Origin of the sequence: Streptomyces aureoversilis, from assembly GCF_042657885.1 — a bacterium.
GTDB lineage: Bacteria > Actinomycetota > Actinomycetes > Streptomycetales > Streptomycetaceae > Streptomyces > Streptomyces aureoversilis.
Genome location: NZ_JBHSKJ010000001.1, coordinates 688,337 through 745,285, shown reverse-complemented (window position 1 = coordinate 745,285; position 56,949 = coordinate 688,337). Strand labels below are relative to the sequence as shown.

49 protein-coding genes and 2 pseudogenes (2 of these 51 only partly in view) are annotated in these 56,949 nt (G+C 71.7%); 11 read left to right on the top strand and 40 right to left on the bottom strand.

Annotation, left to right across the window (positions count from 1 at the left end; all coding sequences use genetic code 11):
• The 3 genes from ACFPP6_RS02860 to ACFPP6_RS02850 all read right to left on the bottom strand — a co-directional run.
• A protein-coding gene (locus ACFPP6_RS02860; RefSeq protein ID WP_382036730.1) for a cytochrome P450 family protein crosses the window boundary here: on the bottom strand, positions 1-136 show its 5' portion. 1,145 nt of this gene lie to the left of the window's left edge; only the first 136 of its 1,281 coding nucleotides appear in the window; the start codon lies at positions 134-136; its stop codon lies beyond the left edge, outside the window.
• A gap of 318 nt (positions 137-454) precedes the next feature.
• Complete coding sequence (locus ACFPP6_RS02855) at positions 455-1,279, bottom strand: response regulator transcription factor (protein ID WP_382036728.1); 825 nt, start codon at positions 1,277-1,279, stop codon at positions 455-457.
• Positions 1,276-2,592, bottom strand: coding sequence for a sensor histidine kinase (locus tag ACFPP6_RS02850; protein ID WP_382036725.1), 1,317 nt, complete (start codon positions 2,590-2,592; stop codon positions 1,276-1,278). Before ACFPP6_RS02850 ends, ACFPP6_RS02855 begins: the two co-directional genes overlap by 4 nt.
• 154 nt (positions 2,593-2,746) lie before the next feature.
• Here ACFPP6_RS02850 and ACFPP6_RS02845 point away from each other — a divergent pair, with 154 nt between their 5' ends.
• A complete protein-coding gene (locus ACFPP6_RS02845) occupies positions 2,747-4,321 on the top strand; it encodes an alpha/beta hydrolase (RefSeq protein WP_382036723.1) in 1,575 nt (524 codons plus the stop codon).
• A gap of 51 nt (positions 4,322-4,372) precedes the next feature.
• Here ACFPP6_RS02845 and ACFPP6_RS02840 read toward each other — a convergent pair whose 3' ends face one another.
• The 6 genes from ACFPP6_RS02840 to ACFPP6_RS02815 form a co-directional block, all read right to left on the bottom strand.
• Positions 4,373-5,644, bottom strand: a complete 1,272-nt coding sequence (locus ACFPP6_RS02840) for a TIGR02679 family protein (RefSeq protein ID WP_382036720.1) — start codon at positions 5,642-5,644, stop codon at positions 4,373-4,375.
• Complete coding sequence (locus tag ACFPP6_RS02835) at positions 5,641-9,828, bottom strand: TIGR02680 family protein (protein WP_382036719.1); 4,188 nt, start codon at positions 9,826-9,828, stop codon at positions 5,641-5,643. The genes ACFPP6_RS02840 and ACFPP6_RS02835 overlap by 4 nt, the downstream gene beginning before the upstream one ends.
• A complete protein-coding gene (locus ACFPP6_RS02830; protein WP_382036716.1) occupies positions 9,825-11,174 on the bottom strand; it encodes a TIGR02678 family protein in 1,350 nt (449 codons plus the stop codon). The genes ACFPP6_RS02835 and ACFPP6_RS02830 overlap by 4 nt, the downstream gene beginning before the upstream one ends.
• Positions 11,171-12,721, bottom strand: a complete 1,551-nt coding sequence (locus ACFPP6_RS02825) for a TIGR02677 family protein (RefSeq protein WP_382036714.1) — start codon at positions 12,719-12,721, stop codon at positions 11,171-11,173. The genes ACFPP6_RS02830 and ACFPP6_RS02825 overlap by 4 nt, the downstream gene beginning before the upstream one ends.
• 208 nt (positions 12,722-12,929) lie before the next feature.
• The gene (locus ACFPP6_RS02820) at positions 12,930-14,216 is read right to left on the bottom strand and encodes an MFS transporter (protein WP_382036712.1); all 1,287 of its coding nucleotides are present in this window, start codon (positions 14,214-14,216) and stop codon (positions 12,930-12,932) included.
• 312 nt (positions 14,217-14,528) lie between these two features.
• Positions 14,529-15,308 carry a DeoR/GlpR family DNA-binding transcription regulator gene (locus tag ACFPP6_RS02815; RefSeq protein ID WP_382036710.1) on the bottom strand — a complete coding sequence of 260 codons (780 nt, stop codon included), beginning with the start codon at positions 15,306-15,308 and terminating at the stop codon, positions 14,529-14,531.
• A 290-nt stretch (positions 15,309-15,598) separates the two neighbouring features.
• Between ACFPP6_RS02815 and ACFPP6_RS02810 the strand changes: the two genes are divergently transcribed.
• The 4 genes from ACFPP6_RS02810 to ACFPP6_RS02795 are packed head-to-tail and all read left to right on the top strand — an operon-like array spanning position 15,599 to position 20,420.
• Positions 15,599-17,146 (top strand): FGGY-family carbohydrate kinase, encoded by a 1,548-nt coding sequence (locus ACFPP6_RS02810; RefSeq protein ID WP_382036707.1) that lies wholly within the window; start codon positions 15,599-15,601, stop codon positions 17,144-17,146.
• A complete protein-coding gene (locus tag ACFPP6_RS02805) occupies positions 17,139-18,725 on the top strand; it encodes an FGGY-family carbohydrate kinase (protein WP_382036704.1) in 1,587 nt (528 codons plus the stop codon). Before ACFPP6_RS02810 ends, ACFPP6_RS02805 begins: the two co-directional genes overlap by 8 nt.
• On the top strand, positions 18,722-19,348 hold the full coding sequence (locus ACFPP6_RS02800; RefSeq protein WP_382036701.1) for a histidine phosphatase family protein: 627 nt from the start codon (positions 18,722-18,724) through the stop codon (positions 19,346-19,348). The genes ACFPP6_RS02805 and ACFPP6_RS02800 overlap by 4 nt, the downstream gene beginning before the upstream one ends.
• Positions 19,349-19,379: 31 nt before the next feature.
• A complete protein-coding gene (locus tag ACFPP6_RS02795; protein WP_382036698.1) occupies positions 19,380-20,420 on the top strand; it encodes a 2-hydroxyacid dehydrogenase in 1,041 nt (346 codons plus the stop codon).
• A 141-nt stretch (positions 20,421-20,561) separates the two neighbouring features.
• On the opposite strand, the gene ACFPP6_RS02790 is transcribed toward ACFPP6_RS02795, so the two are convergent.
• The 7 genes and pseudogenes from ACFPP6_RS02790 to ACFPP6_RS02760 form a co-directional block, all read right to left on the bottom strand.
• The gene (locus ACFPP6_RS02790) at positions 20,562-21,041 is read right to left on the bottom strand and encodes a hypothetical protein (protein WP_382036695.1); all 480 of its coding nucleotides are present in this window, start codon (positions 21,039-21,041) and stop codon (positions 20,562-20,564) included.
• Between the two features lie 17 nt (positions 21,042-21,058).
• Positions 21,059-22,396: a NucA/NucB deoxyribonuclease domain-containing protein gene (locus tag ACFPP6_RS02785; RefSeq protein WP_382036692.1), complete on the bottom strand. Its 1,338-nt coding sequence runs from the start codon at positions 22,394-22,396 to the stop codon at positions 21,059-21,061.
• 227 nt (positions 22,397-22,623) lie between these two features.
• On the bottom strand, positions 22,624-23,625 hold the full coding sequence (locus tag ACFPP6_RS02780; protein WP_382036690.1) for an alpha/beta hydrolase: 1,002 nt from the start codon (positions 23,623-23,625) through the stop codon (positions 22,624-22,626).
• A gap of 79 nt (positions 23,626-23,704) precedes the next feature.
• Positions 23,705-24,727: an LGFP repeat-containing protein gene (locus tag ACFPP6_RS02775; protein WP_382036688.1), complete on the bottom strand. Its 1,023-nt coding sequence runs from the start codon at positions 24,725-24,727 to the stop codon at positions 23,705-23,707.
• A 203-nt stretch (positions 24,728-24,930) separates the two neighbouring features.
• On the bottom strand, positions 24,931-26,538 hold the full coding sequence (locus tag ACFPP6_RS02770) for a serine/threonine-protein kinase (protein ID WP_382036685.1): 1,608 nt from the start codon (positions 26,536-26,538) through the stop codon (positions 24,931-24,933).
• A 65-nt stretch (positions 26,539-26,603) separates the two neighbouring features.
• On the bottom strand, positions 26,604-27,428 hold the full coding sequence (locus ACFPP6_RS02765; RefSeq protein WP_382036802.1) for an FHA domain-containing protein: 825 nt from the start codon (positions 27,426-27,428) through the stop codon (positions 26,604-26,606).
• 240 nt (positions 27,429-27,668) lie between these two features.
• Positions 27,669-27,998, bottom strand: a pseudogene (locus ACFPP6_RS02760) (winged helix-turn-helix transcriptional regulator); the annotation flags it as partial.
• A gap of 143 nt (positions 27,999-28,141) precedes the next feature.
• Here ACFPP6_RS02760 and ACFPP6_RS02755 point away from each other — a divergent pair.
• The gene (locus ACFPP6_RS02755) at positions 28,142-29,062 is read left to right on the top strand and encodes an NADP-dependent oxidoreductase (RefSeq protein ID WP_382036682.1); all 921 of its coding nucleotides are present in this window, start codon (positions 28,142-28,144) and stop codon (positions 29,060-29,062) included.
• Positions 29,063-29,133: 71 nt separating this feature from the next.
• On the opposite strand, the gene ACFPP6_RS02750 is transcribed toward ACFPP6_RS02755, so the two are convergent.
• Positions 29,134-29,691 carry a hypothetical protein gene (locus ACFPP6_RS02750; RefSeq protein ID WP_382036680.1) on the bottom strand — a complete coding sequence of 186 codons (558 nt, stop codon included), beginning with the start codon at positions 29,689-29,691 and terminating at the stop codon, positions 29,134-29,136.
• Positions 29,692-29,835: 144 nt separating this feature from the next.
• Entirely contained in the window at positions 29,836-31,005 is a 1,170-nt protein-coding gene (locus tag ACFPP6_RS02745) for an alginate lyase family protein (protein WP_382036800.1), read from the bottom strand.
• 646 nt (positions 31,006-31,651) lie between these two features.
• On the opposite strand from ACFPP6_RS02745, the gene ACFPP6_RS02740 reads away from it, so the two are divergent.
• Positions 31,652-33,199, top strand: a complete 1,548-nt coding sequence (locus ACFPP6_RS02740) for an alpha/beta fold hydrolase (protein WP_382036797.1) — start codon at positions 31,652-31,654, stop codon at positions 33,197-33,199.
• A 231-nt stretch (positions 33,200-33,430) separates the two neighbouring features.
• Here the strand turns inward: ACFPP6_RS02740 and ACFPP6_RS02735 are convergent, their stop codons facing one another.
• Entirely contained in the window at positions 33,431-33,862 is a 432-nt protein-coding gene (locus ACFPP6_RS02735) for a VOC family protein (protein WP_382036677.1), read from the bottom strand.
• Positions 33,863-33,962: 100 nt separating this feature from the next.
• Between ACFPP6_RS02735 and ACFPP6_RS02730 the strand changes: the two genes are divergently transcribed.
• Positions 33,963-34,280 carry an ArsR/SmtB family transcription factor gene (locus ACFPP6_RS02730; protein ID WP_382036674.1) on the top strand — a complete coding sequence of 106 codons (318 nt, stop codon included), beginning with the start codon at positions 33,963-33,965 and terminating at the stop codon, positions 34,278-34,280.
• A gap of 41 nt (positions 34,281-34,321) precedes the next feature.
• Here ACFPP6_RS02730 and ACFPP6_RS02725 read toward each other — a convergent pair whose 3' ends face one another.
• Together ACFPP6_RS02725 and ACFPP6_RS02720 are read right to left on the bottom strand one after the other, a co-directional pair.
• The gene (locus ACFPP6_RS02725; protein WP_382036671.1) at positions 34,322-35,242 is read right to left on the bottom strand and encodes an NmrA family NAD(P)-binding protein; all 921 of its coding nucleotides are present in this window, start codon (positions 35,240-35,242) and stop codon (positions 34,322-34,324) included.
• Positions 35,239-35,667, bottom strand: a complete 429-nt coding sequence (locus ACFPP6_RS02720) for a nuclear transport factor 2 family protein (protein WP_382036668.1) — start codon at positions 35,665-35,667, stop codon at positions 35,239-35,241. Before ACFPP6_RS02720 ends, ACFPP6_RS02725 begins: the two co-directional genes overlap by 4 nt.
• Before the next feature lie 92 nt (positions 35,668-35,759).
• Between ACFPP6_RS02720 and ACFPP6_RS02715 the strand changes: the two genes are divergently transcribed.
• Positions 35,760-36,350, top strand: coding sequence for a TetR/AcrR family transcriptional regulator (locus ACFPP6_RS02715; RefSeq protein WP_382036665.1), 591 nt, complete (start codon positions 35,760-35,762; stop codon positions 36,348-36,350).
• 75 nt (positions 36,351-36,425) lie between these two features.
• Here the strand turns inward: ACFPP6_RS02715 and ACFPP6_RS02710 are convergent, their stop codons facing one another.
• The 5 genes from ACFPP6_RS02710 to ACFPP6_RS02690 form a co-directional block, all read right to left on the bottom strand.
• Positions 36,426-37,229, bottom strand: a complete 804-nt coding sequence (locus tag ACFPP6_RS02710) for an alpha/beta fold hydrolase (protein ID WP_382036662.1) — start codon at positions 37,227-37,229, stop codon at positions 36,426-36,428.
• A gap of 50 nt (positions 37,230-37,279) precedes the next feature.
• Positions 37,280-37,903 carry a TetR/AcrR family transcriptional regulator gene (locus ACFPP6_RS02705; RefSeq protein ID WP_382036660.1) on the bottom strand — a complete coding sequence of 208 codons (624 nt, stop codon included), beginning with the start codon at positions 37,901-37,903 and terminating at the stop codon, positions 37,280-37,282.
• 134 nt (positions 37,904-38,037) lie between these two features.
• Entirely contained in the window at positions 38,038-38,442 is a 405-nt protein-coding gene (locus ACFPP6_RS02700) for a hypothetical protein (protein ID WP_382036658.1), read from the bottom strand.
• A gap of 157 nt (positions 38,443-38,599) precedes the next feature.
• Complete coding sequence (locus ACFPP6_RS02695) at positions 38,600-39,619, bottom strand: alpha/beta hydrolase (RefSeq protein WP_382036655.1); 1,020 nt, start codon at positions 39,617-39,619, stop codon at positions 38,600-38,602.
• Entirely contained in the window at positions 39,612-39,869 is a 258-nt protein-coding gene (locus ACFPP6_RS02690) for a hypothetical protein (protein WP_382036652.1), read from the bottom strand. Before ACFPP6_RS02690 ends, ACFPP6_RS02695 begins: the two co-directional genes overlap by 8 nt.
• 89 nt (positions 39,870-39,958) lie before the next feature.
• Between ACFPP6_RS02690 and ACFPP6_RS02685 the strand changes: the two genes are divergently transcribed.
• Together ACFPP6_RS02685 and ACFPP6_RS02680 are read left to right on the top strand one after the other, a co-directional pair.
• A complete protein-coding gene (locus ACFPP6_RS02685; RefSeq protein ID WP_382036651.1) occupies positions 39,959-40,561 on the top strand; it encodes a TetR/AcrR family transcriptional regulator in 603 nt (200 codons plus the stop codon).
• Between the two features lie 80 nt (positions 40,562-40,641).
• Complete coding sequence (locus tag ACFPP6_RS02680; RefSeq protein ID WP_382036648.1) at positions 40,642-41,034, top strand: VOC family protein; 393 nt, start codon at positions 40,642-40,644, stop codon at positions 41,032-41,034.
• Positions 41,035-41,219: 185 nt separating this feature from the next.
• Here ACFPP6_RS02680 and ACFPP6_RS02675 read toward each other — a convergent pair whose 3' ends face one another.
• From ACFPP6_RS02675 to ACFPP6_RS02610, 14 genes and pseudogenes are all read right to left on the bottom strand, one after another.
• The gene (locus ACFPP6_RS02675; protein WP_382036646.1) at positions 41,220-42,029 is read right to left on the bottom strand and encodes an SDR family NAD(P)-dependent oxidoreductase; all 810 of its coding nucleotides are present in this window, start codon (positions 42,027-42,029) and stop codon (positions 41,220-41,222) included.
• A gap of 436 nt (positions 42,030-42,465) precedes the next feature.
• Complete coding sequence (locus ACFPP6_RS02670) at positions 42,466-43,254, bottom strand: ABC transporter permease (protein ID WP_382036643.1); 789 nt, start codon at positions 43,252-43,254, stop codon at positions 42,466-42,468.
• Entirely contained in the window at positions 43,251-44,249 is a 999-nt protein-coding gene (locus tag ACFPP6_RS02665; RefSeq protein ID WP_382036641.1) for an ATP-binding cassette domain-containing protein, read from the bottom strand. The genes ACFPP6_RS02670 and ACFPP6_RS02665 overlap by 4 nt, the downstream gene beginning before the upstream one ends.
• A gap of 65 nt (positions 44,250-44,314) precedes the next feature.
• On the bottom strand, positions 44,315-45,163 hold the full coding sequence (locus ACFPP6_RS02660; protein ID WP_382036638.1) for a DUF4097 family beta strand repeat-containing protein: 849 nt from the start codon (positions 45,161-45,163) through the stop codon (positions 44,315-44,317).
• Positions 45,164-45,246: 83 nt separating this feature from the next.
• Entirely contained in the window at positions 45,247-45,780 is a 534-nt protein-coding gene (locus tag ACFPP6_RS02655) for a hypothetical protein (protein WP_382036636.1), read from the bottom strand.
• A 619-nt stretch (positions 45,781-46,399) separates the two neighbouring features.
• Positions 46,400-46,990, bottom strand: a pseudogene (locus ACFPP6_RS02650) (TetR/AcrR family transcriptional regulator); the annotation flags it as partial.
• A gap of 50 nt (positions 46,991-47,040) precedes the next feature.
• Entirely contained in the window at positions 47,041-48,003 is a 963-nt protein-coding gene (locus ACFPP6_RS02645; protein WP_382036634.1) for a quinone oxidoreductase family protein, read from the bottom strand.
• 125 nt (positions 48,004-48,128) lie between these two features.
• Positions 48,129-48,680, bottom strand: coding sequence for a CGNR zinc finger domain-containing protein (locus tag ACFPP6_RS02640; protein WP_382036632.1), 552 nt, complete (start codon positions 48,678-48,680; stop codon positions 48,129-48,131).
• Between the two features lie 65 nt (positions 48,681-48,745).
• On the bottom strand, positions 48,746-50,380 hold the full coding sequence (locus ACFPP6_RS02635; protein ID WP_382036630.1) for an ABC-F family ATP-binding cassette domain-containing protein: 1,635 nt from the start codon (positions 50,378-50,380) through the stop codon (positions 48,746-48,748).
• A 296-nt stretch (positions 50,381-50,676) separates the two neighbouring features.
• Positions 50,677-50,871: a hypothetical protein gene (locus ACFPP6_RS02630; RefSeq protein ID WP_382036628.1), complete on the bottom strand. Its 195-nt coding sequence runs from the start codon at positions 50,869-50,871 to the stop codon at positions 50,677-50,679.
• Positions 50,872-51,078: 207 nt separating this feature from the next.
• Positions 51,079-51,789 carry a thioesterase II family protein gene (locus tag ACFPP6_RS02625; RefSeq protein WP_382036625.1) on the bottom strand — a complete coding sequence of 237 codons (711 nt, stop codon included), beginning with the start codon at positions 51,787-51,789 and terminating at the stop codon, positions 51,079-51,081.
• A gap of 146 nt (positions 51,790-51,935) precedes the next feature.
• Entirely contained in the window at positions 51,936-53,546 is a 1,611-nt protein-coding gene (locus ACFPP6_RS02620) for a GMC oxidoreductase (protein ID WP_382036795.1), read from the bottom strand.
• A gap of 341 nt (positions 53,547-53,887) precedes the next feature.
• A complete protein-coding gene (locus ACFPP6_RS02615; RefSeq protein ID WP_382036623.1) occupies positions 53,888-56,626 on the bottom strand; it encodes an AAA family ATPase in 2,739 nt (912 codons plus the stop codon).
• Positions 56,623-56,949, bottom strand: partial view of an AAA family ATPase gene (locus ACFPP6_RS02610; protein WP_382036620.1) — the 3' end only. Its footprint extends 2,421 nt past the window's final position; 327 of the gene's 2,748 nt are visible here — the last part of the coding sequence; its start codon lies beyond the right edge, outside the window; the stop codon is at positions 56,623-56,625. Before ACFPP6_RS02610 ends, ACFPP6_RS02615 begins: the two co-directional genes overlap by 4 nt.

The window sequence follows — 56,949 nt, the reverse complement described above, 5'->3', positions numbered from 1 at the left end:
CGTCCAGCGAGCGCATGGGGCAGGCCGCCGCTTGCTCCCGCAGATGCGCGTAACCGGCGTGCGGGTCGGTCAGAATGTTCGGCGGCGCACCCGCTTCGGCCGAATCGCGCTGCTTGCTTCCGGGCTGACCACTCATCTCTGCCCTCCGTCTGCTCGTGGCGGCATACTCAGGGATTGGCGACCGGCCCGCGGAGACCGTTTCCGCTGGTTCGGCGGAAACACTGAGACACTGAAACGCGGAAACGTGGATACGCGCGTTCAGAGAGGACGACGAATCCAAGGGTTCCGCGCGCGGGCATAAGACGAGGGCGTCCTGTGTCAGGACACAAAGCAATCCGGGACACCCTGCAAAGGGACTCTACCCCCGGATCGACGGCGAGTTGAAGACTTCGACGAGGGGGACCGCACGGCTTCTCGGGCCACCCCAGGGCGCCTCAGCGCGCCTCGGGCCGCATCAGCCGGTGACCCCGGGTACCACCAGACCGGACTCGTACGCGATCACCACCGCGTGGGTCCGGTTCTGTGCGCCGAGCTTCGTCAGGACGTTCCCGACGTGTGTCTTCACCGTCTCCAGGCTCACCGTGAGCGACTCGGCGATCTCCGGGTTGGACATGCCGGTGGCCATCAGCCGCAGCACCTCCTCCTCGCGCCCCGTCAGCGCCGCCTTCGGCAACGCCTCGGCGGAGGCCAGCGGGCGGGCGGTGACCATCCGGCGCAGTGCCGCCGGGAAGAGGATCGCCTCTCCGGCCGCCACCACCCGCACCGCCTCCGCGATCTGCCGGACCGGAAGCCGCTTGAGTACGAACCCACTGGCCCCCGCGCTGAGCGCGGCGGTGACGTAGTCGTCGGTCTCGAAGGTGGTGATCACCACGACCTTCGGCGGTCCGGCCACGGCCGGCTCGGCCAGCAGCTGCCGGGTGGCCTCGATCCCGTTGCGACGCGGCATCCGCACATCCATCAGGACCACGTCCGGCCGCAGCCGCCGCACCTGCTCGACCACCTCGACGCCGTCGCCGGCCTCCCCGACCACGGCGATCCCCGGCTGTGCCGCGAGCAACGTGCGCAGACCGCTGCGGGTCACCTCGTCGTCGTCCGCGATCAGGAGGGTGACGGGGGTGTTGGTGGGGCTGGTGGTGGCGGAGCCCGTACCGCCGATGTCGGTGGCGGTGGCCGTGCCGATGCCGATGCCGGTGCCGGTGCCGGTGCCGGTGCCGGTCATGACGGCTTCGCGCGCGTCAGGGCTGGTTGCGACAGCTGCGCTCGCGTCATGGCCGATCATGCCGACAACCGTATCGGCAGCCGGACCGCCAGCCGCCAGTGCTGCGGCCCGACCGGTCCGGCCTCGATCTCACCGTGCAGCAGCCTCACGCGCTCGGCCAGCCCGGGCAGGCCGTGCCCGGACGTCGGGAAGGCGCCCCGGCCCGTACCCGGGCCCGGGCCCGGGCCCGGGCTCGTCCCCGCCCCGGTCCGGTTGACCACACTGAGCTCCAGACTGTCCGCCGCGGCCGCCACGCGGACCTCGACCGGACCGCCCGCCCCGTGCCTCAACGCGTTCGTCAGCCCTTCCTGCAGGATGCGGTACGCGGCCCGGGAGAGCGTCCCCTGCACCTGCGTCAGCTCACCCGACAGCTCCGGTTCCACCACCGCGCCCGCATGCCGCAGCCTGTCCAGCAGCTCGGGCAGATCGGCCAAGGTGCGGGTGGGCGCGGTCTCCGACTCCTGCTCGCGCAGCACGCCCAGCACGTAGTCCAGGTCCTCCAGCGCGGCCCGGGCCGACTCCTCGATGCTGCGCAGGGCGGCCCGCGCCGCCACCGGGTCGGCGGAGAGCACCTCGCCCGCGACCGCCGCCTGGATCGTGGTCGCCGTCAGCGTGTGCCCGATCGAGTCGTGCAACTCGTGGGCCAGCCGGTTGCGTTCGGCCAGGGCCAGCTCCCGCTCGGCCGCCAGCGCGAGCCGCTCGGCCGGCGACGGCCCCAGCAGCCTCGGCGCCGACCACCGCAGAGCCTTCGTCACCACGACGCACACGGCTGCGGCCAGCAGGACGCAGCCGAGCGCCACCGCCCAGCTCTGCCAGCCGCCCACCACCCATACCGACCGGCCGAACAGGCTCAGTCCCGCCTCGGCGCCGAGCGGGAGGGTCAGGCCCGCGAGGAGCAGCAAACCGCTCACCAGCGCCCCCGTCCACCCCAGTGCCACGTGCAGCAGCAGCCAGAGAGGGGTTCGCCAACGGTCAGTGGCGAGAGCCGGCGCGGTAGGACTGGGCCCGGCTTCGGACGGTCCCGCGGGCCGGCTTGCGGTCAGGTTTGCGGGCCGGCGCGCGGCCACGGGGTCCGGCAACGGCACCCTCAGCAGCCGGCGGGCGGACACGATCAGCACCCTCCGCGTGGCGCGGGCCAGCCCGGCCACGCCGATCAGTGCCGCCCAGAGCAGCAGGGTGAGAACGAGTTGCACTCCATAGGGAGCGGATGGCCGAGCCAGTGTCGGCAGCATGGCGACAGGCAGCAGCGGAAGGCTCGCCAGCGCGCCGCAATAGGCGAACAGCGCACCCGAATACGTGGAGCCGCGGAGCAGCGGCCGGAAGGACCTGATCATGATCCGCCCAGTATGACCAGGCAGGTCACCGGGGGTCCTCCCCCGATCGAGGGAGCTGTTTCTCCCGCCTTCCCGCGATGTGCACCCGAGGCCCCGGAGGCCAGGATCTTGCCCTGAACAGTCGGCCGGAGAACGGCCCGCCTGCCCGCCCGCAATGGGCGAGGACGGCCCCTTCACCACTCCCCCCGTGAGGACGAGCATCACTGTGCGAAACAGACGAATAGCGCCTCTCCTGAGCGTCGGCATCGCGACGGCCTTCGTTTCGGCGCTGACACCCGCAACAGCGTTTTCCGCGCCTGAGGCTTCTGCAGCGAAGGACCCACTGCGGCAGTACGCACAGCAGAAGCCCCGGTGGCAGCGTTGCGATGCGGGGAGCCCCGCCGCCTTTCAGTGCGCAACCCTCAAGGTGCCGCTGGACTACGGCGATCCCGGTGGCAAGGAGATCGACATCGCGGTATCCCGGCTGACGGCAAGCAGCGCGACGGAACGTCGCGGCGTTCTGCTGCTCAACCCCGGCGGCCCCGGCGGGCCGGGCCTGGACATGCCCGTCGACCCGGACCTGAACCTCCCCGAGGAAGTGAAGAGGCAGTACGACGTCATCGGGTTCGACCCGAGGGGCGTCGGGCGGAGTTCTCCCGTCGGCTGCGGTCTGACTGACGACGAACAGAACTTCGAGCGCCCGTACAAGGCCGAGACATTCACTAAGGATGTGGAGTGGGCACGTACGGTGGCCGACAAGTGCCGCGCCCGGGCGGGTGACACGCTGCGGCACCTCACCACCCGCAACACCGCTCGCGACATGGACGTCATCCGTGCCGTGCTGGGCGAGGAGAAGCTCTCCTACCTCGGGTTCTCCTACGGCACCTACCTCGGCGCCGTCTACACCCAGATGTTCCCCCGGCGAACCGACCGGTTCGTACTGGACAGTGCAACCGACCCCGCGCGGTTCGGGCGGGGCGTCTTCCAGGGGATGGCGGAGGGGACCGAGGCCGCCTTCACCCGGTGGAGCGAATGGACCGCCCGACGACACACGACGTACGCACTGGGTAACGCCCCGGCCGAGGTCCGCAAGACGTTCTGGGACCTGATCGCCCGGGCCGACCGCGAGCCCGTCGTCCACGACGGAAAGCCCCTCACCGGCGACGACATCCGCGCCGAGCGCGCCATGTTCTTCCACGTCGAGAACGCCGCCCGAAGGGTCGCCGAGCTGAAGCGGGCCGCCGAGGGCAGGAAGCCGGCCGCGTCCGGCACGCCCGGGCGGGCCCCGGCCCCCGCTCCGTCGGCGTCCGCCCATGACGTCCCCTCGGACAATGCGACTGCGATCGCTTGGGCCGTCATATGCGCCGACACCCGCCCGTCCTGGCCGGACGACCCCGAGCAGTACCGCCGCGACGCGATCCGCGACAAGGCCCGGTATCCGCTGTACGGCGATTTCGCGTCCAACATCAAGCCGTGCGCCTTCTGGAAGCAGGGCAGCGAGCCCGCGACGACGGTGAACAACAAGGTCAGTGCTCTGATCCTGCAGAACGAGTGGGATCCCCAGACACCCCTGGCCGTCAGCCAGGGCATGCACCGCGCTCTGCACGGCTCCCGGATGGTCACCGTCGCCGGCGGGGAGGGGCACGGCGTCTTCGGCACCGGCTCCTGCGCGGACAAGGACGCCACGCTCTACCTGACCACGGGCAGGCTCCCGGACAAGGACCTGACCTGCCGAGCGCCGACCGGGTAAAGAAGCGAACCCGGGGATCCCGGACCCTCCGGGACTGCGACTCCCGGTGAGTCATCCGCCGATCCCATCAGCCCACACGCCGGCCTCGGCGAGATCGGCCAAAAGTACGTCGGCGACGATTTCCTCGACCACGGCGATGCCGTGGCTCGCCATCGCCGGTCTGAGATCCGGGTCCCAGGGTGCTTCGGTCAGCCGTCCGGGCGCAGGACCGCCCGGTGTACGGGCCACGGCATCGAGGTAGTCCGTTGCCGTCATGCGCCAGAGTCGGGCAGGGGTTTTGTCCAGGACGTAGGCGGCGATGCGGATGCCCTCGCCGTCGAAGTCACCGTGGTAGCGGAGCTCGGCACCTTTGCCCGCGAGGAAGCGCAGGAGGCGGATCGCGGCGCTGTTGGGCCACCCTGACCCGCAGACCATCGGCGGGCAGCCCGGGCCGAATCGCTGCAGGGCGAGGGCCAGGATGCTGGGGTTCTCCGTGACGTGAACAACGGGTCCAAGGGTTCCGGGAAGCGTGAATTCGCCCGGAGCACGCAGTTGGGCGAGAGTGAGGCTCGCCGCCTGCCCGGCTTCGGTGCACACGCGCATCACACTGGCGAGCGGTCCGTCGCCGTGGGGGCACAGCCCGGCAGTGAGGACTGTGGTGGACAGTTCGTCGTCGGCGATGCCGGCACAGGCCCACAGGCGGCGCCGGTCCTCCGCGGCCTGCGGAGTGTCGGTGCCGTAGACGGCTGCCAGTGCCCGGAGGACGACGGAAGACAGCCGGGTGCCGTCGTCCAGCGCATGAGAATCGCCGCGCAGGATCCGCGCGGCGAAGGCGGGCAGAGGCTCGCCTTGTGCGGGAAGCGCCGCAAGTACGGCAAGTGCGTCGGTCAGCAGCTCGCGGGTGCGCTCCGGTGAGCCGCCGACGAGGCCGGCCGCGCGGCAGGCTGTGGCCCAGTCGGCGAGGACGGGCTGGGCCCGTATGACGTCGTGACCCGCAAGCCATGCCCACAGGGCGGCCCGCTCGTCCTCCTGACGGCGCCGTTCGGCCGCGCGGTCCGTCAACGGGCCGATCAGGTCGGCGACGACCTCGCACACCGTGCGACCGCAGAGTTCGGCCACTGCCTCGTCGAGACGGGCCAGCGGGACGGAGGGACGGACATCCGGCAGCCGTTCAAGGCCGAGCAGGTCGGCGAGTGCGGCGCGCTGGCCGTCGTCGAGGGGTCCGAGGCGTATGCGGGTCACAGGCCGTCCGGAGGAGAGGCGGTCATGGACCGCCTGCCACACCGGGTGCAGTTCGGGCCGGTGCAGGGTGCGCTCGCCGGGGGTCGTTCCGGGGTGTGTCATGCCGGCGTCTCCGCCCCGGTCTCGTCCGCCGACAAGTCGGTCCCGGTCCATATGAATCGGGCACTGGTGACCGCGTCGTCGCCGTCCGTTCCGGTGAGCAGCTGGTGGACGGCGATGCCGGGCAGCTCCCCGTACGTGCACCACTCGTGGTCTGAGGTGAGCATCAGGTCCAGGTCGAGCGCGGCGAGCAGGGCGAAGACCTGTCCGCGGTTGACGGTGTCGACCCCGACGAATACCTCGTCCAGCAGGATCAGGCGGGGTGCTGCGGGCACGGCCTCGTAGTGGGCGGAGACGGCGGCGAACAGCGGCAGGTGCAGGGCAATCGCCTTTTCGCCGCCGGAGAGCGCGCCGTGGAGCTTCTTGGTCAGAGGCTGCCAGCCCTCTCCGTTCGCACGGTCGAGCCGGACGGTGAATCGGTGCCAGTCCGTGTAGTCGAGCACCTTTCCCAGCTGCTCCTCCCAGCTGGTGGCCGTGTCGCTGTCCTTGGCGCGGTCGATGCGGGAGCGGAAGAAGCCGTGCAGTGCCTGCCGGTCGGCCTCGGTGATCCGGCCCGGGTCCTTGAGCAGCAGATCACGGGCGGTGCGGGTGCCGTCCTCGAGGTCGGGGCGGACCTGCCAGACCAGCTGGACGGCGACCTTGGAGGCGGTGCGGACGCGCTCCAGGTGGCCGTTCATCCGCTCGACGAGGTCGTGTGCCTGGCGGATGCGGGCCGCGAGGTGGCGGCGGATGTCTCCGGTCAGGATCTGGTCGAACAGGCGGCGCTCCGCGGTGCTGATGTCGTCCCGGCTGCGGTCACGCTCCTGCGTCAGAGTCCTCAGCAGCCCCGGTGCCCCGACGCGCACGCCGTCCAGGGTGGCGGTGAAGAGCTGGACGTCGTCATCCGGCTCCAGGTTCAGATCGGCGCGGGCACCGAGGTGTCGACGGGCCTCGTGGACCGCTTCGGACAGGCGGTTGGCGGCGTCGCCCAGGTTGCGTGGGGCATAGGGGGTGTCGGGCCACTTCGCCACAGTCGCGCGGGTGGCCTCGAGCGTGGCCTTGGCGCCGTCCTCGGCGCCGAGCTCCAGCGTGATGCCGGCGTCCTCCGCCAGGCCGAGCAGGCACAGGTGCCGGAAGCGGCGTGCCGCGCCGTCCCGCGCCGCGACGGCCTGTTCCCGCAGCTCGGCGTCCCTTTCGCTGGTGGCCTGGAGTTCCCCGATGCGCCGTTCCAGGCGGAGCAGGTCCTCGCCTGCACGCCTGGCCTCCTCGCGGCAGCGGCGCAGTTCGGCCCGTGTGTCGGCGACGCGCGCGACGACCTGCCGGTAGTCCGCACCGACGGTGGACTCCACCGCTTCGAGCCTGGCCCGCAGCCCCTCGGCCTCGGCTGCCGCATCCGCTGCTTCGTCGGCCTGTTCCTCAGCGGCCTGTAGCGAGCGTCCTGCCTGCGCCGCCAGTTGGTTCGCGTTCTCGGCAGCCGCGATCGCGTTCAGGCAGGCGTCCGCCCAGGTGTCGGCAGTGTCCCGGAACGCGTCGACGGCGGTGGACAACTCCCGCAGCAGGCCGCGGTCAGTGGGCAGGCCGTGCTCCGCCGATCGGCGGCTCAGCATCCGAAGGGCGGCTGCCACGTCCTCCTCGCACCGCTCCAGGCGCGCAACGGCGTCGCGTACGGCGTCGTCCCGCACGGCCACCTGCGCCTCGGCGCGGTCCAGGTCTCGGCGCCGGGCATCGAGGTCCCGGTGGTCCGGACGGGCCGCCCGGTCCGCATCGAGACGAGCCCGGCGTGCGGCGTGCGCGCGCAATTGGTCGTCGATCACGGCCAGTGAGGCGTTCACCTCGCTGATCCGGTCGGACAGTTCGGCGATGCGGCGCTGCCGGGCCCTCTGCCGGGCGAGGGCGCCGATGTGCGCGGGCTCCGGCTTGCTCCAGGTGCCCGTGGCGGGGGCGAGCCGCCAGGCGCCGTCGGCGGAGACGGCCGCCGGAGCCTCGTCGGGCAGGTGCGTGGCGTACGCGATGCAGGCAAGAAGACGGGTGACGGTCGCGGCCGGAACCGGGATGTCCTCTTCGGGGCGCAGCACCTCCAGCAGGCTCGGCCCCGGGGCGGGCACGGCCAGGGCCGCCTCGGCCCTGGTGTCGTGGCCGGGCAGTGTGAGGCCTTCTTCGGGGCTGACCCAGGCGTCCAGCAGGCCCGCTGCTTCCAGCGCGGCTTCCACGCCCGCCTGCACGTCGGCCGGAACGTGGTCGCGGAAGGCGACCAACCGCCACAGCGGACCGCCCGCCAGGGTCGAGCGGTCGGCGGTCCGGGTGGACGGGGGTGAAGGTGGCAGACCGGTCTCCTGGCGCAGTCGCTCCACTGCCTCCAGCAGTCCGGTCCGTTCCTCCAGCAGGCCCTGGTGCACGGCCCGGGCAGCAGCCTCGCCTTCGGCGATCTCCCGCTCCACCGTGCGGGCGGCGGCGTCCACCAGGGCCGTGACCTCGGCCTCGGAGCCCGCCCGGACGGCGAGTTCCTCGCTGTCGGGGATCCGCAGTTCTGCGCATCCCCCGGCCCAGGTACGCAACCGCCCGGCCTGTGCGAAGCATGCATCCTCCCAGGCTCTGGCCGCGGCATCCCGGTGGCCGGCGGCCTCTGTGAACCGGGTGCGGTTCTGCTCCAGCGTCTCCTCGGCGGAACTGCGGTCGCGTATTGACCGCTCGTGCGCCTCCATCGCCTCGGTGACGAGCGCGATCTGTTCCCGACGGGCGGTGACCGCGCCGCGCAGCAGTTGCCGGGCGCGGCGGGACCGGTCCTCGTCCACGGCGCGGCCTGCCGGTGCGCCCGCGTCGGCCAGGCTGGATGACGCCGGCCGTGTGGTGTCAGCAGGCGGGTGCAGGGCACCGAGGTACGTCTTCGCCTCGTGGTGAACGGACTCCATGCCTGCTGCCCGAGCGGACCGGAGGGCGTCATCGGCGGTTTCCCGGGCGTGGTCGCCCAGCGTACGGGCGCGGCGTGCGGCCTGGTCGGCCAGCACACCGTCCTTGTCCGCCTGTTCCCGCCGGGACTCCGCGGCGGCGAGCGACCTCCGGGCTGCAGCCCCGGCGTCGTCGGCACTCCGGCGGAGCCGGTCGAGCTCCTCGCCCCGCTTGTAGGCGTCGCTTTCCCGGAGTCCCTCGATGGTCTCCTCCAGTGCATGCCCGCGCCGCTCGTGCTCCTCCTGCCGCGCCCGGGCCGACTCCCTGTCCTGAACAGCCTGTTCGTGCTCCTGGGTGCTCTCCCGGGCCACGCGGGTGCGGTTGTCCATCTCGGTGGTCGCCGAGATCAGCGCGGCGGCGCCGGCGCGCAGCACCCGTCGTGCGTAACTGCGCTGCCGAGATGCGACGGACTCGGCCGCCGCCACCTCGTCGTCGAGCCGCTTCAGGTGTTCGCGCTGCCGGTCCAGCCGCTCGAAGCCCTCGGCGAGTTCGGCGATCTCGCCCTCGCCCAGCGGAGGCAGGGCCTGGGAGAGGAGGGTGGACAGCAGCAACGGGTCGAGCCGCTCGGACAGCTTGGGCTGGCGCAGCTGGAGCAGGGCCGCCAGGAGCGACTCGTAGCGCTGCTCCCCCATGCCCGGGAAGAGCGTGCGCCGCACGGTGGTGCGGTAGTCGGCGGCCGAGGTGTGCACCTCGCCGCGCCCGCGCAGTGCTTCGGCGAGGGCGGCACGGGTCAGGGGTTGCGACGACGCATCGACGAGGAACAGGCCGCCGGGGCAGGCGACGCGGCCGGCGGTGGTGAAGTAGTCGGTGTGGACTCCGCTGGTGTGAACGCTCGCCTGCAGCCTGGCCCCGCAGGCGAACCACTGTTCCTCGCCGTCCTCGCCGGTGCGACGGAACTCCACCCACACGTAGCCGACACGGGTCTTGCCGACGGCTCCCTCACCCATCAGGTTCCAGTGCATCGTGCGCTCGGAGCCACCGAAGGTGGAGAGTCGGGAGGGGCGCAGGCTGGCGTCGAAGAGGAAGGGCAGCAGCAGCTCCAGGGCCTTTGACTTGCCGGAGCCGTTCTGCCCCCGCAGCAACAGGCGTCCTCGGTGGAAGGCGAAGGTCTCGTCGTAGTAGCGCCAGACGTTGAGGATGCCCGCGCGATGCGGCTGCCAGCGGCCCCGACTCGGGACTGCGTCTCGAGAAAGTGCGGCCTCCCCGGAGGCCTCCTCCGATCGCTGCACCGCACCGCGCAGCGGGAATTCCGTCACACTCACCACAGGCCTCCCTCGACCGGGCTGCCATCCGTGGCGGCCGCGTTCCCTGTCTCCTGCACGTCGCTGTCCTTTCCGTCCGCGTGTTGGTCGTGCGCGGCGGTGCTCTTCGTCTCCACGACGCGGTACCGGTGGGCGGCCGGGCGTGCCAAGGTGCGCACGCCGGCCCGGTGGGCCAGCCCGGCGTCGCACAGCACCCGCACGGCGTCCTGCGCCAGCCTCGTCGCGCCGTCCTCCGACCGGTAGGCCATGGCCCAACGGGGGAAGCGGCGCATGAGCTCACCACCGGCTTCGGAGAGCTGCTCGGGGAGCAGCCCGCCCGGCGCGGCACAGATGTGCTCCAGCAGGAGCAGCGCGGCGATCCGGGCGGTGGACGCGTCGTCGGGGAACCGGACGTCGGTGGCGATCGCATCCGGGTCCACGAGGAGGAACCCCTCGGCGCGCTCCTCCAGGACGAATCCGGCCTGTTCGACAGCACGCCGCAAGATCTGCCGCCCCGTCAGGGAGGTGACGTATGCCAGCTCGTCGGCGGTGAGGTCCACACGGTAGAGCACGGGGTCGTCGAAGAGGCGGCGTAGCACCGAGTGGCGGAGCCAGAGGTTTCGCTGTGCTTCGGAGGCGGCCTCGGGCTCGCTCTCCGTCTGCCCGTCGCCGGCCGGTGGGGCGCTGCCGCCGTAGCGCCGCTCGCGTACGAGCCCGGAGAGCAGTTCCTCGAACCTGAGCGGCACCTCGTCCGGTGGCACGGCCTGCCGGGAGGCGCCGACGGGCGCTGCGGGAAGCCGCATGAGCAGGGTGGTGTCCACGCGGTAGAGCACCTTGGCCTCCGCCGACTCCACGTACGCCTCCGTCGCGCCGTCCACGGCGCGCAACACTCCGTACGACTCCAGCAGCTTCAGGACGTCGACGAACGCCGTCCGCTCCTGCCGGTTGACCGGCTCGAAGGCGGGCAGGGCACCGTCGGCGGCGGTGGCCTGCACGACGCGTTCGGCGAGCATGCCGATGGTCGTCACCGGAATCGACAGCAGCTCGGCCGCGGCGACGCACAGCAAGACGTAGCGCCGACGGTCGAACGGGGCACGGCCTGAGCGCGGCCTGCGGGCCGGGCGGGAGGCATCGGCGGTGGGGCGGACCTTGGCCAGTCGCGCATACCCTCGCCGGGGTTCCACGACCAGGCTCCAGCCGCAGGTGTAGTCGAACCATTTGGCCAGCGGCTCACGACGGCGCCGGACCACGTCGAAGCCAACCGGATCGGCGGCTTCGGTGAGCAAAGGGCGGGCCAGGAGCAGGCGGATCCCCCGGGCGACCTCTTCCCGCTCGGCAGCCGCCAGTTGGTTGGCGAGTGTACTCATCCCGCCGCCTCCTCACTCCGGACCGGGGCGGAGGCAGGGCCCGCTGCGCCGGCAGTGGTGATCCGCACGGTGTAGTCCGGTCCGGCCAGGACACCCTGCGCGGTGCGCAGGAGGGCGGTCCGGCCGTCGTCGGGTGAAGTCAGCACGATCTCCACCCGTCCGTCCCCGGTGCTGGCGCGCCGCAGCCCGGTGGCGTCCGGGCGGGCGGACAGGGCTCGGCCCAGCAGGTCGAGCAGTCGCTCGAAGACCGCCGGATCGAGTGCGCCGAAGGACGAGAGCCGCACAGGTCCGTCAGTGGCCAGCTCTCCCCATGCCCGTGCGAGTTCCCCACGCTCCTTGCGGGCTCGCTCGGCACGATCCGCCTTGACCGCTGCTATGTTGCGCACCTTGGCCGTACGGCTGAACCGCTCGGTCCTGCCACTCGTGCGCAGCAGTGCCGATACTTCCACCGGCGGGGCCTCGGACCAGGGAAGCGATGCCGGAATCAGCTCGGGATCGGAATGGGCGAGGTGGGCGTGCCGGGCCGGGCCCAGGCCGAAGGCCGCCGACCACAGCCGGTGCAGGTCCTCCTCGCCGGGGGCCGCGGCGAACCAGCGCGCCAGCTCCCGGAAGTCCTGGACGGCGCTGGAGGAGCGGCGCCGCGACTCGTTGATCCGCTCCAGGACCTGCAGGAGCGAGACGATGGCCCGCCGGGCGATGTCGTGCAACTGGTCGATCCTCGGACGAGCCCCGTCGTCCGGAAGGAACCACGCCCGCAGGCCCGCCCAGCGCGCCCGCCGGCTCTCCAGCCAGGCGGGCGCAGGATCGTCGCCGGCCACCGGTGGCAGGTCGGCCCCGCGTAACGCCCGCTCGCGCAGCACGGCCATGCCCTGCTCCTCCACCCGGGCCACCGCGGCGGCCACGGCCTGCCCACGCCGATCCAGGTTGATCAGGAACTCCTGCAGGTACGCGACGGTGGCGGCCTTCACCTCGCGAAACACGCCCAAGTCCGTGCCCTCGGCGCGCAGCAGTCGCTGCAACTCGCCGTTGAACGCCTTGGTGTTCTCCACCAAAGCGTCCAGGTGTCCCTCCAGTTCGCGCAGGGCGCTGAAGATCCGGCGGTCCGCCGAGGAAGGTTCGTCGGCCAGAAGACACAGTTCGTCGAGACGGTCTGTGATGGCCTCCAGGACGGCGCTCTGCAGTGCCCCCTTCTCGGCGAGGACGTCCAGCGCATGCCGCACCCCGGCAAGCGCGGCCTCACCGCGCCGGGTCAGCGAGTACTGCAGGTTGCGCCGTTCGTAGTCCTCGGCCGTGCGGTAGTTCTCCGCGTGGTTCTGCACAACGTCCAGCAGTTTCCAGGCCGCCAGCTTCTTCAGCGCGTCGTGCAGTTCCTCGTCCTCCACCGCCGCAAGCCAGCCGACCGTGCGCATCCACTCGCGCACGCCGTCCAGCGCCAGCGCCGTCTCCAAGTGCTCGCCCGCCGCACCGAACGCGCCGAGCACCGCCTGGTACAGATCGGCACGCTCACCCGTGGTGAACCGGAACATCTCCGCAGGAACCCTGCGCACGACTGCACCTCCTTCCGTCATGCCACGGCCATCTCCGGTGTCCCACCGTAGAGGCAGGCACTGACATCCCGGACGGGAGGTCGTGGACCGACTGCCTCTCGGGCGGCTCGGGTTGCCGTTCTCCGGTCGTGCCCCGTGCGGGACTTGGCGGTGGCGTGGTCGCGCACCCGCGACCCAGCGCCCGGGCACCGCCGTTCGCACGCCCGGTTCAGCGGTCCGTGCCTTCTTGCGGGGACGGCAGGCGCAGGAATGCCGTCAGGAAGGCACTGGCGAGGTAGAGGACGGCGAAGACCCACATGAGGCCTTCGACGCCCAGGGGGCCGAGGAGGAGGCCCACCAGGGCGGGGCCGAGGAAGGTGCTGGCGCCCGCTCCCAGGTTCAGGGCCGACATCGCCTGCCCCTTGTGGTCGGGTGCCAGTGACGGCATCAGGGCGGAGAGCGGCACGTATCCGGCGAGCGTGGCGCCGAAGAAGCTCACCAGCACCACGGCCATGGGGAAGTCGTCGCCGGCCGCGACCGTCCCGTAGTACAGCAGCAGGGTGGTCACCGCGCAGCCGACGCCGCCGCACCAGGCGACGGTGCGCTGCCAGCCGATGCGGTCGCCGACCACGCCGAAGACGAGGTTGAAGAAGATGTTGGTGGCGAACATCGCGGAGAGCAGTCGCAGCCACTCGCTCAGGGTGAAGCCGAGCGTCTCGGTGAAGAACACCGGCAGGAAGACGAGGAAGCCGAACTGGGGCGCGGTGTTGATGGCCCGCACGACCGCTCCGGCTCCGATGCGGGGCCTGCGCCAGATGATGGCGAGCGAGCCGATCAGGGTGGCGAGGGGGCGTTCCCCGGCGGGGGCGAGGCGGCGGCGGCCGGTGGGTTCGCGGACGAGCAGCAGGGCGACGGCACCGCCCGCGGCGACCAGCCCCAGGGCGAGCCACAGCGTGCCGTAGGCGCCGATGTGCGGTACGGCGAAGCTGGCGACGAGGGAGCCGAGGGTGGGCAGGCCACCGGTGAAGGCGAACCAGAACCAGCCGACCGCGGAGCCGAGCCGCCGCCGGGGCGTCACGGCGGTGACCCAGATGAGGAAGCCGTAGGCGAAGAGGGGGTAGCCCAGGCCCCGCAGGCCGTAGCTGATCAGCAGGAGGGGGAAGTCGGTCGTGGGGAGAGCGAAGAGCAGCAGGGCGATCTGGAGGACGACCCAGATGCCGAGGCCGAGCGTCATGACGCGGCGCGGCCCCCACAGGTCGCACAGCGCGCCGGAGAACCAGGCGGCGACGCTGGCGGTCACGCCGTAGACGCTGAACAGGAGGGCCACCTGCTGCTTGGACAGGCCCTCGTCCAGCAGATAGGGCGCCAGGTAGCCGGATTCGACGCCGTCTCCGATCATGAAGACGAGGACGCCGAGGTAGCCCCACGCGAGGGTCCGGGGCAGGCCGGCGCGGTCCAGCCAGCGTCTTCGGGGGGCGCGATCGGCCGACGATGCAGGGTCCATGACAACGGTCACGGCAACCACCTTCCGGGGGCTGTACGGAGCGGGAGGGCACGCGGCGCAGCACGGGAGGGGGGTGTGGGGGTGTGCAGGTGCGCCACGACGAAGCGCCACGATGAAACGGGGCGGTGCGGGCGTCAACGCGGCAGGGGAAAGCCCCCGCGACAGCTCAGGGCGCTGGCGTGAAATCACCGTCCGGTGCGCGTCACACGGGTCCGGCGACGGTGCGTCGGCCCTGTTCAGGAAGGTGACGGTAGGGGCCTTGGGCCCGCTCGGGCACGTGAAGTGTGCGTGAAGTTCACACGGGTCGCACGGACCTCGACGGCGTCAGCGACCGGGAACGACGCGGACCTCGACGCCCTGCTCGCGCAGCCGCCGCACCTCCGGGACAGGGGTGGCGTCGTCCACCAGGACCAGGTCGAAGTCGGTGAGGGGCGCCAGCGCGTACAGGCCCTGGTTGGCGAACTTGGTGTGGTCGACGAGCAGCACGCGCCGGGTCGCGGACGCCATCATCGCCTGCTTGACCTGCACCGTCTCCGGTGACATGTGGTAGCAGCGGCCGCCGGTGACGGCGGTCGTCGACATGAACAGCACGTCGGCGCGGTACGCCTGTGCGCTCTGCGCGGCGTGCAGGCCCATGAAGGCGTCGTAGGCCGGGAAGTAGGTGCCGCCGAGCGCGATCAGCGAGATCCCCGGTTCGCGGGCCAGTGCGGAGACGACCGGCAGGGCGTTGGTGATGACGGTCAGCGGTGTGCGACCGGCCATCTGCCCGGTCAGGCCCAGGCACGTCGTGGAGTCGTCGATCATCACGACCCGGCCCGGTGCCAGGAGGTCGGCCGCGGCGCGCGCCAGCCGCTGCTTGGTCCGCGTCATCGACGTCATGCGTTCGCCGACGCTGCCGTGGAACTGCGTCGACGGCAGGCAGCTCGCGCCGCCGCGCACCTTGCGCAGCCACCCCTGGGCCTGCAGCGCGTCGAGGTCGCGGTGCACGGTCATCACGCTGACGCCGAACTCCTCGGCCAGCGCGGAGGTCCGGACGAACCCCTTGGCCGTCACCAGGTCGCGCAGCTGCCGGCGCCGCTCCTCCTGACCGTCTCCGCGCGTCACGCCGCCGATCCTCTCCGGGGCGCCCCGCACCGCCCCGCACCGGGGAGTCACGCCACCGTCACCGCCACTATCGCCATCATGTGAATCTCACATGAACCTAACATGGCGTGTTCCGGCCCGGCCCCGCCCGTACCGGTCCCGGGAAGGACCTCACACAGCGCGCGTCCCGCGGCGCGGGAAATGGACCGTGGCTGATTGACGCCCTGCCCGGCGGCGGGTTTCGCTACGACCGCGAACCGGCCGTCGTCCCTGGTGACGCGGCCACTGCGAAGAGGCAGGTACTCGAAGTCATGTCGGTTCTCACCATCGACGTCGGCACGTCGGTGATCAAGTCGGTCGTCTTCGACGACCAGGGGCGGGAGATCGCGGTCTCGCGCGTCGCCACCGAGGTTCTGCGGCCCCGGCCCGGCTGGGTGGAGCAGGACATGGACGCGGTGTGGGACGGCGTGGTCCGTACCGTGCGCGGCGCCCTGTCCGAGCTCGGTCCGGACGCCGGCTCCGTGTGGCTCGTGAGCCTCACCGCGCAGGGCGACGGCTGCTGGCTGGTGGACGGCCGGGGCCGCCCCACCGGGCCCGCGGTCCTGTGGTCCGACGGCCGCGCGGGCGGTCTGCTGCGGCGCTGGGAGGTTGAAGGCGTCCTGGAGGAGGCGTTCCGGCGCAACGGCTCCCTCACGTGCGGCGGCATGCCCAACGCGATCATCAGCTGGCTCGCGGAGCACGACCCGGAACGGCTGGAGCGCTCCGCGACGGCACTGACGGCGGCGGGCTGGCTGTTTCTCAAGCTCACCGGCGTCGCCGCGGTCGACGAGTCCGACGCGTCCGCGCCCTTCCTCGACCACGCCACCGGCGACTACGACCCGCGGATCGTGGAGCTGTTCGGCCTCTCCGGGGCCCGCCGCCTCCTGCCCCGCGTCCTGGGCGAGCACGAGCACATCGCCGAGATCACCACGCGCACGGCCGGCGAACTGGGCCTGCCCGCCGGGCTGCCCGTGGTCATGGCCCCCTATGACATCGCCGCGACCGCCCGCGGCGCCGGCGTGGTCGACCCCGGCCAGGCCTGCGGCATCCTCGGCACCACGTTGTGCACCGAGATCGTCACCCGGCACGTCGACACCACGGGCGAGCCCTGCGGCGTCAACATCGCCTACGGGGCCCGCGATCGCGTCCTGCGCGCCTTCCCCACCTTGTCGGGCACGGAGGTCCTGGACTGGGCGGCCCGGACCCTCGGCGTCGAGGGGCCCGCCGCGCTCGGGAAGCTGGCCTTCGGCACCGGACCGGGCGCCGGGGGCCTCGCCTTCCTGCCGTACCTCTCCCCCGCCGGGGAACGCGCCCCCTTCCTCGACCCGCGCGCCCGCGGCACCTTCTGGGGCCTGTCACTGGAGCACACCCCCGCCCACCTGGCCCGTGCCGTCTTCGAGGGCCTGTCCCTCGTGGTGCGCGACTGCCTGCGCGCCTCCCGCACCGAGGTCCGCGAACTGCGCCTGTGCGGCGGCGGATCGGCCAGCGACGCCTGGTGCCGGCTGATCGCCGACGTCACCGGGGTGCCCACGGCCCGCAGCACCGACACCGAACTCGGCGCCAAGGGCGCGTTCCTGACCGGCCTGGTGCTCACCGGGGCGGAGCCGAGCATGCGCGACGCGGCGGCCAAGTACGTCCGGATGCGCGCCGGCTGGGAGCCCGACCCGGAACGGAGCGTCTTCTACGACGAGCTCTACGCCTCGTTCCTCACCTGGCGCGACGCCGCCCGCTCCCTCGGCTGGTCGCCCGCCGCCGCACCCGCGCACGTACCCGCCCAGATGCCGGCACCCGCACCCGTAGGGAACGCCACACATGCCTGATCACCAGCATCCGCAGCACGCCCCCTCCCCCAACCCGTCCCCCGTCCCGTCCCCTCTCATCGACCCCGACGCCGTCCTCCTCGGCCTCGACCTCGGCACCCAGAGCGCCCGGGCCGTCGCCGTGGACGGCACCGGCCGTACGGTGGGCGCCGCCTCCCGGCCGCTGACCAGCCGGCGTGAGGGCGTACGCCACGAGCAGGACCCCGAGCAGTGGTGGTCGGCCCTCGCCGACGCCTGCCGCGAAGCCCTCGCCGGCATCGCCCCCGAACGGGTGCGTGGCCTGGCCGTCGACGCCACCTCCGGCACGATCCTGCTGGCCGACGGCCACGGCACGCCGCTCACCCCCGGCCTGATGTACGACGACGGGCGCGCCCGCTCCTGCACCGAGCGCGTCAACACCACCGGCGCCGCCGTGTGGGAAGCCTCCGGCTACCGCTCCATGCAGCCGTCCTGGGCCCTGCCCAAGCTCCTGTGGCTGCTGGACCAGGGGCCGCTGCCCGCCGGGGCCCGGCTGCTGCACCAGCCGGACCTGATCACCTGGCGGCTGACCGGACGGCAGACGGCCGCCGACGCCAGTCACGCCCTGAAGACCGGCTACGACCTCGTCGAGGAACGCTGGCCGGAGGCGGAACTGGCCGCGCTGGGCGTCCCGCATCAGCTGCTGCCCGATGTCGTACGCCCCGGCACCGTCCTCGGCACCGTGTGCGCCGACGCGGCGCGCGCCACGGGCATCCCCGCCGGGACCCCGGTCGTCGCGGGGATGACGGACGGCTGCGCCGCGCAGATCGGCGCGGGGGCGCTCGCACCGGGCGCCTGGAACTCCGTCCTGGGAACCACCCTCGTCCTCAAGGGCGTCAGCAGCCGTCTGGTGCGGGATCCGGCGGGTGTCGTCTACTGCCACCGGGGTCCCGGCGGCACGTGGCTGCCCGGAGGGGCGTCCAGCAGCGGCGCGGGGGTGATCGCCCGGCACTTCCCCGGGGCCGACCTCGACGCCCTCACCCGGCAGGCCGCCGCCGTTTCCTCCACCTCCGCCGCTTCCTCCGCCTCCTCCACCACCGCCTCCGGTTCGGCGGCCGTGGCCTACCCACTGACCGGCGGGGGCGGGGAACGCTTCCCCTTCCGCGCCCCTGGAGCGAGCCCCTTCGTCCTCGGCCGGCCCTCCGGCGAAGCCGAGCGCTTCCACGCCTTCCTCCTCGGTGTGGCCTGCGTCGAACGGCTCTGCTTCGACTACCTGGACCACCTCGGCGCCCCCGTCGACGGCGCCGTCACCCTCACCGGCGGCGGCGCCCGCAACCCCTACTGGTCGCAGCTGCGCGCCGACCTCCTGGGCCGCACGGTCCGCCTGCCCGAGCAATCCGGGAGCGCCACCGGCATGGCAGTGCTCGCCGCGACCGCCTCGGGCGCCACGCTGGAGGACGCGGCGGCCGCCATGGTCCGGGTGCGCACCGAGCTGCACCCCGACCCGGCGCGCACCGCCCGCCTGCTTCCCCGCTACCTCGACTTCGCCGACGAACTGACCCGACGCGGCTGGCTGGAGCCTGCCGTGGCGGCGCACGCCCGCAGAAAGGCCGAGCAGTGACCGACTTCCTCCTCGTACGCCACGGCGAGACCGAGTGGCACGCCGAGAACCGCTACGCGGGCCGCAGCGACGTGGCCCTCACCGAACTCGGGCGCCGGCAGGGTGAGGCGCTGGGCGCCTGGGCGGCCGGGCAGGGACTGGACGCCGTGATGTGCTCGCCGCTGTCCCGGGCCCGGCTCACCGCCCGGCCGGCCGCGGCCGCGCTGGAGCTGCCCCTGCGCGTCGACGAGCGGCTGACCGAAGTCGGCTTCGGGCGGGGCGAGGGGCTCACGCGCGCGGAGATGGCCGAGGCGTTCCCCGGCGAACTGGCCGCCTTCCTCGACGACCCGGTGGCCCATCACCTGCCCGGCGGCGAGGACCCGGCGGCAGCCGCCGCCCGGGCCGTCGCCTGCCTGACGGAAACCGCGCGCGACCTCCCCGGCGGCCGCGTCCTCGTCGTGGCGCACTCCACCCTGCTGCGCCTCGCCCTGTGCGCGCTGCTGGGCATCCCCCTCTCCCGCTACCGCGTCGTCTTCCCCGCCTTGGAGAACGGGGCCCTGACCGAGCTGCGGCTGCGCGAGGGGCAGGCGTCCCTGCTGCGCCTCAACGCACCGGTCACCGCCGGCGCCCCCACCCGTGCCTGACCCTTCGTCCGACCCTTCCTGGAGCACCACCGTGACCACCACCGTCCTCGCCGCGGGCGACCACTTCGTCCTCCCCCGCCTCCTGACCGAGGAACTCCGCGCCGCCGCGCCGGAAGCCCCGCTCGACGTCCGCGAGCTGACCCTGCCCTGGCCGCACACCCCGTTCGGACCGGTCGCCGAGGTCGACGAGGCGTCGGGCACGGAGGACGCGCTGATCGAGGCCCTGCGCGGGGTGCGCGTGTGCGTCACCCAGATGGCACCGCTGACGGAACGGGTCCTGAAAGCCTGCCCCGACCTGGAGCTGTTCTGCATAAGCCGGGGCGGCCCGGTCAACGCCAACCTGGCCGCCGCCACCCGCCACGGCGTCGCCGTCAGCTACGCGCCCGGCCGCAACGCCACCGCCACCGCCGAGCACACCCTCGCCCTGCTGCTCGCCGCCGCCCGGGGCATCGGCGACGTCCACACCGACCTCAAGCGGGGCGCGTGGCGCGGCGACTACTACGACTACGACGCCTGCGGCATCGAGATAGAGGGCTGCGTCGTCGGGCTGGTCGGTTTCGGAGCCATAGGCTCCCGTGTGGCCCGCGTACTGGTCGCCATGGGCGCGCGCGTCCTGGTGCACGACCCGTACGTGCCGGCGGAAGCGCTCGCCGGCCTGGCCGAGCAGGTCACCCTGGAGGAGCTGCTGCACCGCTCCCGGATCGTCTCCCTGCACGCGCGCGTGACGGACGAGACCCTGGGCATGATCGGCCGTGCGCAGATCGCGGCCATGCCGCGCGGCTCCGTCCTCGTCAACTGCGCGCGCGGCGCCCTCGTCGACTACGACGCCGTCTGCGACGCCCTGGAGTCCGGCCATCTGGCCGGTGCGGGCTTCGACGTCTTCCCCGCCGAACCGGTGCCGGCCGGCGCCCGGCTGCTGTCCGCACCGGGCGTGGTGCTCACCCCGCACATCGCGGGCGGCAGCCGGCAGGTCGCCCACAAGGCAGCCCGGATCGTCGCCGCGGAGGTCTCCCGCTTCCTCGACGGCAAGCCCCTGGCCCACTGCGCCAACCCGGAGGTACTGGCGGCCTGACGCGGGGGCCGGCGGCTGCACGAGCGACCGCACAGCTACTGGCCGGCTGCTGAAGCTCCGGCGTGCGGCGGCCCGCCCCGGCCGTCCTGCCCGGGGCGGGCCGCCTTGCTCGGGGCGGGCCGCCTTGGTCAGGGCCGCGGCTCAGCGCGGCCAGAGCTGGATCAGCCACTCCTCCGTGCCGTGGAAGAACATCTCGCCGGCCGCGTGCCGCTCCCGTGCCGCGTCGCGGCCCAGGCTCGCCGCGCGCAGCCCGTAGACGCCCGGACCGCCGAGGTCGACCGGCTCGCCCGACGGGTAGCCGTCCCACTCGTTGAGCTGCACCTTCCCGTGCCGGAACAGCTCGAACTCCACCGTGTCCAGGGTGTCCCAGCTGCCCGGCGGCGCCGGCGGTTCGCCGGACCAGCTCTCCAGCCGCACATGCGGGTGGAAGTCGGTGGTGGCGCACCGGAAGAGCGCGCCGCCCGGCCCGGCGAGCACCGTCCAGTGTCCGGGGGCTCCGGCGGCGGCCGCCTGCGGATCGGCACCGTCCTCCAGGCCGCGCAGGAAGAAGGTGAAGTACGAGACGCAGGGCTCGGCGGTCTGCGCGCCGAGGAGTGCGGCGGGCGGGGGTGCGGCCGTCACCGGCTCACCTCCAGCGGTCAGCTGCGGATGTGGACGTAGAAGGCGTCGGAGTCGAGGATACGGTCGAGTTTGTAGAACTCGGCGATCCGTTCCCCGCCCTTCCTGTTGTCCTCCGCCGGAATGGCCTTGGCCGCGTAGTTCTGATGGGCAGGCTGAGCGCCCGCGCTCTGGTACGTCGACGCGAAGGGGTACTCGTCGCACTGCAGGCCGCGGGAGGCGTATCCGGGCCAGTAGCGCTCACAGGTGGCGCGGACCCGGTCACCGCTGCGCTTCTGCATGGCCTTGTCGTAGTAGTTGCGGGTCAGCGCCTGACCGCTGGACGGTGCTCCGGGCACCTCCTTCGCCCGGTACACCGGCTTGGTGCGCTCCGGCCGGAACTGCGCGTCACGGATGTTGCGGGCGGTCTGCCGCACCTCGCGGTCCCGGATGCCGATGCTGCTCATCACCGGGACGACGACGTCGAAGACGCACGCGCTGCTCCGCCCCGGTATGTAGGACGCCGAGTCGCAGCGGAAGCCGCCGCGGCCGGTGGTCACGGACTTGTGCCGCCCGCCCTGGATGCCGGTGAAACGCTGGGTGATGTTGTAGTAAGCCCGCTTGTCCGGCCCGTCGCCCGCGTGCGCCGAGTTGAACCAGTGGTACGAGCCGGTGCTGTCGCGCATCCACTCGCTGAGGGTGTCGGTGCGCCCGTTGCCCGGCTCGGAGGTGCAGCGGGGCGAGCCGCTGAGGTTCGCGCAGGCGATGCTGTGGCGGAGCTTCAGCCCGGAGACGTCGCCCTTGACGTCGATCTTGTCGAGGAGCGTGCCGTAGTAGATCCGGCGCTGTCCTTCGTAGCCCTGGCCGATGGTTGTGGCGCGGAACCTGAAGGAGCCGACGGGGTAACACCCGATCAGCCACCTGCACTTCTGCTTGTACAGGGTCTGGGTGGTGCCCTGACAGTGGAAGAAGTGGTCGATGGTCCAGCCGTAGGTCCGGTACGTCTTCTTGTTCTCCATGCAGACGTTGATGTTGGGGTCGGTGCGCCGGAGGGCGGGGGCCTCGGGGCGCCCGTCGGGGCCTTTCCGCTCGGCGAGGGCGCTCGGCGCCTTTCCTTCCCTCTTCAGCGTTTGCAGGGTGCGGGAAGCGGCCATGCGCTCTTCTATGCCCTGCGCGCTCTCCTTCGGCAGGCCCTGGTGGGCCTTGCGGTCGTCGAGGCCGAACGACGGCGTTCCCCCGGGATCGGGGGCCGGTTGCTCGGTCACGATGGTGAAGTCCGTGGTGTCCGGCGTCGGCGCGGGGGTCGCCGCTCCGGCCGGCACGGTCAGCAGCACGCTGAGGCCCAGGGCGCTGATGACGGTGACGAGTGGTCGCCTCACGAGACGGTGTCCTCCTTGCGGTGCGGCACTGCCGGAGGGGCCCGGACGCGTACGACGACCTCGCTCCGTCAATGCCATGTGCATGACACGTCAAACGTAGCCCGAACGACACCAAGTCGTTTGCACAACACGCCGATTGAACGGAACCGGCAGACACCGGCGGGCGCCTGGTCCGGGCTGCTGCCCGCCAGGCGCCTCTCATGCGAACTCTGCTGCGTGCCTACGGCCTACGCCTTGCGGAGCCGGTCGATGATGCCGTCGAGGTCATGGGTGAACAGTTCGGGGCGGACGTAGTGGCCGCCGGGCACCTCGTGCCATTCGTGCGGGATGCCGGCCCTGCCGAGGAAGCCGCGGAACTCCCGCTGGGTGTCGAGCACGGCGGTCTCGTTGAACCTGTCCCAGAAGGTCGGCTCGGGGCTGGTGCCCGCGACCATGAAGACCCGCTTGTTCCGGTAGCTCTCGACGCGCTCGCACGGGTTGTCCATGCTGACCCTGTTCTGGTCCCACGGCATGCCGTAGACCGTTCCGCCGCCCAGCTCGATCGCCGCGGAGGACGCGTTGGCCCAGTGGACGACGCCGCCCTGGATCCCGCCTGCGGGGCCCCGCAGGCTGGCCGGGCCGGAGTGGGAGCTCACCGAGGCGAAGTGGCCCCAGTACTTGGCCGCGTACTTCAGCGCGCCGAAACCGCCCATCGAGAACCCGGAGACGGCGCGGCCGTCGTACTCGGCGAAGGTCCGGAAGTTCGCGTCGATCCACGGGATCAGCTGGTTGATGTGGAAGCTCTCCCAGTTCCGGGGGCCGACGGTCGAGCTGACCGGGTTGGAGTACCAGCCCGCGTGTCCGCCGTCGGGCATCACCACGATGACGGGCTTGCCCGCGGTCCAGGCGCGGATGTTCAGGGGCGGGCGGTCGAAGGTGATGAAGTCCTGGTCGGTGCCGCCGCCGTGCAGCAGGTAGAGGACGGGGTAGGTGCGCCCGCTGAAGTGGTAGTCGTCGGGGAGCAGGACGTTGACGGCGGGCTTCCAGCCGATCTCGCGGGTCTCGAAACGGTAGTACCACATGCGGGGGTCGGCTTCGCCACGCTCCACGATGCGCAGCCCGAAGCCGTCGCCGGCCGCGCTGGCCGACGACGCCGTCGCGACGACGGACCCGGCGCCGAGGGCCATGGCGGCGGAGGCTCCGCCGACGGCTTTCAGTACGTTCCTGCGGGTGGGGCGGTGCTCGCTCAACGGGACCTCCTGGTCGGTGGCTGATCGGTCGGTGGCTGATCGGTGAGTGACCGATCGGTGGGTGAGTCGGATCGCGTGGTCAGTTGTCGGTGATCCAGGTGCCCTTGGCGGCGTTCCAGTGGATCGTGACCTTCTGGAACTTCTGGGCCTTGCCGCCGCCCGCCTCGTCCACCTCGTCGGTCACCGGGTAGCCGAGCGCACGCTCGTGACCGGCTGCGTGGAAGGCGTCGTAGATCGCGCCGTGCACGGTGTGCGCACCGGTCTGCGGCGACCACATGAACAGGCCCCGCTCGAAGAACTGGTAGCGGCCCCGGGTCCCGTCCGGCGCCTGCGCCGCGTCCGCCTCGTCCATCGTCGGGAAGCCCCAGCGCTGTTCCGAGTTGGTGTCCCAGAACTTCTTGAGGATGTCCCCGTAGATCGCGTAGGCCGCATCCGGGTGCCAGATGACGATTCCGTTCCGGAAGAGCTGGAAGCGGCCGCCGAGCGCGGAGTTCTCCTCGGCGCGGACCGGCCCGCCGAGCGGTCCGTTGGGCCCGCCCAGGGCGGCGTACTTCGCCCCGATCGTGCCGTAGGGCTGGAACGCCTCGGCCATCAGGTCCCGTGCGATGCCCTCCGCCCGGGGGTACCGGTCCGGATAGGCGGAGCGCTGGACGGCCTGGGCGAGTTCTCCCGCGGTGTCCCAGTCGGGCTCCATCTGCTGGGCCACTTCGAAGAATTTGTTCGCCGCGTAGTCGACGTCGAGGCACTGGTCGGGATTGCACCACCCCTGCGAGGGGCGCTGCTGGAAGACGCCGAGCGAGTCCCGGTCCCCGCAGTTGAGGTTGTTCATGCGGGACTCGACCCAGCCCGTTTCGAAGCCGGCGAGCATCACCTTGTCGGACACGCCGCGGCGCTGGCCGACCTCGTAGACCTTGCGGGTCACCGCAATGTCCCGCTCCGCGGGAATGTCGCAGTACAACTCGGCCGTCGCGGTGTGCCCGAGAGGTCCGGGCACGTCCTTCGCCGCCTGTGCCCACGCCGGGCCGGTCAGGGCGGACACGGCCGTCGCGACCAGCAGAATCAGTGTTCCGAATCTTGCGGACCGTGCAGCTGATCCGTGCACGCGCCTGCTCCTTCGTCGGTGTCGTGTGAGAGGTGAGCGCGGTCCGGGGACCGAGGGTCCGCAAGGTAGTCATGGGCGCGCGGGGCTAGGCATCCGGAACGATCCGGGGTGACACGCGCGAAGGTTCCTGGTGGACTCGGGGAGTGCGACAGCCCGGGCACGACACAGTGCCGGATTCTCAGCGGCTGCCCCGGAGCCCTCTCTCACCGCACGGGTGCGGGGCGCGGGCACTCGGGGACCGATGGGCGGTCCTTCGTCCGCACTGCCGGCAGCCAGGCGGTGGGCCGTGCGGAGCCCCGCGGGAGGCGTACGCGGTACCAGGCGGCGGACTGCCTGTCCGCCTCGTCGATGATGGGCATCCCCTGAGGGAGGAGACAGTCGACGGTGAGCTCATCGCCGTGCCACACCCGTGTCGGTACGACGTTGTCGATGGTGTAGGGCTGGAGGGGGTCGATCGCCAGGCCGAGACTGCACTGCGGGTCCCGGTCCGTACGGGCCCGGCAGCTCTGCTCGGCATTGAAGACCCGGATGCGGCCGACTGCTCCGGCCGCCGCGACGCCGGGCTTGCCGGGGCTCCCGGACGTGCCGTGCGCGGCGTGCGTGCCGCGCGTGCCATGCGTGCCGACCACGCCGTCGCCCACGGTGTACGGCCAGATCGCCGCTCCCACCGTGCACACCACAACCGCTGCGAGGACAGCGCGGGCCCTTTTTCTTCGCCGGCGGATCACCGGATGCCCGGTCTCCACCGTGGACTCCCCCGTCGGCTCCACTGTGGTCCCCACCGTGGGCTCTGCCGTCGTGGCCGCCGCCTGCCGGTCGATGATGCGCGCCAGCAGGCTCTCGGCGGTGTGCGCGACCCGGGCGGCGTGGGTGGGGGCCAGGCAGTCGGCGGCCAGCGCGCGCCAGAACGGCGGGACCGCGCTGTCCAGGCGGAGTGGTGCACGCCCCTCGGCGTACTCCTGTGTCGCTGCGCCGCGGGCCATGGGCGTGGCGCCGGGAAACGGCGAGGCACCGGCGGCGAACACCTCGTGGATCATGATGCCCAGGGCCCAGATGTCGGCGCTCGGGCGGACCTCCACGCCCCGTTCGCCGAGCGGGGCCTTCCACCGCTCGGGCGGGAGGTAGTCGAAGGTGCCCATCGGGGGCGCGTACCCGTGGGTGCCGTGGGTGCCGGTCAGTTCCGTGGCCAGCCCGAAGTCCGACAGTTTCACCGAGCCGTCCAGCATCAACAGGATGTTGTCGGGCTTGAGGTCCCCGTGCACCCAGCCGCTGCGGTGCAGATGGGCCAGGCCCTCACAGATCTGGGCGAACAGGCGGGTGGCTACGGCTTCGGCATCGGCATCGGCATCGGCGCTGGCATCGGCGCTGATTGCTCCGGCGTTGAGCATGTCCCGCAGGCTGCGCTCGGCCCGCTCCATGACCAGTACGACGGCGCCGTCCAGAAGCGGAGAGTCCGGTTCGCTGAGCACGACGGAGTCCAGCAGGCGGATCAGCCTCGGGTGGGAGGACCGGCGGCCGAACTCGACCTCGCGCCGGGCGGTCTCCGCGGCCTTGCGGGCCTGGCGCGGTGCCAGGCCGGCGGTCGGCAGAACCTTGAGCGCGACGCCGCCGCGAAGGCCGCCGTGACCCGGCCCCGCCGCCCGGCCCGTACCGTCGCCGTCGCTGACTCCGGTTAATCGCCCCGCATAGACGGTCGCCCAGCCACCGGACCCGATCGGCTCGGTGGCCTCCCAGTCGCCCACGCGGTAGCCGCGGGGGAGCAGTTCCGTGCGGTCACCGTCCGACGAGCCGGCCGAGCTGCGGCGGTGCACCGTATCGTCCTCCGGATCCCCCTCCGGTCCGCCGGCCGTATCGCCGTGCGGGCCCCCACCGCGTCTCATCTCACCGTCTCCCGCTCCGGTCCGCCCGTTCCGGCCCGGGGCGGCAGCAGCGCGAGATGCTCCTCCCGTACGAGCCCGAACCGCAGTACGAGTCCGACGATCGCCTCCCGCTTGCCGTTGCGGCGGGCTTCCCTGCGGGGTCCGTGCTCGGCCGGAGCGCTGATCCGCATCTTCTCGTCGGCCAGGTAGTCGATGTGCGAGCTGACCGCCCGAGCCGTCAACTGGCCGCAGGCAGGGTGGCCCCGGAGCCTCTCGACGATCTCGGGAGTGGTCGGCACCGCGACCGGGGACTCGTCACGCAGCCGCGGTTCGCAGAGCGCGACCAGGACCAGGAAGTAGAGGGCCGTCTCGTCCAGCGAGTACGCGGTGACGGTGCGGCTTCCCCACTGCTCGCCCATGCCGTCCGGATCCAGGTCCAGGTAGACGTGGTCGGGCGCGAACACCTGGAAAGCGACCGTGGTACTGCCGCGGGTGGGCAGCACGACCCGCGAGAACTCGAAGGGGATGGGTGCCCCGGCCCGCCGCGGCGGCACCCTCAGGTACTCCCCCGCTCCCTCCGGGTTCTCCACCAGGTAGCTCTGGGTCGTACTGAGGTTGCTCAGCTGCCAGTGGTCGTCCGTCACCCGGATCTCCCCCGCCAGCCGGGAGATCGCCTCGTCGTCGAGGCGGAGCTCGACCGGGCACGTCGCGGAGCCCCGCCCGAAACGCGCCACCTCCCCCGGGCCGAGCCGCAAGGTCACCGCATCACCGCACGGCTCCCCTCCGGCCTCCCCCTTCCCCTTCCCCTTCCCCTGCGGCAGATAGATCACTATCCCGCTCACTGCCCCCTCCTCACCCTGCGGCACCGGTCCGCACGCACGGCGAACGTTACACATCCCGACGAGCCGCTCCCACTCCTCTCCTACCGGTCCGTTGCGTTCCGGATGCGGCGGAGGAACACAGGAGTTTCCGGGGGTCCGAGGGACTGGCTGATCGCCGGCCGGTCGCACCGCCTCCACCTCGGCTGCCGCCCGCCGGTCATAGGTCCGGCGGGCGGCGAGTACCTCGCCTTGATGTTCTTCCGACCAGTCCTGAATCGCCGTCAGCAGGCCGGTGAGGCTGTGACCGAGCTCGGTGAGTTCGTAGACGACCTTCGGCGGGATCGTGGGGTAGACGGTGCGGGTGACCAGGCCGTCGCGCTCCAGGGTGCGCAGTGCCTGCGTGAGCATCTTCTGAGTGACGCCGTCCAGGCGGCGGCGCAGTGCGTTGAAGCGCAGCGGCCCTTGCTGGAGGGCGCCGACCGTGAGCAGGGCCCATTTGCTGGTGAGCAGTGACAGCACCGGCCGGGACGGGCAGGTCTGCAGGTAGGCGTTGGCGCCACCGTATTGCCGCAGGTCATTCCAGGTATCCATAGGGAACCTGGGTATCAGGAGGGTGCCTCCTTCTCAACTGCCGGTATCTGGCGCAGGCTGGTGTGCGCCGCGCGGCGACCGTGAGAGATCGGCAAGACGATCAGAGAGACGATCAGTAAGAGGAGTACGTGATGGGTGTGCGTATGCGCGCTGTCAGTCAGCTCGCCTTCGGCGGCCCGGAGGAGCTGCGCGTGACGGATGTGGAGCGTCCGGAGCCGGTGGCGACCGAGGTGCTGGTGCGGGTCGAAGCGGCCGGCGTGAACCCGGTGGACGCGAAGTTCCGGGCAGGAGTGGTCCCTTGGGGGACGCTGCCGTTCATCCCCGGCTGGGACGTGTCGGGGGTGGTCGAGGCGGTCACCCCCGGCGTCACCCGCTTCGCACCGGGCGACGAGGTGTACGGACTGGTGCACTTCCCGTGGCGCGGCGGCGGCTACGCCCAGTACGTCACCGCCCCGCCCCGCCATCTGGCCCACAAGCCCGCCGCCCTCACACACGCCGAGGCCGCGGCGCTGCCGATGGCGGCGCTCACCGCCTGGCAGGGACTGGTGGACACGGCGCGGGTGTCGAGCGGGCAGCGGGTGCTGATTCTCGGCGCGGCCGGCGGGACCGGCCACCTGGCCGTACAGGTAGCCAAGGCGCTCGGGGCGTACGTCATCGGCACCGCGCGGGCGGAGAAGCACGCGTTCGTGCGCGGCTTCGGCGCGGACGAGATCGTCGACTACACCACGACCGATGTCGGTGCGGCCGTACGGGACGTCGACATGCTCTTCGATCTGGTCGCAGGTGACGACGCGGCGCGGGCGGTGGAGACGCTGCGGCCCGGCGGGATCCTGGTGAGCGCCACCCGTGCGGCGGCCGTGCCGGGGGCGGCCGAGCGGCGGGTGCGCTTCGCGAGCCTCGGCGTCGAGCCCGACTACGCCTCGCTGGAGAAGCTCAACGCGCTCATCGCGCAGGGGCGGCTGCGGGTGCACGTCGAACGCGTCCTGCCGCTGACGGAGGCGGCCGAGGCTCACCACCTGATCGAGAGCGGGCGGGTGAAGGGGAAGATCGTCCTCGTTCCCTAGGAGGGACGGGATTCGGTGGGGACGGGCAGGGGGCGGCGCGTCGCGCAGCAGCCGGTCTGACACCGGGGGCATCAGTCGTCGACGGTCAAGGCGAGCATGGCGACGTGAGACCGCGTGATCAGTAGGAAGTCCTTGCGCCATGCGGCGGAGTAGGCGCCGTCGTGGGACAGGTCGACCTCCGCCGCGATCCGTACCACTCCCAGCCGCTGCTCAATGGCTGCGACGAGGCTCTCCGAGCCATCGGAACGGACATCCACAAGGACATCCGCAAGGACATCCACAGGCACCGCACTCCGGCTCGAAGCCATCGACTCGACGGCCCGCCGCACTTCCTGGTACCAGCGCGAAAGCGGCTTGATCGGCCGTACGCCGACTACGTCGGCCACGCCGTCACGGCTCGCAGCCGACTGCGCGACCTGTATCAGCGGTACGCGTGGGGGAAAACCGTCAGTGAGCGGCAAGGCGACCACCAGGGAGATGCCGACGGCGTGGTCCGCATCGGTCAACGCCTCTTCCATGGACAGGGCGACCTCACGCACCGCGGCCTGGGCCGAGCTGGCCGCCTTCTCCGCTGCGGACGCCTGGTCCGGCGGTACCGGCAGTATCGGCGGTACTGGTGGTATGCGCATCCACCGACGGTAACGTGCAGGCACACGCGTTCACGCACCGCGTGTGCCTGCCCGCTTCCGTCCGACGGTGGACGTCGGGTGGTGGACGACCGACGGTGGACGACTGACAGGGGACGACCGACGGTCGGCGATCAGCGACCCCGCTCAGCGGTTCTTCGCGTGCGTCAGGGCTTCCCAGGCCACGAAAAGGTCGTCCGTTCCCACCTTCCGCAGTCGCTGGGCGGCCCGCTGGGCCTGGGGCATCGCGATGTGCCGCCGGGTGTGGAAGTGGTTGAGGGCCACCTCGGTGTCCGGCCCCATGGCGCGGTCCAGGTGCCCGCCGCACAGCCAGTGCGGCGCGTGGGCGCCCAGTTGGTACCGGGCGTGGAGGGTGAGCGCCGCCCGCATCCGTTTGCCGACCTCGCCGTAGAGGTCGAGGCCCTGGTGCCAGGCGGTCTCCGCGATGTGGGCGGTGGCCGCGAGGGAGTAGCCGATGTGGGTGAAGTTGCGGCAGGTCTCCTGGCCGAGGCCGTTGACGAACCTCCGCTGCCCGAACCAGTACTCCCTGGTCCGGTCGGGGGTTCTGATGTGGCTGCCCGGCGGGCGCTTGGGCAGGGGGCCGTCGGACTTGAGGTAGAAGTAGGCCGGGACACGGGCGCGGAACCTGCGCACGGCCCTGTTGAATCCGCGCCGGTCGTCGAGGAACACCGAGATCCCCATGGCCGCGTCGGTCATGATCAGGTCCCAGTTCCCGTTGTAGTCCGGTACGGGGACCGTCACCTCGCGGAGGTAGACCGTGCGCAGCATGCCGGAGAACCGCCGCACCCGGTTGCGCGGCCAACCGCCGTAGGTGTGCCGCATGATCTCCCCGGCCCGCGCCCAGGAGCTGCCGGCCCATGCCGCCTGCAACCCGGCGTTGCCCTCGGTGTGGTCCCTGACCACGTCGGACCAGGCGTCCATGATCTGCACGGCCTTACTGGCATGCGCGCGGTCCCGGGTGACGTACCACAGGAGCGCGTGCGTGTACGCGGCGATCGCGTCCTCCCGTTCCTCGACGCACCCGTATCCGGGCCGGTCGTCCGGCGGGCACTCCACCACCCGTTCCGGCCTCGCGGTGTAGCGGAGCGACCCGTACCGGCTGTGGCGCATGGCGGCGAACGACGACCGCCACTGACCGCCGGCCTTGACTCGTTTTCGGAGGCGGTTGAGCTGGCCCTTGCTCACCAACACCCCTGGGTGCTTGAATCCGCGCGCGTGCGCGGCCGGACGTACCACCGGCTCCGCCGTACCGGCGGCTTCCGCCAGTGGGACCGGCGACGTCAATGTGGTGAGCAGAGCGACCGTCAGAGCCGTAGGGCGAAGCAGCCGCCTGAAGCTGTTGCTGATGCTGTTGCTGATGCTGTCGCCGTTGCTGTTGCTGTTGCTGTTGCTGCGTAGTCCGGACACAACACTCCTCCCATTCGATGCTGTATGCCTCACCCCCCACAGGCCCGGACGCCGTGTGCAGTACGCCAAATAGGAGATCGAGACCGAGACCGGGCCGGGTGCCACGCCCGGGTTCGGACGCGTGCCGGCCATGCGTCCACGACCAAACATGAATCTCCGCAGGTCAGACAGGCGCTGACATCCGAGAACCGACAAACCGCGGCAATGTGAATGATCATCAGAATAGCGTCATAGGCACTATTTCCACGTCAACCCACTAGATCGACATGAAAACATCTTTATCTACTGATAGGGCCCGCAGATCAGGCGCCCACTGTGCCCGGCGCGGCCAAGTGGCGGCCCTCGGACCAGGTGATGGTGGCCCCACCAGGGTTGGGGGGCTGGCTGTAGTGAGTGGGGACGGCTGCTCCGCCTAGCGTCTGAGGGTGTGAAACATACTTGGAACAGGACGAAGCGATCCCCCTTTGCCCCCAGCTTCGCCGCGCCCGCCGGGCCCGCCGTACCCACCGCGCCCGCCGCGCGCCGAACCACGGCCGTGGGCCTCGCCCTCGCCGCCTGCCTGGGCGCGGCCACCACCTCCACGGCCGCAGCGGCCCCCGTCACGTCGGCATCCGGGGCCGGGCTCGACCGCTACTACAACCAGCGCCTGGGCTGGGGAAGCTGTGACACGGGCCCGGGCGACACCATGGGCCGCGATCTGGACAAGGCCGGCGTGCAGTGCGCGGACGTCACCGTGCCGCTCGACTACGCCGACCCCCGGGGCCGTACGATCACCGTCGCGATATCCCGGCTCAAGGCCACCGACACCCGGCACCGCATCGGCTCGATCCTGCTCAACAACGGCGGTCCCGGCGGCACCGCCCTCGAGTCCCCGCCGGAATTCCGCACGTGGATGAAGAAAGCCGGCCCGCGGTACGACATCGTCGGCTTCGACCCGCGCTTCGTCGGCCGCAGCACCCCGCTGGACTGCGGCTGGCCCGTCGGCACCAACCTCTTCTCGGCCGGTCTCGGCCGGGCGGGCTTCGACCGCCAGGTCTCCCTCCAGAAGGACCTGGCCGCCAAGTGCCGCGCCACCAACGCCTCCGTACTGCCGCACGTCACCACCCGCAACACGGCCCGCGACATGGACGTCATCCGCGGCGCGCTCGGCGAGGAGAAGATCTCCTACTTCGGCTACTCGTACGGCACCTATCTGGGCACCGTCTACAGCCAGATGTTTCCCGGCCGCACCGACCGCATGGTCCTGGACGGTGCCATCGACCCGCGCAAGTTCGGCCCCCGGATGCTCCGGGAGTCCGTCGGCGAGAACGAGCAGGCGCTCGCCGACTGGGCCACCTGGGCCGCCGCCCGCAACGACACCTACGGCCTCGGCCGCACCCGCGCCGAAGTCCTCGCGACGATCGACCGCGTCATCAAGGCATCCTCGCGCACCCCGCTGACCGTCGGCTCCGCCCCGGAGACCTTCCGGCTCGACGACACGCAGATCCCGTTCGTCCTGATGGCCGGAGTCGACAGCGACACCGACACGTCCCGGGCATCCCTCGCCGAGCAGGTGTCCGTGCTGAACAAGGCCGCGGCCGGGCAGCCGACCCGGCTGTCGCCGCTCTTCGCCGCGACCCTGCGGCTCGCGATGACCGGCGAGCAGTCGCACCACGGCAGCGTGCAGTCCGCGATCATCTGCGGGGACGCGGCGGCCCCGCGCGACCCCGAGATCTACTGGCGGGACATCGAGCGCGGCCGCGCCGCGCACCCGCGCTTCGGCGCGCTGACCGACAACATCGGCCCGTGCGCCTTCTGGGACCGGCCCCGCGAGGAGCCCACCCGGGTGGAGCACGACACCAAGGCGCTGATCGTGTCCGCCACCGGCGACCCGCGCACCGCGCACAAGGGCGCCGTCGCCCTGCACGGCCTGCTGCCGAGCTCCAAGCTGATCACCCTCGCGGGCGCCAACCGGCATGCGGTCTACGGCCTCTACGAGAACGCCTGCGTCGACGACAAGGTCAACCAGTACCTCGCCACCGGCAAGCTGCCTGCCGACGACCAGACCTGCTCCAAGCGGCCCGGGCTTCAGCCCACCGGGTGAGCGCACAGACTCGATCAGGAACCTGCCGCGTAGCGGCAAGCGGGCGGTGCTCCACTCGTCAGGAGCGAGGTACCGGTGGGTCCAGTCGCACAGTCCGTCGATCGTCATTGGAAGCGGGCTCGCGGGCGCCCACAGCAATGGAGGCGGGCAGCATGGCCATCACCTTGGGCGAAGCTGGTCGAAGCCACCGCCGTCATCGACTGAACAGGCGGCCTCCACGCGGGCGGCCCTCTACTGCACCGGTCGCTCTTCAAACCCGACGGACCCGACGGACCCGACGGACCCGGCGGACCCGACGGACCCGGCGGACCCGGCGGACTCGAACTGGACGTACTCGATGACCGCTCCACCAGGGTGGAGAATCGTCAAATTCCGTCCGGTTGGGACATCGTTGGGGCCGTCGAGCGCCTCGCCGCCCTCGCGCGCAACCACTGCGAAGACCTCTTCGAGGTCGTCGACGATGGCGGTGGCCTGCACGTTACGGAACGGAGCCAACGCTTCCGGCGTTCCCGCGACCAGCAGACAGGCGCCTATCGCCGCCAGTTCGACACCCTCGTAGGCGAAGCGAAGCCCCGGCTTGGTACCGGTCAAGGCCTCGAAGGTCGGGAGAGCGGTGTCCAGGTCGTCGACGTACACGCGGGCGTAGGTAGTGAGCACTGCCATCAGGCCACCTCTTGATCATTTCGATAATCCCGAAACATGGAAATGATCGTATGCTGGGTCGGCAACGGTGCCAAGGCCGGCGACCGACGGAGAGTGCGGGATGCGATCACTGACCCAACCGGAGAGGGCGGACCTGGATCTGGTCGCCGTACTGCACGCTCTCAGCGACCCGGTCCGCCTGGAACTGGTGCGCCTGATGGCTTCCGACGGCGAGGTGTCGTGCAGCCCGGAGCACCTCGACGTCCCGCGTTCCACCCTGTCCAACCACTGGCGCATCCTGCGGGAGGCGGGCCTGACATGGACTCGCGCGGAGGGCAAGGCGCGCTACATGACCCTGCGCCACGATGATCTGGAGACGCGTTTCCCCGGCGTGCTCGCTGCCATCCTGGCTTGCGCCACCTCGCCACACCACGAGTGACCCTGCCGGCTGGACCCGATAGGTGTGGGCGTCATCCTCGCCTATCGGGTCCAGCCGGCCTCCAGCGCCACCTGCACAGACAGCTCCCGTTCGGCAACCACCCGGAAGCCGTTGGGCGGGCGTCCGGTGAGGCGCTGGACGGTGTCTGTGGTACGGTCCTCGGCTCCCTCGGCGATGGCGCGGTCCATGCCGGCCAGCATCGCGGCGAACTCCTTCGGCATCAGCGCGGCGAGCCGGTCGCGCATGTCCTCGTAGGTCAAGTGGTGGTGGGCCACAGGGCGGCCGGTGACCTCGGCGACGATCGCGGCGACGTCGTCGTGGCTGAGCGCCTCCGGCCCGGTCAGGACCAAGTCGGCATTGGGGGCGCGGTCGTCGGTCAGGGCATGTACGGCGACGGCGGCGATGTCGTCGGCGTCGACGAAGCCGACCCGGCCGGTCCCGGCCGCGGTCAGGATGACGCCGTGCTCGCGGATGCTGTCGGCGTGGAGGTGCGCGCCGGTGAAGTTCTGCATGAACCAGGAGGGCCTCAGCACCGCCCACTGGCCGAACAGGCCGGGCAAGGCCTGGTGCACCACCCCGACACCCGGGCCCCCCGCGGGGACGGCCGAGGAGCTGAGGAGTACGGCGCGGTGCACGCCGGCGGCCCGGGCCCGGTGCAGGAAGGGCAGCATGACCGCGGCCGGGTCGGGGTCGCCGACGGGCGGGACGAGGTAGACGCGGTCGGCTCCGTCGAGTGCGGCTCCGAAGGTGGCGGCGTCGTACCAGTCGAAGCGGACCGGTTCCGCACCCGGGAGCGGGGCGGCCCGGCGGCCGGCCGCCCTGACCCGGTGGCCGGCAGCGATCAGCTGCGCGGTGGTGCGGCTGCCGGTGGTGCCGGTGGCGCCGATGACCAGGACGGTTGCGCTGCGGGTGTCAGTGGCGGTGTCAGTGGCGGGGTCAGTGGCATGGGCATTGGCGGTCATCGGGCGTTGCTCCCTATGAAGTCCATCCCGGGTGCCTGAACGGCGAGGGGATTCCAGTGGTCGCGATAGGAGGCGAAGCGTCCGTCCTGGGCGGTCACGACGGCGATGTAGGTCATGTCGAAGGGACTTCCTGTCGTGACCATGCGCCCCACGCCGCGCATCTCGGCCACGACGGTCTCGGGGTCGGTGGTCTCGTGGATCTTCAGGTCGGGGAAGCCGTGCAGGTCGATGTGGTCGGGGTAGTCGCGCATGTAGGCGGCGATGGCTTCCCGCCCCTCCAGCCGCTCGGGCCAACCCGGAGGAGCGAAGGGGAACTCCATGACGCCGTGCTCGGCCCACAGGCCGACCCAGGCGCGCATGTCCTTGTCCAGGAGCAGGCTCAGGCTGTGGCGGTACAGATCCGCCGGCGAGGTCGTTGCGGGCATGAGGGTCTCCGTCCCGTACGATACGGACCAGCGGTCCGCTTCTTCCGGCAAAGATACGGACCGCCGGTCCGCATCGCAACCGGAGGAACCCCATGCCCGAACCCGAACGCAAGCCCCGCAAGGATGCAGCGCGTAACCGGGCAGCCGTCTTCGCGGCCGCCGACTCCCTCTTCGCCGACTGCCGGAGCCCCGAAGAAGTGACCATGGCCGACATCGCGGCAGCGGCGGGCGTCGGCAAGGGAACGCTCTTCCGCGCCTTCGGCGACCGCACCGGACTGATTCACGCGCTGTACGAGGCACGGCTCGAACCCATCAGGAACGCCGTCGAAGAGGGCCCGCCGCCACTGGGCCCCGCCACCCCACCGCTGCAGCGCGTGCCGGCCCTGCTCGATGCCGTCCTGTGCTTCAAGCTCGACAACCGCCACCTCGCACAGGCCCTCGAAGGGACCGGCACGGACAGCCCCTACCGGACGGAACACTACGAGCGCTGGCACACCCTGCTCCGTGACCTCCTGCAACGCGTCCCGGGCGCGGGTGACAGCGACTTCACCGCCCACGCCCTCCTCGCGGCCACCCGGGCCGACCTCGTTACATACCTGGCCGACGAGAAGGAGATGCCACGCGAGGAACTACGCGACCGGCTGTCGGAGTTCACCGCGGGAGTCCTGGGCAGCACCACGTGAAACGGCCCTGGCATCGATGAACCGCGGCGGCGACGAGCGGACGCGGTGCACCCTGGTCCCAGCCGAGACGTACGCTCACTCAACCCCGTCCAAAAACGGGACGATCGCATCGATGAAGTGCTCGTTCCGGTCGCCGACCACCATGTGCCCCGCGTCGGCCACATCGACGCGCCGGGCGTTGGGAACCCTGTCGCAGAACTGCTCGGCGATGTCTTCGCGCACCACGTCGCTGATTCCGCCGCGGACGAGCAGGATCGGCACGTCGGCGTGGCGCGCGGCGTCGAGGAGACGATCCGCCATGCCGGGCGGGTCCGTCCGGGCCTCGAAACTGTCCAGCAGCCGGGGGTCCCAGTGCCAGACCCAGCGGTCGCCGCGGCGTCGCAGGTTGTTCCGCAACCCCTCCGGGTCGTGCGGACGGGGGCGATGCGGCAGGTAGGCGGACACCATCGCGGCCGCTTCCCCGACGCTGGCGAAACCGTCCGGCCGGCGGCGCATGAACTCGATGATCCGGCGAACCCCGCGAGGGTCCGGTCTATGGGCCACGTCGACGAGCACCAGAGCGCGAATCGCCGCCCTGGGTGGCTCTCCGGCAGCAAGCAGTGAACTCAGACCCCCGAGCGAGGCGCCAATGAGTACCGGGCGACGGCCGAGTTCGGCGACGAGCGCCCGGACGTCCGCGGCGAACAGGTCGACGTCGTAGTCACCATCGGCCGACCATTCACTCGTGCCGTGCCCGCGCAGGTCCGGGGCGATGACCCGCCACCCCAGCTCGGCCAGTCGAGGGCCGCTCCGCCCCCAAGCACGTCGCGTCTGGCCGCCGCCGTGCAGCAGGACAAGAGGTGGCGAGGACGCCCCGCCCCACTCATCCGCCGCGAGCACGATCCCACCGCGGCCCACGAAGCTCCGGGGCCGTGGCAGCGCGCCGGCCGTCATACCGCGCCTCGGGTCCGCAGCGGCGCCAGCAGCTGGTCACGGTAGGGATCCGCAGCCGCCGCCGCGAGCGCGACGTCCAGTGCGAACAGGGCACGCGCGAGGAACCGGTCGTCGTCGATCAGGCCGACGACCCACTGATGCAGCGCTCCCACGCACGAGGTGCCGACAACGGCGGCCAGCGCGTCGGTGTCGATGTCGGCGTGCAGAAGGCCCTGTGTCCGCGCATCCGCCATCGCCTGGCGGAGCCGGGTGAGCGGACTGCGGTCGAGCACAAGGCCGCTTTCCTCCCACTCACGCACCATGCGACGCGCCACGACCGGGTCGCCCACGAACAACAGGACGGTCGACCTGACGACCTCCCGCGGGTCCCCGGCCCCCAGCACCGCCAAGCGGCGCTCGAGTTCATCCATGAACCCGGCGGCGAGCGCCTCCCAGATCTTGTCGCGCGATCCGATCAGGTTGTACACGGTGGCCGGTGCGACCTCCGCCCGCTCGGCGATCCGCTCGACACTGACCACCGACTCCGGGCTGTCCCGCAGGAGTTCGCGCGCCGCCTCGAGGATCCGGATCCGCCGCCGGGCCTTGTGCTGCTCACGCAGCCCGCCTTCGACCGTCTGCATACGCGCACACCCCTCCGCAAAACTTAGAGAGCCCTCTAAAAACTAGAGGCACCTCTGGACGCGGTCAACCATTGAGGTAGTGGGCAGCACAGACCGCCGCGAAGCCGAACCGAACCGGGCCGGACCGGACCGGCTCAGTATCCGGGGACCGAGCCCGGCTCCGGGAGGCTTCCCTTGGGCAGGCTGTCCCTCGCCGCCCCGGTCATGGCGCCGCCGAGGGACTGTCCCGCCGACCCCGCCGTCTGTCCGATGAACTGCTGGACGCCGGAGGTCGTCTGCCTCAGGGCACCGCCGCCCGCCCGGCCGACCGCGGGCAGGGTCCTCCCGAGTTCGCCGCCTCCGGCCGCCCGGCCCAGCTCCGCCGTCGTCTTCCGCAGGGCGTTGTCCACCGTCCCGGTCACCCTTTCCGGGTCGATACCCCCTCCGACCAGGTCGATGCCCGGCGCCCCGCCCGCGGCATGGGCAACGGCGCCCGGGCCGGTGACGCCTGCGCTCAGCGCGGCCGCGGTCAGGGCAGCCGCCGCGAGGACTCGTCGCATCCAGACTCCTTCAGTCAATTCCGGCAAGACGGGCCTTTATGGCAAGAACGAGCCGGAGGAGCTCCCGGACACGTCACCCGTTCGCCACACCCCCGACCAGGTCGCGAGCCGACGGCGGACCCCTGCGGCCTCTCCCCGCGTCGCGCCGGGCATGACCTCATGCCAGGCCCGCGAGGACAGTGGCCAAAGGGGCCGGGTCGGCGGGGCCCAGGTGCGGGGCGGGCAGGGAGTGGACGTCGAACCGGTTGCCGGGTGTTGCCGCGTCCGCCTCCTTGATCATGCGGTTCTGGAGGGCGAGCGGGATGCTGCGGTCGAGGGTGAAGCGAAGGTAGCTGCGGGGGATGCGGCCCCACGTCGCCGGGTGGCCGCGGGCGTCGTCGCGGATGAGCGAGGCCGATTCGTCCGGCTCGAAGGTGTTGAGCGCGTTGCGGAAGGCCGCGTCGCTGTACTCCGCCGCGAAAGCGGCCTTCGCCTTGGCGACGAAGTCGGGGTCCGCCGAGCGCCAGTTGTTGCGGAGGACGCCGGTCCGCTCGGGATCGCCGACGCTCGCAATGGTGGGGAGCAGCGTCGTCCTCCCCTCCGGGACCAGGAAGCAGTCGAGGATGGTGCGTATCCGGACGCAGCAGAACGCCGACAGGTACACCAGCCGCGCTATCGCGTCCGGCACCTGATTGCCCACCCTGGTGATCGTGGCACCGCCCATGCTGTGGCCGACCAGGATGACCGGGCCCTGCCGGGCGACGCGGCGCACGACGCCCACGACGTGACGGACGTTGTCCTCCAGGGTCGTCCCGGAGAGGACCGGCGACGGAGCGGTCGCGAAGGCAGCCGGGTCCTGCGGCGCCTGGTAGGAGGGTGGGAAGTTCGCCTGCACTCCATGCCCGGGGAGGTCGACGGCGAGCGCGCGGTGGCCCTCCAGGGTGAGCGCGGCGATCAGGGGGGCGAAGGCGTAGGCGTTGCTGTTGGCACCGTGGACGAGGAGGAACGTCGGCTGCTTGCTGGTCGCGCCCTCCTCCCTCCCGGCGTGCGCGCCGAGCAGGCTGCCCGCCGCGGCACCCGCACCGGCCGCGGCGACCACCGCCCCGGCCCGCCGCAACAGACGCCGCCTGCCGACTCCACCGGTCGGGGCGTCGCCGGACGTCCCGACGGGCGGGGACGCGTTCGCCGGCTCAGGCACGTGCTCGCCGTTCCGCGCCGCGTGCGACCTGTGCCCAGCCGAGGAGTACCGCGCCGATGGCGCCGACGGCCAGGTCGGTCCACTGCGGAAGCCCTGCGCCCCTGAGGAGGCCGGCCACGCCGAAGCTCGTGCTCCACAGCGCCTCGGTGAGGGCCGACCCGAAGCCCTGCACGAACAGGATCACCCCCAGGAGCCAGCGGGTGCGCTGCCAACTGCTCCGACGGTGTCGCCTTGTGCTCGTCACGGTCATGTCGTTTCCTCCGGTCGTCGGGCAAGGGATTCGGCGCGAGGGATTCGATACGTTCGTATCGATACGAAAGTATCACTAGAATCGGAGGCATGCCCAGACAGGTGGATTACGACAGCCGGCGGCGTCAGATCGTGGCGGCGGCCTTCGCCCTCGTCAGCGAACAAGGACTTGAGGGGATGACCATGCGCGACGTCGCGGCCCGGGCCGGCGTCTCGGTCGGAGCCGTGCAGCGCTGCTTCCCCAGCAAGGACGAGATGATGGCCTCCGTCGTGGAGGACATGAACGAGCGGGTCGGCGCGCGCGTACGGGGCCGGATCGCGGACTCCGCCGACCCGGACTCGGCGGCGACGATGCTGCAGCACACACTCGCCGGCATCATGCCGCACGACGAACCGGCCCTGGCGGAGAACCGGGTCTGGCTCGCCTTCGCCGCCCACGCGGCCGTCACCCCCACCCTGGCAGCCGTCCAGCGCGAACAGTACGAGGGGCTTGCGGAGCTCGTCGCTCTGCTGCTCCGCACGGCACAGGCATCCGGAGACGTCCGCCCGGACGCCGATGCCGGCGAGGAGGCGGACGCCCTGATCGCCCTCGCCGACGGACTCAGCATGCAGATCCTGATGGGCCGCCACACCCCCGACTCCGCCCTGGCGACACTCGACCGGCGACTCGCCACGCTCTGGGCCGCACAGTGACCCGAGTACGGTGTCCGGCCGCACGAACACCAAAATGAAGTACGAACGTGACCCGCTGCCTGAAACCTGGAGGTCCTGACATGACCAGTAAGTTCACCGAGCTTGCGATCGACTGTGCCGATCCCCACGGTCTCGCCCGGTTCTGGTGCTCGGTCCTCGGTTACGAGGTGCAGGACGAGGACGAAGCCGACGGGGTCGTCACCATCGGCTCCCCTGCCGTGCCGGAGGACAAGAACCGCCTTGGCCCGGTGCCACCGGTGTTGACCTTCGCGCGCGTGCCCGAGGGCAAGACCGTCAAGAACAGGCTCCACCTCGACGTCAGCCCGGCCGACAGGGAGCAGGACGAAGAAGTCCGTCGCCTGCTCGGCCTGGGTGCTCGATACGCCGACGTCGGCCAAGGCGACGAGCGCTGGGTCGTACTCGCCGACCCGGAGGGGAACGAGTTCTGCGTCCTTGCGGACCGCCGCCCCTGATCGGTCACGCCGCCGCCCATCACGGCAGGAATCCACTCCGTGCGCGTACGAGGCGGCGGGCGGCGCGGAACCATCCCCCTGGTTCCGCGCCGCCCGCCGGTCGGTGACGTCGGCCGTCAGCTGGAGGTCCTCCTCCAGGAATTCAGGCTTTCAAGCCCGGCCTTCGGGCTTTCGGTCACAGGCCCTCAAGCGGCTTTGGCGACCAGCTGGTCGGCGAGCTTGCACAGGCGGCGGACCGTGCGGTCCTCCATGGCCACGGGCGCGGCCGGAGAGAGCGCGGTGCGGTCGTAATAGGCGCCCGGGACGATCTCGGTGGCCGGGTCGCACAGGCGCGCAACGCGCTGCGCGCCCTCGACGGCGGAGTCGCCCTCGTGCGCGTAGAGCGGGAGCAGGGCGGTGTCGCAGATGCCGGGGTGGACGCTGACGGAGGTCCAGGGCGCCTTCTCGCGGGTGGAGATCGTCAGGGCGAGCTGGGACTGGGCGTAGGCGGCGAGGCGGGAGTAGCGCTTGGCGCGGTGGGGGTCGTTCCAGGCGATGGAGGCCGTGCGGTGCATGGCGGAGGAGACGTTGACGACGCGGCTGCCGGGCCGGGCGGACAGCGGGCCGGACAGCTCGTGGGTGAGGAGGTAGGCGGCCAGGAAGTTGACCTGGAAGGAGAGTTCGTTGCCGTCGGCGGTCACGGTGCGGCGCTCGGGAGCGGCGACTGCCGCGTTGTTGACGAGGACGTCCAGGGCGGGGTGCCCGTCGGCGATCCGGGCGGCCATGCTCCGTACCTCGTCGAGGCGGGAGAAGTCCGCGACGGCCAGGCACAGGCGCGAAGCGTCGGCGCCTGAGGCCACCAGCCGGCCGACGGCGTTCTGCCCGGAAACCACGTCCGGCGCGTGCACGATGACGGTGCAGCCCCGGCCCTCCAGCAATCGGGCGGTCTCCCAGCCGATGCCGGAGGTGGCGCCGGTGACCAGCACGGTCCGGGAGGCGGGCGGGACAGAAGACATGGTGATCCACTCCGGGATATGGGCAAGCGGGAAGGCGTCACCGGGCGCTCGGGAGCGCCGGCGAGCAGGTACGAGAGGTCGATGCGGTTCGGCGGCGGACCGCCCGCGCTCCGAGGTGCGTGGCGGTGTTGCTCGTGCCGCTCAGAGCACCGCGTTCACCCCACCGGCGGCGAACAGCGCGCAGGACGCGGCGACGCCGTATGAGGCGGCCGGTCGTCGTGGCGCAAGGAGCTGTTCACGTCGTCCAGTCAACGAGGCCGCCGCCCCGGTTTCAACCGGCATCCCGCTTTCCTGATGCCTCCCTGATACGAGGCCGGCCGGCCGCCCGGCCGCCCCGGTGAGAACGCGGACGGGGCGGCGTACGCCGACGCGGGGCCGGAGTGCGCCGCCCTCGGGCGGGACGAGTTGCGGGAGGCGGCCCGCGCGGTCGTCTCGGTTACTTCGGATCGCGGTTGAAGACCGCCTTCGACCAGAAGTAGCCGAGCGCGGAGAGAACCAGGCACCAGGCGACCGCGATCCACCCGTTGTTGCCGATCTCGGTGCCGAGCAGCAGCCCGCGCAGGGTCTCGATGGCCGGAGTGAACGGCTGGTACTCGGCGATCGGCTGGAACCAGCCCGGCATCGCGTCGACCGGGACGAAGGCGCTGGAGATGAGCGGGAGGACGATCAGCGGCAGCGCATTGTTGCTGGCCGCCTCGGCGTTCGGGCTGACCATGCCCATCCCGACCGCGATCCATGTGAGCGCCAGGGCGACCAGCGCCATCAGCCCGAACGCCGCCAGCCACTCCAGGGCCGTGGCATTCGTGGCCCGGAAGCCGATGGCCACGGCGACGGCACCCACGAGGACCACGCTCGCGACCGACTGCAGCACGCTGCCGATGACGTGCCCGATGAGCACCGAGCCTCGGTGGATCGCCATCGTGCGGAAGCGGGCGATGATGCCCTCGGTCATGTCGTTGGAGACGGACACCGCGGTCCCGACCACGGTGCCGCCGATGGTCATCATCAGGATGCCCGGCACGACGTAGGCGATGTACTCGGAGCGGTCGGCGCCGCCGCCCATGCCTGCGCTCATCACGTCACCGAAGATGTAGACGAAGAGCAGCAGCAGGACGATCGGTGTCAGCAGCAGGTTCAGGGTGAGGGACGGGTAGCGCCGCGCGTGCAGGAGATTGCGGCGCAGCATCGTGGACGAGTCGCGCAGGGCGAGGGAGAGGGAGCTCATCGGACAGCCTCCTTCGGCTGGTTCGGCTGGTTGGAGGCGGTCAGGGCGAAGAAGACGTCGTCGAGGTCGGGGGTGTGCACGGTCAGCTCGTCCGCTTCGATGCCGGCGGAGTCCAGCCAGTCGAGGATGGAGCGCAGCTCGCGCTGGCTGCCGTCGCTGGGGATCTGCAGCGACAGCGCCTCGTCGTCCCGGGTGACCTCGCGCAGCGCGGAGGCGGCGGACTGGTACGCGAGCGGGTCGGAGAACCGCAGCCGCACGTGTCCGCCCGGGATGAGCCGCTTCAGCTCCTCGGCCGTGCCCTCGGCGGCGATCTTGCCGTCGTTCAGCACCGCGATGCGGTCGGCGAGCTCGTCGGCCTCCTCCAGGTACTGGGTGGTGAGGAAGACCGTCGCCCCTTCGGAGACCAGTTCGCGGATGATGCCCCACATGTTGTGGCGGGAGCGCGGGTCGAGGCCGGTGGTCGGCTCGTCGAGGAAGATGATCCGCGGTTTGCCGACCAGGGTCATGGCGATGTCGAGACGGCGCTTCATGCCGCCGGAGTAGGTGGAGGCGGGCTTCTTCGCCGCCTCCACCAGGTCGAAGCGCTCCAGCAGCTCGGCGGCGACCCGCCGCCCCTCGCGCTTGGACAGGTGGTGCAGATCCGCCATGAGGAGCATGTTCTCCTCACCGGTGATCAGCCCGTCGACGGCGGAGAACTGCCCGGTAACGCCGATGGCGGCGCGCACCCCGTCCGGTGACTTGGCGACGTCGTGGCCCGCGACCTGGACCTGCCCGCCGTCGGCGGTGATGAGTGTGGACAGGATCTTCACGACGGTGGTCTTGCCGGCGCCGTTGGGCCCGAGCAGCCCGAAGACCGAGCCGGCCGGGATGCGCAGGTCGATGCCGTCGAGGACGGTCTTGTCGCCGTACGACTTGCGCAGGCCGATGGCGGAGACGGCGGCCGGCGACGTGTGGCCGTCGGTCCACTTAGGCGTGGACATGACAGAAGAAGGCATGAGGCCCTCCGTTCGAAGGCTGAAATGAGTGGGGATGAGGACGAGACAGGACGAGGATGTGCTGCTCAGACCTTGGCGCGGAGGATGTCGATGTTGCCGTACCGGGTACGGGCGCGGACCTCGACGGTGTCCTCGGTCTTCTCCGGGGCCTCGGACGCGGTGAGCGTGTTGCGCACCTGCCCGGAGCCCGAGTGGACGTCGAGCCAGGCGGCGGTGCCCTCGCGGATGCCGACCTCGATGGCACCGTAGGAGGTCTCCAACTGGAGGGTCCCGCGGGCCGCTTCGCCCACGCGCACGGTGCCGTGGGCGGTGGTGGCGGTGACCGAGGCCTCGGCGCGCGCGATGATGATGTCGCCGTTGGCGCCGCGCACCCGCAGGTCGCCGCCCGCGGCGCCGACGGTCGTGGTGCCGTGCGAGTTCTTCAGGACGGCCGGGCCGTCGACGGTGCCCACGCGCAGGCTGCCGGTGCTGGTGCTGATCTCGGCCGTGCCCTCGACGCGGTCCACGGTGATCGAGCCGTGGGAGGCGGTCAGCGTCAGCGGGCCGGTGGTGTCGAGGCGGACGTCGCCGGACGAGGTCTTCACGCCGACCTCGCCGAGCCGGCCCTCGCCGAGCACCTGGGTCCAGGCGCCGTCCACGTCGACGTGCGAGCCCGTGGGCAGTTCGACCGTCACGTCGACGATGCCGGGGCGGCCGAGGCCGAGCAGATTGCCCTTGGGCGTCCTGACGGTCAGTACGCCGCCCGCGTACGTGACCTCGGTCTGGTCGGCCGTCCGCACGTCCCGGTCCTTCTTCGGGTCGCGGGGCAGCACCTCGACGACGGTGTCGAAGCGGGCGCCCGCGGTGAACCGGATGGAACCGGCCTCCACGTGAGCCGTGGCCGAGATCGGTTCGGGAGTGTCGAAAGAAGGCATGGCTGTCCCGTCCTCTTGAGTCGTGGTGCGGATGAAGTGGTGCGGGGAAGTACTGCGGGGCAGTACTGCGGGCGCGGGGGCGGCTAGCGCACCCAGCCCGTGATGTTCTGTCCGACGGCCCGGGCCTTCTCCGTCGGACGCGGCCGGGTGCCGCCGTCGACCGCAGCCGACACGGTGCGCACCAGCCACGCGTTGACCGACAGGCCCTCGCGACTCGCGGCCTCCTCGGCGCGGGCCTTGAGGTGGGCCGGCAGCCGCAGATTGACGCGGGCGGTGCCGCCCTCGTCGCCGTCGGCCGGGGCCGGGGCCGGCCGATCCGGGGCCTTGGACAGTTCGAGGGGCGCGGCCGATTCGGCGAAGGCGCCGCCGTCGGTGGGCCGCAGGGTCACCACGAAGTCGGGATCCAGCCCGCGCAGCCGTATGTCGACCGAGCCGGGGGCGAGCTCGCGAGTGATCTCGTCCATCGCGGCGGAAAGCACGTTGAGCATGGTCAGACGGGTCGCCGACTCCAGAGGAGCGGTGAGCCGCTCGGCCAGCTCGCGGGCACCTTCCCCGCCGGCCTCGGCGGCCACCGCGAGTTCGCGGCGGAGGGTGTCGACGTACGGGGTGAGGTCCATGACGTCATCATGGCAGCGTCATGGCGCCATCCGCAAGTCCGAGTGGCGCCTTGCATGCGCGAGGCCAGGGGTGTGGCGCCCTGACCTGCAGAAAGAGGACTGGATCAACCTGGGTCATGGCGGCGCCAGCCGCGCTCAGGCCGTCTCGGGAGGGCGGAATGACGCCGGGCGCCACCGGGTGGCGCCGGTTGGCGTCGATTGGCGTCGGTTGGCGCCACCCGGCATCATGTGACGCCATGGGATACGGCAGGAAAGGATGACCTCCCCTGCCTCGCAGCTTGCCGCTGAGCCCCGAGCCCACCCGTGGGCCGCACGATCAGGCCTGCCCGGCAGAGCCGAACCGGCCGATGGGCGCGTAGTCGCCGCGGTAGGTACGCACCGCCATCCCGAAGCCCGAGCCGCCCTGCATGCCGAGGCCGAGCGGCACCTGGGCGTTGTCGGCCACGGTGTCCCGAGCGGCTTGCGCGACGAGTCCGGGAAGATTCCCGGACTCGACATGCCGTGTCAGCGCCTCGCGCATCCTGCGCAGGATCCGTGGATGGCGGCCCACGGGACAGCCGATGAGCTCGGGTGCCGTTCGAGCGTCCCAGGAGAGACGCCCGCCCGGACAGGGGTGGGCGCGGGCAGGTCCCCGCAAGTGGGTGATGCCCTGGTCCAGGGCGGCTTCCAGGTGTTCGATGCTTCCTGTCGTCATGAGGATCATCACGCCGCCCTGGACTCCGGCGAGGAGGGCCGCGGCCTCGCGGTCGGCGTCCAGTTCGGAGGAGACCTCGCCGGTGTCCTGCATGTGGCGGATCCCTGCGGCGAGTTGGTCCTGCCACCGCTGCAGGAGTTCACGGGCGACTGTCCGCGCGGCGTCCGTGGCCGTTCCCAGCTGGGACACGGCCGTGTGCAGGGGGCAATTCTCGCCTTGTGCTCGGTAGCGGGCGACGACCTTGTCCCGCCACTGCCACCACGCGGCCCAGCTGGTCAAAGAGCCCAGCTCCGGCTGCTGGTCGTCGATGACCCGGGCCGCCTCGTACCGGGCGACGGCCAGCAGCAGTTCGTCCTTCCCGCCGGGGAAGTAGTGGAACAGCTGGCTCTTGCTGGTCGCCGTGCGGGCCATGACGTCCTCGAGCCGCAGGGAGAACACGCCCTCATCCCGGATCTCCTCGGCGGCTCCCTCGATGATGCGCTGCTTGGTGGCGGCGCCCTTGCGGGTCAACGACACGTGTCCTCCGTGTGCATGAAGCGTGTCCGGTGGGGATGCGGCACGGCCGGTCAGGGCAGGAGGAGCAGCTTCCCGGTGGTCCTGCGCGACTCGATGTCCGCGTGGGCACGGGCCGCGTCCGCCAGGGCGTAGCGGCCTCCGACGCGCGGGGTGAGCCGACCGCCGAGGAGCAGGTCGAAGAGCTCTCCGGTGCGGTGGACCAGGGCCTCGCGGGTGGGCACGTGGTGGTGCACCACCGGGTACGTCAGAAGGATGCTGTTGGGCAGGTCGGTCGGCCGGAAGACCGGAACGCCCATGAAGGGGCCGTAGTACGCGTGGACCCCGTGCGGGCGCAGGGCGAGCTGTGAGGATCGGAACGTCTCGGTGCCGCCGCCGTCGTAGACGACGTCGGCTCCCCGGCCGCCGGTCAGTTCCCTGATCCGCTCCTCGAAGCCGCCGCCGGAGTGGACGAGCACGTGGTCGGCGCCGGCCTCCTTCGCGATGGGGGCCTTCTCCTCGCGGGAGACCAGGCCGATCACGTCACCGCCACGGGCCTTGATCATCTGGGTGAGCAGCAGGCCCACTCCGCCCGCCGCCGCGTGCACCACGGCCGTGTCGCCCGGACCGATCGCGTAGGTCTCCGTGCTGAGGTGGCCGGCGGTGAGTCCTTGGAGCATGACGGCGGCCGCGGTCTCGTCCGTGATGCCGTCGGGCACCTTGACCAGCGAGTCCGCCGGGACGGCGACCAACTCGGCGTAGCTGCCCGGGTGGTAGAACCAGGCCACCCTGTCGCCGACGGCCAAGCCCTCGACCCCCGCGCCCAGAGCGGTGACGTATCCCATCCCCTCGGCGCCCAGGACCACGGGAGCGGCCCAGCCGGGGCCGCCCTGCGCGCGGGCGCCGGTGTCCATGTAGTTCACTCCCGCGGCACCGAGCCGGACCAGCGCCTCGCCGGGGCCGGGTACCGGGTCAGGTAACTCGGTCCATCGCAGGACCTCGGGACCGCCGTGTTCCTCGATACGGATCGCGTGCATGGGCAGCACCTCTCTGTGCGGACGAACGTGTTCGTGAAGTGGTTCGACGAGCACAGTAGGAAGCCAGGATTGGACCCTCAAGTCCAAAGTCCGGGCGCATGGGGCGGGTACCGCTGTCACCCCGTTCAGGCGACGGCGGTCTTCCTGCGGGCGCGGTACGCGGCGGCCTTGAGCTTGTTGCCGCAGGACTCCATGCCGCACCACTGGCGCCGGCTGCCGCGCGAGCGGTCGATGTAGACGCGGGTGCACTCCGGGTTGCCGCACTCCTTCAGCAGGGGTACGTCCGGGCCGCTCAGGAGTTCCACCGCGTGCCGGGCGACGGTGGACAGCGCTTCTCGCTGCGTCGCCGCCGTCCAGCGGCCGGAGTGGGTCAGCTGCGGTGCCGCGGGAGCCCTGCGGGCCGCCTCGTTGACCACGGCCAGCGCCTCGTCGTCGAAGTCCGTGCCGAGGCGCCGGGCCGTGATCAGCTGGTAGACGGCCTCCCGTAGCGTCGTCGCCCGCCCCACGTCGGCCTGCCGGGCCGGCGAGACGGAGTCGACGATGCCGGACTCCACGTACCACGCGTCCAAGCGGTCCGGTGCCGCGAACATCTCGAATCGCGCCGTGCGGCGCGCCCGGAGCGTGGCCGCGAAGTCCAGGGCCGGGCTGCCGCACACGAAGACGTGATCCATGTTCACGTCACCATCTTGGTGGGTGACTATGACGCTCGCAAGGATCGACGGCCACAGCCGAGGTCAGCGGTTCAGGCCTGCGGTGCTCCCGTCTCCGTCAGTTCGCCGTCGGCGACCCGCAGCCATCGGTCGACGCCGATCCGTTCGAGGAAGCGTTCATCGTGGCTGACCACCACGAACGCGCCGCGGTAACACTGCAGGGCGCTCTCAAGCTGGCCCGCGCCGACCAGGTCGAGGTTGTTCGTCGGCTCGTCCAGCAGCAGGAGCTGCGGGGCCGGTTCGGCGCACAGGACGCAGGCCAGGGTGGCGCGCAGGCGTTCGCCGCCGGAGAGCACGCGCACGGGCAGGTGTGCTCGGGGGCCGCGGAAGAGGAAGCGCGCGAGCAGGTTCATCCGCTCCGCCTCCGGCCGGTGCGGGGCGAACACCGCGAAGTTCTCGGCCACGGTGCGGTCGGGGTCGAGCAGGTCCAGGCGCTGCGAGAGGGAGGCGATGCGCCCGTCGGCACGCTTGATGCTTCCGCCGTCCAGGGCCAGATCACCGGAGATCAGCCGCAGGAGCGTGGTCTTGCCCGCGCCGTTGGGGCCGGTGAGCGCGATGCGTTCGGGCCCGCGGATCGAGAGGTCGAGGCCTTCCCCCGCGAACAGGTTCCGCTCGCCGTGGCGGATCTGCATCCGCTCGCCCAGGATGACGGTGCGTCCGGCGGGGACGTCGGTGTCGGGGAGTTCCAAGGTGAGCCGCTGGTCGTCCCGTAGGGCGCGCCCCGCTTCGTCGAGCCGGGACTGTGCCTCGTGGACGCGGGTGGCGTGCATCTGGCCCGCCCGGCCGGCGGATTCCTGGGCGCCGCGCTTCATGTTCCCGGCGAAGATGCGCGGCAGGCCGGCGTTCTTGAGGTTACGGGCGGCGTTGCTCGCGCGGCGCTCGGCACGTTCGCGCGCCTGCTGCATCTCGCGCTTCTCCCGCTTCAGCTCCTGTTCGGCGTTGCGTACGTTCTTCTCCGCGACGTCCTGCTCGGCCCGCACGGCCTGCTCGTATTGGGTGAAGTTCCCTCCGTACAGCCGGAGTTCACCGCGGTCGAGTTCGGCGATGCGCTCCATGCGGTCCAGCAGGGCCCGGTCGTGGCTCACGACCAGCAGACTGCCGCTCCAGTCCGAGAGCACGTCGTAGAGCTTGTGGCGGGCTTCGAGGTCGAGGTTGTTGGTCGGTTCGTCCAGCAGCAGTACGTCGGGGCGCTTGAGCAGCTGCGCCGCCAGCCCGAGGCTGACGATCTGGCCGCCGCTGAGCGTGCCCAGGGTCCGGTCGAGGGCGATGTGGGCGAGGCCGAGCCGGTCGAGCTGGGCTCGGGTGCGCTCCTCGATGTCCCAGTCGTCGCCGATGGCCGTGAAGTGCTCCTCGCTCACATCGCCGGACTCGACGGCGTCGATGGCGCGGATCACCGCGTCGACGCCCAGGACCTCGGCCACCGTCGGCTCACCGGTCAAGGGGAGGGTCTGAGGGAGGTAGCCGATCGTGCCGTTCACGGTCAACGTGCCGGCTGTGGGGCACAGTTCACGGGCGATCAGCTTCAGGAGGGTGCTCTTGCCGGAGCCGTTCGGCGCCACGAGACCCGTACGGCCGGCGCCCACGGTGAAGGACAGGCCCTCGAAGACCGGGGTGTCGTCGGGCCAGGAGAAAGCGAGCCGGGAGCAGATGACGGAAGCGTCGGACATGGGATGACCTCGTGAGGAAAAGAGGGCAGGCCGCTCCACGAAGAAACCGCTGGGCGGGAACCGTCATGCGGAGAGCGCTGCCCCTGAGACAGGGAAGAGGGGATGACGAGACGACCACGACGGCGGCGCTGCCACATGCGCGCCTGCCGGTGGTCGATCAGATCCGGGTATCACCCGGAGATGTCGTCGTCACCCGCCATGTCTGAACTCCTCTGCGAAGGATCACTGCCGAAACAAACTTATCAGGCTCCGCGCGGCCGCCGGCAAGCCCTTTTCTCCACGGGGGGTGGTGCGCTTCAGAGCACCAGGTCCCACGCCAGACAGGTCAGCAGACTTCCCGTCCCTTCGGGGCCACTGATGTCTCGCGCGGAGCTCCTCGGCGAAGCCTCCTTCGTTTCGACCATGTCCTCGTAGGCGATCCGCTCGGGCAGCGCACCGAACCGCGCGTGGCGCATCACCGAGCCGCTGTCCTGCGTGTTGCGGTCTTCCATCGTCAGCCTCCCGTTCCCTGGGACCTCAGGAAATCCTGCGCCCGCCGGACTCCCGACGAACGCCATGGGCGTGCCATACGACTGTGACACAGCGCCCGTCACTGGTCAAACAGGTGACGCACGCCAAGTCGTCGGATATCAGCGACATTTGACCGACTGAGATCCGCCAAAATGACTCACACGTGGCGTGGGTGGGGCGGCGGGCGCCTATGCCCGTACGGGTGCCCCCAGTTGCTCGGCCAGGAGGCGCACGACCTCCATGGGGTGCTGGACCAGGAAGAAGTGCCCGCCGGGGAAGGCCTTCAGTGCGAAGGCGCCTTCGGTGTGCCCGGACCAGGCGGTGGCCTCCTCCACGGTCAGCTTCGGATCGCCGTCGCCGACCAGGCAGGTCACAGGGCTGCGCAGGGGCGGCCCGGGTTCCCAGACGTACGTTTCGGCGGCGCGGTAGTCGGCGGCCCGGTTGGCCGGGAGGATCATGCGCAGCACCTCCTCGTCGGCCGGCGGCCGGTGGACGGCCTCTCTGCGGTGCGTGGACGGGGCGCGGCGCCCGGAGACGAAGACGGCGGCGGGCACGGTGTCCTCCCGCTCCAGGCGCCGGGCGATCTCGAAGGCGAGGGAGGCGCCCAGACCGTGGCCGAACAGGGCGAGCGGGCGGTCGGTCCAGGGGAGCAAGGCGCCGAAGACCTGGTCGGCGAGGGCCGGTACGGAGTCGACGAGCGGTTCGGTGCGGCGGTCCTGGCGGCCGGGGTACTGCACGCACAGCACTTCGACGGTCTCGGGCATGGCCCGGGACAGGGGGAGGTAGAAGCCGGCGGAGCCGCCCGCGTGGGGCAGGCACACCAGCCGGACGCGGCTGTCGGGACGCGGGTGGAACCTGCGGATCCACAGGCAGTCGTCCGCGGCGAGCGGGGTGTGCACGGAGTCGTTCCTTTCCGGTTCTCCGGTGCTCCGGTCCGGGAAAGGGCACAGCGGAGTGCGGGCACCCGCCCGCGTCCTCCTGCCGGGCCGGTCCCGAGGAGGACCGGCCGGGGCCGGTCCTCCTCGGGGTTCCTCCGGTCCGCGGGTCAGGACGCGGTGACGTCCTGCTTGATGATGCGCTCGACGTTGCGCTCCGCCAGCGCCGTGATGGTCACGAAGGGGTTGACGCCGATGCTGCCGGGGATGAGCGAGCCGTCGGTGACGTAGAGGTTCTTGTAACCGGCGACCCGGCCGTAGTTGTCGGTGGCCTTGCCCAGCACGCAGCCGCCGAGCGGGTGGTAGCAGAAGTCGTCGGCGAAGGCCTTGAGCTGCTTGCCGAAGAGGTCGTACCGGTACATCGTGGTGTTGGCCTTGTTGATGCGGTCGAACAGCGACTTCGCGGCGGCGACCGCGGGCGCGTTCTGCTCCCGGGTCCAGCGCAGGTCCGCCCGGTCCTTGGCCGCGTCGTAGACGAAGGTGCCGCGCTGCGGGTTCTTGGTGATGGCCAGGTACAGGCTGACCCAGGTCTCCACGCCCGCCGGCATGGGCGCGATCTCGGCGAAGACCGGGGCGTCGGGGTTGTCCCAGTCGTCGATGCCCAGGGCGGGGATCGACGACTGCTTGGTGCCCGTGGGGTTCCACATGTGGTTGGCGCGGGCGGTCATGATGTTGCCGTTGGGGCCCCAGCCCGCGCCGATCTCGGAGCTGAGGTTCGGCAGGGTGCCGGTCTCCCGGGCCCGCAGCAGCAGTTCGGTCGAGCCGAGGCTGCCGGCGCCGAGGAAGAGGTGGCGGCAGGAGATCTCCTTGGTCGCCAGCAGCTTGCCGTCAGGGTCCTTCTGCTCCACGGTCAGCAGGTACGTGCCGTCCTTCTGCTGACGGATCGTCTTGACCTGGTGCAGGGTCTCGATGGTGACCTTGCCGGTGCCCAGGGCGGCCGCCAGGTAGCTCTTGTCGAGGGAGACCTTGCCGTGGTTGTTGCCGTAGATGACCTCGGCGGCCAGCCCGGACTTGGGCACCGTGCCGTCCGCCTCGCGCCGCATGTAGTCCCAGTCGTAGACGTTGGGCACGAAGGTGGTGCTCAGGCCCGCCTTGGCGGCCTGCTCGCGGGAGACGCGGGCGAACTTGTACCACTCGGTCTGCTCGAACCAGTTCTTGTCTATGTTGCCCACCCGGAGGGTGGAGTTGGCGCGCGGGAAGTACCGGTCGTACATCTCGGCGGCGTCGACCTGGGGCAGCACCTCCTCGAAGTACGAGCGCCGGGGCGTGACCGCCATGCCGCCGTTGACGAGCGAGCCGCCGCCGACGCCGCGTCCCACGTACACGGACATCTGGTCGAAGTTCACCCGGTCCAGGACGCCCGCGTAGGGGTCGATGTCCCGGTTGGCGAGGTCCAGCCACAGGAAGGAGCCCAGCGGGGCCTCCGTGCGGGTCTTGAACCAGCTGGAGCGCTTGTCGGGCTTGAGCATCCCGCTGAAGACGTTGCCGTCCGGGCCGGGCTGGTTCCACAGCTGGCCCATCTCCAGCATCAGCGTGGGGACCCCTGCCTCGCCGAGGCGCAGCGCGGAGACGGCCGCGCCGTAGCCGGTGCCGACCACGACGGCGGGGACGAACGTCCCGCTCCCCCCGCCGGTCCGGGCGGCGGCGGCCGCGCGGGGGGCGGCGGTGATCGTGGTCTGGCCGGCGAGTGCGGCGGCGCCCAAGGCCGCCAGGCCGAGCATGCGGCGGCGGGACAGGGGCTGGTGTGCTACCACGCTGTTTCTCCTGAGCTTTCGGGGAGAGGAAGGCGAATGCGAGGGCGCGCGGGACGGCACGGCCGTGAGGATGTCCCGGTACGGTCCGGTGCCGGCAGCCGTTCGCGCTTCTCGTCCGGGTGACCGGGGACGCTCACCCGGCCTGTGGAGGCCGGGTGGTGAATCCCGGATCACCCCGAACTGGACGGTATGGAGACCGCTCGAAGAGTGTCAACGAAATCCGGACGGGTCCGCACTAACCCTGTGGCCGCCGGGCCCGGAGGTTCGGTTACTGCAGGTACGGAGGCTTCGGTTCGGTACGGGCCCGGTCAGTCGTCCGCCGGTCCGGGCAGCAGGAGGGAGAACGCGGCCAGTTCGGCCCGTCCGGCGACGTGGAGCTTGCGGTAGGCGCTGGTGAGGTGCTTCTCCACGGCGCGTGAGCTCACCTCCAGCCGTTCGGCGATGTCCTTGTTGGGCACGCCGCTGGCGGCGAGCCCGGCGACCCTGCGTTCGGAGCGGGTGAGCGCCGCCACCGCCACCGGGGTGCGGGAGCCGGCCGGGTCGGCGAGTTCCCGGGACGCCCGCTCGGCGATCCACGGCACGCCGCAGGCGAGGGCCTGGTCGCGGGCGCGCCGCAGCCTGACCTCGCCCTCGGCGTGCCGCCCGGCGGCCAGCAGCCGTCGGCCCAGGAGCAGTTCGGTGCGCGCCGCTTCCATGGTGTTCACGGACTTCTCCAGGAGGCCGGCGGACTCGCGCAGCAGCTCGATGCCCCGCTCCCCCGGCGTGGCCGCGCCCCTGACCCGCTGGACGCGGCCCATGGCGACGGGGGTGCCCCAGGCCACGGCCCGCTCGTACTCCTCGTCGGCGAGTTCGAGGGCCTGCTGGGTCCGGCCCAGGCGGTGGTACAGCCCGGCCGCCCAGGTGCGCCAGGGGACGAGGGCGGGGTTGCGCCATTCGGCGCGTTCCGCCGAGCGGCCCCAGTCGAGGATGTACTCCAGTGCCGTGGCCGGGTCGCCCTCGACGGCCGCGACTGAGCCTCTGAGGAGCTGGAGGGGCGAGGGCCGGAAGTCGTGGTCCGCGATCTCGCGGTGGTGGGCGAGCAGCCGCCGGGCCAGCCCGGTGTCCCGGCTGTGGACGGTGACCATGACGAGGGCGGCCATGGAGGACAGCGTGGCCCACTCCGTCATGCCGAGTCCGAGGGCTTCCTCGGCGTGGGCCCTGGCCTCCTGCAGGCGTCCCCGGGACAGCTGGAGGTGGGCGAGCTCGGTGGCGATCACCGCCCGGGGGGCGGGAGCGCCGTCCCGGCGGGCGCGCTCCCGCGCGATCATCAGCCAGGGGCCGATGGCCTCCAGCGATTCCGCGGCCACCAGGACGCCGGTCAGGTGCGGCAGTGCGGTGTGGACGTGGGAGGGGGCCGCGGGTTCGTGCTGGAGGACGCGGTTGGCGTGGAAGGCGACGTCGGCGGCGGTCATCTGCTGGGTCACGGTGGCGCCGTGCAGGAGCACGGTGACCAGTTCGCGTTCGGCGGCGGTGTGGATCGGGGGCGTGCCGCCCAGGGCGCGCAACCGTTCGGCACAGCGTCCGATCTCACCCGGACCGGCCACGGCGATGTGGCGCAGCCGGGCCTCCAGCCGCAGAGCGGCCTGGCGTTCGGCGCCGCCGAGGCCGTCCGGGTCGCCCAGGTCGGCGGCCACCTTGGCGACGGTGTCGATGACCGGCGGGGGGCAGCTGCCGAGCAGGAAGGGCGGGATGCGGGCGGCGGCGAGCGCGCGCCCGGCGGGGGTGGGGAGCAGGAGGAGGGTCTGGGAGAGGTGCCGCAGGGCGGCCTGCGGGTCGGTGTCGCGCTCCGAAGCGGCCAGGTCGAGCAGCAGGGCTGCCCGGCCGGCGCCGGACGACGAGCTGCCGAGCAGGGCCCGGCGCAGGTAGCGGGCGGCATCCTGGGGGGCTCCGCGGCGTCGCGCGGCGGTTGCGGCGGAGCGCAGTACCTCGACGGTCCAGTCGTCGTGGCACGAGGTGACGGCGAGGAGCCGGGCGGCCGCCCGTTCCGCCGGGTGGCCGCCGCTGTGCAGCAGGTGCGCGGCACGCAGGTGGATGTCCTCGTGTTCCGCGGATGTCATCGATTCCTCGGCGGCCTCCCGTACGGAGGGGTGGACGAAGCGCGGTGCGGGGCCGTCGGTCAGCAGGCCGAGGCGGCGCAGGGACCGTGCGGCCTCCTCGCTGCCGGCGGTGTCGAGCTCCGCGAGGTCGCCGGCCAGTTCGAGGCCTGCGTCCTCGCCGAGGACCGCCAGTGCCCTGGCGAGCCGGCGTACGGGGGCCGGCTGGGAGCGCAGGGCGACGGTGAGGCGCTCGTGCAGTGCGACGGCCCGGGGTTCCGGAACGGCGAGGGCGTGCCCGGGGGACGGTTCGTCCGGGACGAGGGCGGCCAGGGCCGCGGTGAGGAAGAGGGGGTTGCCGCCCGATGCCTGGTGGCATGCGGCGACGTGCGCGGCGCCGCCGGGGCGGCCCAGGTGGTCGGCGACGAGGGCCTCGACGGTCTCCACGGGCAGCGGGGCCAGGTGGAGGGGGACGGCGCGTTCCGTGAGGGCCTGCACCGGTGGTGCGTCCGCGCCCGGCTCGCCCTCCCGTACGCCGACGACCATGGTGGCGCGCACGCCGGGCAGCCGCTTGGCGAGCGCGCCGAGCCAGCGCAGGGAGGGCGGGTCGGCCCACTGGAGGTCGTCCACGAGGACCAGCAGGGGCTTGCCCGCGCTGTACTCGGTGACGAACGAGAGGAGTTCGGCGAACCGGTCCGGGCCGGGTACGGGGTCGAGGGCCCGGCCGCCCGGGAGCGGGTCGAGGAGCTGGCTCACGACGCCGAAGGGGAAGTCCTGCTCCTGCGGGGCGCAGCCGGCGGTCAGGGCGCGCAGGCCGCGCCGTTCGGCGAGCGCGGGCAGCCGCCGCAGCAGGGCGGTCTTGCCGCTGCCGAGGCCGCCCGTCACGGCCAGCAGGCGGCCTTCGCCCCGGTGGGCGGACTCCATCGCCGCGGTGATCAGGTCGAGTTCGCGTTGGCGTCCGCGAAGCGGTGTCATGATGTCGCCTTCGGTTGGTGCCCCAGCGCGGCGGCCAGTCCGGCCCGGCCCTGGATGCCCAGCTTGCGGTAGGTCTTGGTCAGGTGCAGTTCGACGGTGCGCGGAGTGACCGACAGCCGGGACGCGATGGCCCGGTTGGGCAGGCCCTCGGCGGCCAGTGCGGCCACCCGCAGTTCGGCGCCGGTCAGTTCCTGCCGGGGCGCCGGTGCGGGGCCGGGGCCGGGCGGGAGGCTCCGGTCCTCCGCACGCCGGCCCTCCGCACGCCGGCCCTCCGCACCGGCGGCAGGCAGTCTGCCGATGCGGGCCTGGTTGCGGTGGCCGGT

Bases quoted from the DNA above. Each gene is read 5' to 3' on its own strand.
- ACFPP6_RS02810 (WP_382036707.1), top strand. From the start codon at position 15,599: ATGTCGGTTCTCACCATCGACGTCGGCACGTCGGTGATCAAGTCGGTC.
- ACFPP6_RS02670 (WP_382036643.1), bottom strand. From the start codon at position 43,254: ATGAGCTCCCTCTCCCTCGCCCTGCGCGACTCGTCCACGATGCTGCGC.
- ACFPP6_RS02755 (WP_382036682.1), top strand. From the start codon at position 28,142: ATGCGCGCTGTCAGTCAGCTCGCCTTCGGCGGCCCGGAGGAGCTGCGC.
- ACFPP6_RS02680 (WP_382036648.1), top strand. From the start codon at position 40,642: ATGACCAGTAAGTTCACCGAGCTTGCGATCGACTGTGCCGATCCCCAC.
- ACFPP6_RS02685 (WP_382036651.1), top strand. From the start codon at position 39,959: ATGCCCAGACAGGTGGATTACGACAGCCGGCGGCGTCAGATCGTGGCG.
- ACFPP6_RS02750 (WP_382036680.1), bottom strand. From the start codon at position 29,691: ATGCGCATACCACCAGTACCGCCGATACTGCCGGTACCGCCGGACCAG.
- ACFPP6_RS02615 (WP_382036623.1), bottom strand. From the start codon at position 56,626: ATGACACCGCTTCGCGGACGCCAACGCGAACTCGACCTGATCACCGCG.
- ACFPP6_RS02805 (WP_382036704.1), top strand. From the start codon at position 17,139: ATGCCTGATCACCAGCATCCGCAGCACGCCCCCTCCCCCAACCCGTCC.
- ACFPP6_RS02720 (WP_382036668.1), bottom strand. From the start codon at position 35,667: ATGCCCGCAACGACCTCGCCGGCGGATCTGTACCGCCACAGCCTGAGC.
- ACFPP6_RS02630 (WP_382036628.1), bottom strand. From the start codon at position 50,871: ATGGAAGACCGCAACACGCAGGACAGCGGCTCGGTGATGCGCCACGCG.
- ACFPP6_RS02665 (WP_382036641.1), bottom strand. From the start codon at position 44,249: ATGCCTTCTTCTGTCATGTCCACGCCTAAGTGGACCGACGGCCACACG.
- ACFPP6_RS02850 (WP_382036725.1), bottom strand. From the start codon at position 2,592: ATGATCAGGTCCTTCCGGCCGCTGCTCCGCGGCTCCACGTATTCGGGT.
- ACFPP6_RS02620 (WP_382036795.1), bottom strand. From the start codon at position 53,546: ATGCTCGGCCTGGCGGCCTTGGGCGCCGCCGCACTCGCCGGCCAGACC.
- ACFPP6_RS02645 (WP_382036634.1), bottom strand. From the start codon at position 48,003: ATGCACGCGATCCGTATCGAGGAACACGGCGGTCCCGAGGTCCTGCGA.
- ACFPP6_RS02705 (WP_382036660.1), bottom strand. From the start codon at position 37,903: ATGCAGACGGTCGAAGGCGGGCTGCGTGAGCAGCACAAGGCCCGGCGG.
- ACFPP6_RS02690 (WP_382036652.1), bottom strand. From the start codon at position 39,869: ATGACCGTGACGAGCACAAGGCGACACCGTCGGAGCAGTTGGCAGCGC.
- ACFPP6_RS02840 (WP_382036720.1), bottom strand. From the start codon at position 5,644: ATGACACACCCCGGAACGACCCCCGGCGAGCGCACCCTGCACCGGCCC.
- ACFPP6_RS02655 (WP_382036636.1), bottom strand. From the start codon at position 45,780: ATGGACCTCACCCCGTACGTCGACACCCTCCGCCGCGAACTCGCGGTG.
- ACFPP6_RS02635 (WP_382036630.1), bottom strand. From the start codon at position 50,380: ATGTCCGACGCTTCCGTCATCTGCTCCCGGCTCGCTTTCTCCTGGCCC.
- ACFPP6_RS02830 (WP_382036716.1), bottom strand. From the start codon at position 11,174: ATGAGTACACTCGCCAACCAACTGGCGGCTGCCGAGCGGGAAGAGGTC.
- ACFPP6_RS02730 (WP_382036674.1), top strand. From the start codon at position 33,963: ATGCGATCACTGACCCAACCGGAGAGGGCGGACCTGGATCTGGTCGCC.
- ACFPP6_RS02715 (WP_382036665.1), top strand. From the start codon at position 35,760: ATGCCCGAACCCGAACGCAAGCCCCGCAAGGATGCAGCGCGTAACCGG.
- ACFPP6_RS02700 (WP_382036658.1), bottom strand. From the start codon at position 38,442: ATGCGACGAGTCCTCGCGGCGGCTGCCCTGACCGCGGCCGCGCTGAGC.
- ACFPP6_RS02845 (WP_382036723.1), top strand. From the start codon at position 2,747: ATGGGCGAGGACGGCCCCTTCACCACTCCCCCCGTGAGGACGAGCATC.
- ACFPP6_RS02725 (WP_382036671.1), bottom strand. From the start codon at position 35,242: ATGACCGCCAATGCCCATGCCACTGACCCCGCCACTGACACCGCCACT.
- ACFPP6_RS02660 (WP_382036638.1), bottom strand. From the start codon at position 45,163: ATGCCTTCTTTCGACACTCCCGAACCGATCTCGGCCACGGCTCACGTG.
- ACFPP6_RS02855 (WP_382036728.1), bottom strand. From the start codon at position 1,279: ATGATCGGCCATGACGCGAGCGCAGCTGTCGCAACCAGCCCTGACGCG.
- ACFPP6_RS02735 (WP_382036677.1), bottom strand. From the start codon at position 33,862: ATGGCAGTGCTCACTACCTACGCCCGCGTGTACGTCGACGACCTGGAC.
- ACFPP6_RS02675 (WP_382036646.1), bottom strand. From the start codon at position 42,029: ATGTCTTCTGTCCCGCCCGCCTCCCGGACCGTGCTGGTCACCGGCGCC.